The sequence below is a fragment of the Streptomyces sp. ATCC 21386 genome (assembly GCF_018728545.1).
Taxonomy (GTDB): domain Bacteria; phylum Actinomycetota; class Actinomycetes; order Streptomycetales; family Streptomycetaceae; genus Streptomyces.
On record NZ_JAAVVL010000001.1, the window covers coordinates 6276729 to 6334399 of the forward strand.

General features: G+C 70.6%; 43 protein-coding genes and 1 pseudogene (1 of these 44 only partly in view). 13 read left to right on the top strand and 31 right to left on the bottom strand.

The window, feature by feature from the left end:
- Window positions 1-10: 10 nt before the first annotated feature.
- From cobM to GWK25_RS26965, 4 genes are all read right to left on the bottom strand, one after another.
- The gene (gene cobM, locus GWK25_RS26950) at window positions 11-760 is read right to left on the bottom strand and encodes a precorrin-4 C(11)-methyltransferase (RefSeq protein ID WP_215453821.1); all 750 of its coding nucleotides are present in this window, start codon (window positions 758-760) and stop codon (window positions 11-13) included.
- A complete protein-coding gene (gene cbiE / locus GWK25_RS26955; RefSeq protein ID WP_215453822.1) occupies window positions 757-2052 on the bottom strand; it encodes a precorrin-6y C5,15-methyltransferase (decarboxylating) subunit CbiE in 1296 nt (431 codons plus the stop codon). The genes cobM and cbiE overlap by 4 nt, the downstream gene beginning before the upstream one ends.
- 122 nt (window positions 2053-2174) lie before the next feature.
- Window positions 2175-4256, bottom strand: coding sequence for a SpoIIE family protein phosphatase (locus GWK25_RS26960; protein ID WP_215453823.1), 2082 nt, complete (start codon window positions 4254-4256; stop codon window positions 2175-2177).
- Window positions 4257-4612: 356 nt separating this feature from the next.
- Entirely contained in the window at window positions 4613-6391 is a 1779-nt protein-coding gene (locus GWK25_RS26965; RefSeq protein ID WP_215453825.1) for a VanW family protein, read from the bottom strand.
- A 391-nt stretch (window positions 6392-6782) separates the two neighbouring features.
- Between GWK25_RS26965 and GWK25_RS26970 the strand changes: the two genes are divergently transcribed.
- Window positions 6783-8198: a family 2B encapsulin nanocompartment shell protein gene (locus GWK25_RS26970; protein WP_215453827.1), complete on the top strand. Its 1416-nt coding sequence runs from the start codon at window positions 6783-6785 to the stop codon at window positions 8196-8198.
- Here the strand turns inward: GWK25_RS26970 and GWK25_RS26975 are convergent.
- Window positions 8123-9943: a phosphotransferase gene (locus GWK25_RS26975; protein ID WP_251829057.1), complete on the bottom strand. Its 1821-nt coding sequence runs from the start codon at window positions 9941-9943 to the stop codon at window positions 8123-8125. The two genes, GWK25_RS26970 and GWK25_RS26975, sit on opposite strands and share 76 nt — an antisense overlap.
- Before the next feature lie 627 nt (window positions 9944-10570).
- On the opposite strand from GWK25_RS26975, the gene GWK25_RS26980 reads away from it, so the two are divergent.
- Window positions 10571-11785: a CdaR family transcriptional regulator gene (locus GWK25_RS26980; RefSeq protein WP_215453828.1), complete on the top strand. Its 1215-nt coding sequence runs from the start codon at window positions 10571-10573 to the stop codon at window positions 11783-11785.
- Window positions 11786-12157: 372 nt separating this feature from the next.
- A complete protein-coding gene (locus GWK25_RS26985; protein WP_215453829.1) occupies window positions 12158-12841 on the top strand; it encodes a haloacid dehalogenase type II in 684 nt (227 codons plus the stop codon).
- 387 nt (window positions 12842-13228) lie between these two features.
- On the opposite strand, the gene aspA is transcribed toward GWK25_RS26985, so the two are convergent.
- The 13 genes from aspA to solA all read right to left on the bottom strand — a co-directional run bounded on the left by aspA (window position 13229) and on the right by solA (window position 27823).
- On the bottom strand, window positions 13229-14644 hold the full coding sequence (aspA, locus tag GWK25_RS26990; protein ID WP_215453830.1) for an aspartate ammonia-lyase: 1416 nt from the start codon (window positions 14642-14644) through the stop codon (window positions 13229-13231).
- A gap of 102 nt (window positions 14645-14746) precedes the next feature.
- Window positions 14747-16030, bottom strand: a complete 1284-nt coding sequence (locus GWK25_RS26995) for an FAD-binding oxidoreductase (protein ID WP_215453832.1) — start codon at window positions 16028-16030, stop codon at window positions 14747-14749.
- Window positions 16031-16078: 48 nt separating this feature from the next.
- Window positions 16079-16744, bottom strand: a complete 666-nt coding sequence (locus GWK25_RS27000; protein ID WP_055520529.1) for a haloacid dehalogenase type II — start codon at window positions 16742-16744, stop codon at window positions 16079-16081.
- A 47-nt stretch (window positions 16745-16791) separates the two neighbouring features.
- Window positions 16792-17730 (bottom strand): aldo/keto reductase, encoded by a 939-nt coding sequence (locus GWK25_RS27005; protein WP_215453834.1) that lies wholly within the window; start codon window positions 17728-17730, stop codon window positions 16792-16794.
- A complete protein-coding gene (locus GWK25_RS27010; protein WP_215453836.1) occupies window positions 17727-19187 on the bottom strand; it encodes an aldehyde dehydrogenase in 1461 nt (486 codons plus the stop codon). The genes GWK25_RS27005 and GWK25_RS27010 overlap by 4 nt, the downstream gene beginning before the upstream one ends.
- Entirely contained in the window at window positions 19184-20137 is a 954-nt protein-coding gene (locus GWK25_RS27015) for a succinylglutamate desuccinylase/aspartoacylase family protein (RefSeq protein WP_215453838.1), read from the bottom strand. The genes GWK25_RS27010 and GWK25_RS27015 overlap by 4 nt, the downstream gene beginning before the upstream one ends.
- Window positions 20138-20160: 23 nt before the next feature.
- Window positions 20161-21543: an aminotransferase class III-fold pyridoxal phosphate-dependent enzyme gene (locus GWK25_RS27020; RefSeq protein ID WP_215453840.1), complete on the bottom strand. Its 1383-nt coding sequence runs from the start codon at window positions 21541-21543 to the stop codon at window positions 20161-20163.
- Window positions 21540-22403, bottom strand: coding sequence for an ABC transporter permease (locus tag GWK25_RS27025; RefSeq protein ID WP_251828849.1), 864 nt, complete (start codon window positions 22401-22403; stop codon window positions 21540-21542). Before GWK25_RS27025 ends, GWK25_RS27020 begins: the two co-directional genes overlap by 4 nt.
- A complete protein-coding gene (locus GWK25_RS27030) occupies window positions 22403-23293 on the bottom strand; it encodes an ABC transporter permease (RefSeq protein ID WP_215453841.1) in 891 nt (296 codons plus the stop codon). Before GWK25_RS27030 ends, GWK25_RS27025 begins: the two co-directional genes overlap by 1 nt.
- A gap of 3 nt (window positions 23294-23296) precedes the next feature.
- Complete coding sequence (locus tag GWK25_RS27035; RefSeq protein WP_215453843.1) at window positions 23297-24433, bottom strand: ABC transporter ATP-binding protein; 1137 nt, start codon at window positions 24431-24433, stop codon at window positions 23297-23299.
- Window positions 24426-25529 carry an ABC transporter substrate-binding protein gene (locus GWK25_RS27040; protein ID WP_215453845.1) on the bottom strand — a complete coding sequence of 368 codons (1104 nt, stop codon included), beginning with the start codon at window positions 25527-25529 and terminating at the stop codon, window positions 24426-24428. The genes GWK25_RS27035 and GWK25_RS27040 overlap by 8 nt, the downstream gene beginning before the upstream one ends.
- 78 nt (window positions 25530-25607) lie before the next feature.
- Entirely contained in the window at window positions 25608-26687 is a 1080-nt protein-coding gene (locus tag GWK25_RS27045; protein ID WP_215453847.1) for a succinylglutamate desuccinylase/aspartoacylase family protein, read from the bottom strand.
- On the bottom strand, window positions 26684-27823 hold the full coding sequence (solA, locus tag GWK25_RS27050) for an N-methyl-L-tryptophan oxidase (protein WP_215453849.1): 1140 nt from the start codon (window positions 27821-27823) through the stop codon (window positions 26684-26686). Before solA ends, GWK25_RS27045 begins: the two co-directional genes overlap by 4 nt.
- 283 nt (window positions 27824-28106) lie before the next feature.
- Between solA and GWK25_RS27055 the strand changes: the two genes are divergently transcribed.
- On the top strand, window positions 28107-28853 hold the full coding sequence (locus GWK25_RS27055) for an IclR family transcriptional regulator (RefSeq protein ID WP_215457614.1): 747 nt from the start codon (window positions 28107-28109) through the stop codon (window positions 28851-28853).
- Between the two features lie 375 nt (window positions 28854-29228).
- Complete coding sequence (locus GWK25_RS27060; RefSeq protein ID WP_215457616.1) at window positions 29229-29975, top strand: IclR family transcriptional regulator; 747 nt, start codon at window positions 29229-29231, stop codon at window positions 29973-29975.
- 58 nt (window positions 29976-30033) lie between these two features.
- On the opposite strand, the gene GWK25_RS27065 is transcribed toward GWK25_RS27060, so the two are convergent.
- From GWK25_RS27065 to GWK25_RS27080, 4 genes are all read right to left on the bottom strand, one after another.
- Window positions 30034-30387: a cupin domain-containing protein gene (locus GWK25_RS27065; protein ID WP_215453851.1), complete on the bottom strand. Its 354-nt coding sequence runs from the start codon at window positions 30385-30387 to the stop codon at window positions 30034-30036.
- Window positions 30388-30577: 190 nt separating this feature from the next.
- On the bottom strand, window positions 30578-32017 hold the full coding sequence (locus GWK25_RS27070) for an NAD-dependent succinate-semialdehyde dehydrogenase (protein WP_215453853.1): 1440 nt from the start codon (window positions 32015-32017) through the stop codon (window positions 30578-30580).
- Window positions 32014-34917, bottom strand: coding sequence for an FAD-binding and (Fe-S)-binding domain-containing protein (locus GWK25_RS27075; RefSeq protein ID WP_215453854.1), 2904 nt, complete (start codon window positions 34915-34917; stop codon window positions 32014-32016). Before GWK25_RS27075 ends, GWK25_RS27070 begins: the two co-directional genes overlap by 4 nt.
- The gene (locus GWK25_RS27080) at window positions 34914-36182 is read right to left on the bottom strand and encodes an aspartate aminotransferase family protein (protein WP_215453856.1); all 1269 of its coding nucleotides are present in this window, start codon (window positions 36180-36182) and stop codon (window positions 34914-34916) included. The genes GWK25_RS27075 and GWK25_RS27080 overlap by 4 nt, the downstream gene beginning before the upstream one ends.
- A gap of 328 nt (window positions 36183-36510) precedes the next feature.
- On the opposite strand from GWK25_RS27080, the gene GWK25_RS27085 reads away from it, so the two are divergent.
- Window positions 36511-38205: a PucR family transcriptional regulator gene (locus GWK25_RS27085; RefSeq protein ID WP_215453859.1), complete on the top strand. Its 1695-nt coding sequence runs from the start codon at window positions 36511-36513 to the stop codon at window positions 38203-38205.
- A gap of 294 nt (window positions 38206-38499) precedes the next feature.
- Here GWK25_RS27085 and GWK25_RS27090 read toward each other — a convergent pair whose 3' ends face one another.
- Entirely contained in the window at window positions 38500-39921 is a 1422-nt protein-coding gene (locus GWK25_RS27090; protein ID WP_215453860.1) for a non-reducing end alpha-L-arabinofuranosidase family hydrolase, read from the bottom strand.
- Window positions 39922-40755: 834 nt separating this feature from the next.
- On the opposite strand from GWK25_RS27090, the gene GWK25_RS27095 reads away from it, so the two are divergent.
- The gene (locus GWK25_RS27095; RefSeq protein ID WP_215453862.1) at window positions 40756-42708 is read left to right on the top strand and encodes an RICIN domain-containing protein; all 1953 of its coding nucleotides are present in this window, start codon (window positions 40756-40758) and stop codon (window positions 42706-42708) included.
- 192 nt (window positions 42709-42900) lie between these two features.
- Here GWK25_RS27095 and GWK25_RS27100 read toward each other — a convergent pair whose 3' ends face one another.
- Window positions 42901-44154 (bottom strand): SLC13 family permease, encoded by a 1254-nt coding sequence (locus tag GWK25_RS27100; RefSeq protein WP_251829058.1) that lies wholly within the window; start codon window positions 44152-44154, stop codon window positions 42901-42903.
- Window positions 44155-44261: 107 nt separating this feature from the next.
- Window positions 44262-45383: a PrpF domain-containing protein gene (locus tag GWK25_RS27105; RefSeq protein ID WP_215453864.1), complete on the bottom strand. Its 1122-nt coding sequence runs from the start codon at window positions 45381-45383 to the stop codon at window positions 44262-44264.
- A 171-nt stretch (window positions 45384-45554) separates the two neighbouring features.
- On the opposite strand from GWK25_RS27105, the gene GWK25_RS27110 reads away from it, so the two are divergent.
- Window positions 45555-46508, top strand: a complete 954-nt coding sequence (locus GWK25_RS27110; RefSeq protein ID WP_215453865.1) for a LysR family transcriptional regulator — start codon at window positions 45555-45557, stop codon at window positions 46506-46508.
- Window positions 46509-47070: 562 nt separating this feature from the next.
- Here GWK25_RS27110 and GWK25_RS27115 read toward each other — a convergent pair.
- From GWK25_RS27115 to GWK25_RS27140, 6 genes and pseudogenes are all read right to left on the bottom strand, one after another.
- Window positions 47071-48228: an FAD-dependent oxidoreductase gene (locus tag GWK25_RS27115; protein ID WP_215453866.1), complete on the bottom strand. Its 1158-nt coding sequence runs from the start codon at window positions 48226-48228 to the stop codon at window positions 47071-47073.
- Window positions 48225-48422, bottom strand: coding sequence for a ferredoxin (locus GWK25_RS27120; protein WP_215453867.1), 198 nt, complete (start codon window positions 48420-48422; stop codon window positions 48225-48227). Before GWK25_RS27120 ends, GWK25_RS27115 begins: the two co-directional genes overlap by 4 nt.
- A 42-nt stretch (window positions 48423-48464) precedes the next feature.
- Window positions 48465-49649, bottom strand: a complete 1185-nt coding sequence (locus GWK25_RS27125; RefSeq protein ID WP_215453868.1) for a cytochrome P450 — start codon at window positions 49647-49649, stop codon at window positions 48465-48467.
- Window positions 49650-50002: 353 nt separating this feature from the next.
- Window positions 50003-50413: pseudogene (locus GWK25_RS27130) on the bottom strand (PP2C family protein-serine/threonine phosphatase); the annotation flags it as partial.
- 103 nt (window positions 50414-50516) lie between these two features.
- Window positions 50517-50870: a DoxX family protein gene (locus tag GWK25_RS27135; RefSeq protein ID WP_215453869.1), complete on the bottom strand. Its 354-nt coding sequence runs from the start codon at window positions 50868-50870 to the stop codon at window positions 50517-50519.
- Window positions 50867-52834 carry an acetoacetate--CoA ligase gene (locus GWK25_RS27140; RefSeq protein ID WP_215453871.1) on the bottom strand — a complete coding sequence of 656 codons (1968 nt, stop codon included), beginning with the start codon at window positions 52832-52834 and terminating at the stop codon, window positions 50867-50869. Before GWK25_RS27140 ends, GWK25_RS27135 begins: the two co-directional genes overlap by 4 nt.
- 247 nt (window positions 52835-53081) lie before the next feature.
- Here GWK25_RS27140 and GWK25_RS27145 point away from each other — a divergent pair, with 247 nt between their 5' ends.
- From GWK25_RS27145 to GWK25_RS27165, 5 genes are all read left to right on the top strand, one after another.
- Window positions 53082-53741: a TetR/AcrR family transcriptional regulator gene (locus tag GWK25_RS27145; protein WP_215453873.1), complete on the top strand. Its 660-nt coding sequence runs from the start codon at window positions 53082-53084 to the stop codon at window positions 53739-53741.
- Between the two features lie 146 nt (window positions 53742-53887).
- A complete protein-coding gene (locus GWK25_RS27150; protein ID WP_215453875.1) occupies window positions 53888-54244 on the top strand; it encodes a hypothetical protein in 357 nt (118 codons plus the stop codon).
- A 252-nt stretch (window positions 54245-54496) separates the two neighbouring features.
- The gene (locus GWK25_RS27155) at window positions 54497-55330 is read left to right on the top strand and encodes an alpha/beta fold hydrolase (RefSeq protein ID WP_215453877.1); all 834 of its coding nucleotides are present in this window, start codon (window positions 54497-54499) and stop codon (window positions 55328-55330) included.
- Window positions 55331-55349: 19 nt separating this feature from the next.
- Window positions 55350-56255 carry an alpha/beta fold hydrolase gene (locus GWK25_RS27160; RefSeq protein ID WP_215453879.1) on the top strand — a complete coding sequence of 302 codons (906 nt, stop codon included), beginning with the start codon at window positions 55350-55352 and terminating at the stop codon, window positions 56253-56255.
- Window positions 56252-57671 carry the 5' portion of an FAD-dependent oxidoreductase gene (locus tag GWK25_RS27165; protein WP_215453881.1) on the top strand. Its footprint extends 173 nt past the window's final position, so only the first 1420 of its 1593 coding nucleotides appear in the window; the start codon lies at window positions 56252-56254; its stop codon lies off the right edge, out of view. The genes GWK25_RS27160 and GWK25_RS27165 overlap by 4 nt, the downstream gene beginning before the upstream one ends.

Sequence of the window (57671 nt, forward strand, 5' to 3'; positions counted from 1 at the left end):
CCCCCTCTCCTCAGCACTCGTGCCGATCCCGCCCCGGCGAGTACAGGTGGCTGTCCCGGAACTGCGAAGCCCCCAGCGTCCGCCCGACCATGATCACAGCCGTGCGCAGCACACCCGCCTCCTTCACCCGCCCGGCGATCTCGTCCAACGTGCCCCGGATGATCACCTCTTCAGGCCGCGAGGCATACGCGACGACCGCCGTGGGACAGTCCGCGCCGTAGTGCGGCAGCAGCTCCTCGACGACGCGGTCCACGTACCGCGCGGCCAGGTGCAGCACGATCAGCGCCCCGCTGCGGCCGAGCGTGGCGAGGTCCTCGCCGTCCGGCATGGCCGTGGCACGCTGCGCGATCCGCGTGAGGATGACGGTCTGGCCGACCGTCGGCACGGTCAGCTCCCGCTTCAGGGAGGCCGCCGCCGCGGCGAACGCGGGAACCCCCGGCACCACCTCGTACGGCACACCGGCCGCGTCCAGCCGCCGCATTTGCTCGGCGACCGCGCTGAACACGGAGGGGTCCCCGGAGTGCAGCCGGGCCACGTCGTGGCCCTCCTCGTGCGCACGGACCAGTTCGGCGGTGATCTGGTCGAGGTCGAGCCGGGCGGTGTCCACCAGCCTCGCGTCCGGCGGGCATTCGGCCAGCAGTTCACGCGGGACGAGGCTGCCGGCGTACAGACAGACCTGGCAGGCGGCCAGCCGGCGCGCGCCGCGGACCGTGATCAGGTCGGCGGCACCAGGGCCGGCGCCGATGAAGTACACGGTCATCTGTCTGCCTCCGAAGCGGTGTGGACGGTGTCGGGGGGATCGAGGGGGGCGAAGGGTTTGCGTGCCGCCCACTGGGTCACCGGCATGGCCTGCCGCCACCCGGTGAAGCCGCCGACGGGCACGGCCTGCGCCACCGCGAGCCGTACCAGCTCCCCACCGTGGCGACGGTGGGCGTCGGCGAGCAGCGCCTCGGACTCCAGGGTCACGGTGTTGGCGACCAGCCGTCCCCCGGCGGGCAGCGCGCTCCAGCAGGCGTCGAGGAGGCCGGGCGCGGTGAGTCCGCCGCCGATGAACACGGCGTCCGGCGGCGGCAGTTCGGCCAGGGCGGCGGGCGCGGCACCGGTGACGACCCGCAGTGCGGGCACGCCGAGCCGGTCGGCGTTGCGGGTGATGCGTGCGGCCCGTACGGGGTCGCGTTCGACGGTGACGGCCCGGCAGGAGGGGTGGGTGCGCATCCACTCGATCGCTATCGAGCCGGAGCCGCCGCCGACGTCCCAGAGCAGTTCGCCGGGGGCCGGGGCGAGCGCGGCCAGCGTGGCGGCGCGCACATACCGTTTGGTGAGCTGTCCGTCGTGCTCGTACGCCTCGTCCGGCAGGCCGGGGACGGCGCCGAGCCGGAGGCCGTCGGGGCTCTGACGGCATTCGACGGCGACGAGGTTGAGCGCGTCGCCCGGCGGGTGCGCGTGTACCGCCCAGTCGTCGGCGGTGCTCACCTCGCCCGCCCGTTCCTTCTCTCCGCCGAGCTGTTCCAGGACGCGTATCCGGCTCGGACCGAAGCCGCGGTCCCGCAGCAGGGCGGCCACGTCCGCGGGCGTCCCGGCGTCCGCGCTCAGCACCAGCAGCCGGCGTCCGTCGTGCAGGGCGGCGGCGAGCCGGGCCGTGGGCCGTCCGACGAGCGTGACGACCTCGACGTCCTCCAGTGGCCAGCCGAGGCGGGCCGCCGCGTACGAGACGGAGGAGGGATGCGGAAGGACGTGCAGCCGGTCACCGGCCTCCTCGGCGAGGGCGCGGCCGATGCCGTAGAACATGGGGTCCCCGCTGGCCAGGACGGCGATGCGACGGCCGGAGTGTGCGGCGAGCAGGGCGGGGACGGCGGGACGCAGGGGCGAGGGCCAGGCGATCCGCTCGCCCGCGCACTCCGGGGGCAGCAGGTCGAGCTGGCGTGGGCCCCCGATCAGGATCTCGGCGTCGCGCAGGGCGGCCCGGGAGGCGTCCGGGATGCCTCGCCAGCCGTCGGCGCCGAGCCCGACGACGGTGACGGCGTACGGCGGTCCTGGTCGTGCGGGGGTCACTGCGGGGTACCTCGACGGTTCGTGGGCGGCTCTCGGGGACGACAGAGGCGCACTCTACTGGGCGGTGACCTGCGCGCCTGTGCCCGGGGGTTCGTCGGACGCGCCCTCGTGCGCCGGGCTCCTCAAGTGACCGGAGGGCGCGGGCCCCCGCGGCGGGCGAGGAGCAGTGCCACGTCGTCGTTGCGCTCGCGGTCCAGGGCGCCGAGGAGCATGTCGCAGGTCTCCTCCAGAGGGAGTCCGGCGTCGCCCAGCAGTCCGAGCAGACGCTGCAGCCCTGCCGCGACGGGCGTCACGCGGCTCTCCACCAGACCGTCCGTGAACAGGACGAGCAGCGCCCCCTCGGCGAGCTCCCGCTCCTCGACGGTGAACGGCACGCCGCCCACTCCGAGCGGCACCCCGCCGGCGACGTCGAGGAGCTCCGCTCTTCCCTCCGGGTCGACCAGGACCGGTGGCAGATGGCCGGCGCGGGAGAGTTCGCACCGCCCGTGCCGGGGGTCGCAGACGACGTAGAGGCAGGTGGCCAGGGTGTCGGGGTCGCCGAGGGAGGTGGCGAGGTCGTCGAGGTGGTGCAGCAGCTCGGCCGGCGGCAGGTCGAGCCGGGCGAGCGCTCGGGTGGCCGTACGGAGCTGGCCCATGATCGCCGCCGCGTGCACGCCCTTGCCCATCACGTCGCCGACGACGAGGCCCACCTTGCCGTCCTTGAGCGGCAGCACGTCGAACCAGTCCCCGCCCACCTCGCTGACGGCGGGCACATAGCGGGAGGCGACCTCGATGCCGCTGTGCTGCGGTGGTTCCTGGGACAGCAGACTGCGCTGGAGGGTGAGCGCGATGTCGCGTTCCCGTCCGTACAGGCGCGCGTTGTCGATGCAGATGGCGGCGCGCGCAGCCAGCTCGGTGGCGAGGGTGAGGTCCTGGTCGTCGAAGGGCCGGGGCCCGGTGGTGCGGTACAGGCTGAGCGTGCCCAGGACCTCGCCGCGCGCCATCAGCGGTGCCACCAGACAGGAGTGGACACCGGCTCGCCGCAACGCCTGCGCGGCGTCCTCGTCCCGGGCGATGCGCCGGATCGCCGCGTCGTCCACGCACTCCAGCAGGATCGGCCGCGCCTCGCGTACGCACTGGGTGACCAGCCGGGACGGGCCGTAGTGAGCGGGCTCCCCGACCGGGTCGGGAGCCTCGGTCGCGTCGGTGGGACGGTTCGCCTTGAGGGCGAGCGCCCAGAAGTCGAGGGAGCCGTCCGTGCGCGGCGCGGCCGTGCCGCCGGGGTTGACCACGGAGTCCAGCACGTCGACGGTCGCGAGGTCGGCGAGCTGCGGAACGGCCACCTCGGTGAGTTCCTGTGCCGTCCGGCGCAGGTCGAGCGTGGTGCCGATGCGGACACCGGCGTCGGCGATCACCGCCAGGCGTTCGCGGGCCTTCGCCACCTCGGTCATCGCCCGCTGCCGTTCGGAGATGTCGATGATCGCCATCGCCAGGCCCAGGACCCGCCCATTGGCGTCCTGGATGCGGTGGTAGGACTCCGAGTAGGCGTGTTCCTCGCCGTCGGCGGCCGTCCTGCCCACCGTCTGCTGGTCCAGCAGCGGCTCGCCGGTGCGCAGGACCCGCCGCATGCGTGACTCGATCGCCTCCACATCGAGGGCGGGCAGCACCTCTCCGACGCGGCGGCCCAGCACGGCCTTCTCGGGGACGCCGTTGATGCGTTCCAGTGACGGGTTGACCCGCACCCACCGCAGATCGGTGTCGAAGACCGCGATGCCGACGGGCGACTGGCTGACCAGGATGTGGGAGAGGGCCAGGTCCCGCTCCACGTCGCGCACGGTGTCGGCGTCGGTGCCCAGGCCGAGGGCGTGGATGTCGCCCCGGGTGTCGCGCAGCTGCATGGTGCGGAACTCCACCCGCCGGGTGGATCCGTCCTTGTGCCGCACCGGAAAGACGCCGGCCCAGCGCGCGCCGGTGCGCACGCGGTCGAACAGGTCGTGCGCCAGGGACCGGTGCTCGGGGTCCACCAGCAGGGCGCCCGCGTCCTGTCCCAGCGCTTCCGCTGCGCTGAAGCCGAGCAGGGACTCGGCTTCGGGGCTCCACAGCACGATCCGGCCGTCACTGCCCAGGACGAGGGCCGCCACCCGCAGCAGATCCAGCAGCCCGCCCGGCGCGGCGGTGATGCGGTCCTGCCCACCGCTCCCGCTCCGGGTTTCTTCCTCAGGCATACCGGGGCTCCTTCCGGCGGCAGCACAGGGTGCGCTCACCCCGTCCGCCGGGCTCCCTGTCAGTCATACCTCCCGGAACAGGAGACCGCACGCCCGCACGGACGCGCCGGAGACGTCCCCACGGCGGACAGCGCCCGTGAACCACCCTCCGCCGCGCCCGCGACCGCGACCCCGGGCCGGCCATGTCCACGGCCACGGACCCTCCGCCGGGGGCGGCGCCTGTTCCGTCACGAGGGGAGCGGGCGTCGGCTCCTCTTCTCGGGCCGGCCTCCGCCCATCCCCGCCCGCCGGCCGCCGCCCGTCCGCTCTCGGGCCGCCACGGACGCCGCTCCCGTCGTCAGGCCGCCGACGCCCGCCTATCCGTTGTCGGGCCGGTCGCCCTCGGGTTCCTTCTCCTGGGCTTCCTTCTTCTCCGGGACTTCGCAGGTGATCTCGTCGCGCGGGGTGTAGTGGGTGCGGAAGGGCTCCCGTTTCACCTCCTTGCCCGCGTCGTAGAAGACCCGCTCGACGGTGACGTCGAAACCTTCGAGCGGCGTCTGCGGCACGCACTTCTCGTCGGTGCTGACCTTCTTGGCCGGCGGCTTCACGTCGGTCCGGGGGCCCTTCACCGACTTGATCTCGTCGTACTTCCGGGTGCCGAGGAACGTGACGGTCACCGAGGTGTCGGTGGACTCGGCCTGGATGTAGAGGGCCTTGCCGGAGTCGTTGGTGAACCTGAGGTCGAGGCTGCCCCAGGCGACCGTCGCCTCGCGGCCCTCGGGGTAGCGCTCGATGTAGAAGGAGTGGGCGCCGTACTCCACCGGCTTGACCCCCGCGAAGAACATCGCGTTGAACATGGTGGTGGCCACGGCGGAGACACCGCCGCCTGCCGCCTTCCTGAACTGGTCGTCGAGGATCATGACGCCCTCGACGAATCCGTTGGCCTCGGTGCGCTGCCCCACGGTGCGGTTGAAGCTCCAGGTCTCGTCGGGCCTGACGAGGGAGCCGTTGATGAGTTCGGCGGCCCGGCCGATGTTCTTCGTGCGGTACGGGGCCTTCTCGAAGTTCACGGTGAAGGACGACATCTTCTCCGTCAGGCCCAGCCGCGCCGCGTTCTCCCGGGTCACCTCCGGCTGGATCCGCCGTACGGCCACTTCCCCGGTACGGGCCGCGCCCGTCTCGGTGAGCAGCGGCAGCACGGCGCCGCTCAGCGCCTGGTCGGTGATCTCTGCGCCGGGCCGGGCGTCCTTCGCCACCACGACCCGGTCACCGTCCAGCCCCAGTACGGCGTTCTCGGCCGTGGCGGTGACGCCGGCCAGGGGGCCCGCCACCGCCGGGGCGGAGCGCAGGCCCTTGGCGTCGAGCTTCGGGACCAGCCTGCCGGAGTCGTCCGGCCGCATCGTCAGGTGCTCGCCCACGACGGCGGGGGCGACCGTGAACCGGCTGCCGCCCGCGGTGAGGGTGACAGGTGCCGACATGGCCGGTCGCGCGAACTCGCGCACCGCCCGGCGCACCTCCGGCGCCTCCACCTTCGGTTCGGTCACATGGGCGGGCAGGGCCGTGGGCTGGTCCGCCGCGCCCACCGGGTCCGCCGCGCCGCGCAGGAACGAGGTCCGCAGGGTGCCGACCGCGTCGTCCACGTCCAGCGCGTAGCCCCGGTGCGGAGCGACCTGCTCGACCCGGCCGTCCTCGAAGGTCACGGCCCCGTCGCGGGCCCGCTGGTCAAGGGTCCCCGCCAGCTTCCCGAGAGCGGCGCGGGCCTTGCTCTCGTCCACGCGTACGACCGGTTCGATGGCGCCGCCCGAACGGAAGAGGCCACCGATCAGGCCGACCGGATCGTCGGCGGTGCGCGCCGCCCGGTCGACGGTCCGCTCGACGTCGAAGGAGAGTCCGGCCTGCCGAGGGTCGAGGGTCGCGCCACGGTCGCCGACCTTCACGGGCAGCTGCCGCGAGCCGGCCGCCGTGAGCCGGTCGTCCAGCTTGCGGATGGCTTCCGTGCGGCTGAGGCCGCCGATGTCCACCCCGCTCACGGTGGTACCCGCCTCGATCTCACCCCCCATGACGAGCAGGCCGGCCAGATACAGGCCGCCGACACCGACGGTCAGCGCACCGCTCGCCAGGGCGAGGGGCGGTACGGAGGTTATTCGAGGGCGCATGGGGCGCATGGGTCTCCCGGACCGGGGATCGGAGGGCGGCGGGCCCGACGGCACACCACCACGGACGGGGCAAGCACCTCAAGCTACCCATAACGGGTGATCGGATCATATGTCGCAGATCACGCGCACTTTTTCTGGGAACGGTCCAGGCCGGCCGCCGTCCCTCGCGGCGAAGACACATCACGGAGCGATAAACACCATTGCACCGATTGTCACTGCTTCGAGGTAAGCATCTCGTCTGCCTGGGGGCTGCGGCCGATCCGGGAGCTAGGTTTTTCGCAGGTGAACGGATTCGCCGTGATCCGTCCCGTTCGTTGCCCACCCCTCCCTGTCTCCCGGTCGGCGCACCCGTGTGCGTCGGACGACCCGTCGCGCAAGGAGAAAGCCCCCGATGTCCGTCGACAGCGTCCCGGAAGCTCGGACCCCGCCCGACGCGCCGCGGCAGGCCCTGAGCACCGCCGCCGCCCGCAACCTCGCCACCACCACCAAGTCCGCTCCGCAGATGCAGGAGATCACCTCCCGCTGGTTGCTGCGGATGCTGCCCTGGGTGGAGGCCGGAGGCGGCACCTACCGGGTCAACCGACGGCTGCGCCACACCCTCGGCGACGGGCGCGTCGAGTTCGTCCAGGACGGCGCCACGGTCCGGGTGATCCCCCGGGAGCTCGGCGAGCTGGCCCTGCTGCGCGGATTCGACGACACGGACGTCCTCACCGCACTCGCCGACCGCTGCTCACAGCGCGACTTCGCGGCGGGCGAAGTCATCGCCGAGCGCGGCAGCCCCGTGGACCGGATCCAGCTGATCGCCCACGGCCGGATCAGCCGGACCTCCGAGGGCGCGTACGGCGACGAGGTCGCCGTCGAGGTGCTCGCGGACGGCGAGCACTTCGGCGAGAAGGCGCTGACGGACTCCGGCGTCCGCCACGACAGCACGTTCACCGCCGAGACCGCGGGCACCCTCCTCACCCTTTCCCGCGCCGACTTCGCCGCCGTCCAGGACTCCGCGCCCCACCTCCGGGCCCATGTCGACGCGTTCGGCTCCCGCGCGCGGCGGCGGCAGAACAAACACGGCGAGGCCGAGATCACGATGTCGGCCGGTCACGTCGGCGAGCCGGACCTGCCGGGCACCTTCGTCGACTACGAACCGGAGCCGCGCGAGTACGAACTCTCCGTCGCACAGACGATTCTGCGCGTCCACACCCGGGTCGGCGACCTCTACAACGGTCCGATGAACCAGAGCGAGGAGCAACTCAGGCTCACCGTAGAGGCACTGAGGGAACGTCAGGAACACGAGCTGATCAACAACCGTGAGTTCGGGCTGCTCCACAACGCCGACTTCAAGCAGCGCATCCAACCCCGCTCCGGCCCGCCGACCCCGGACGACATGGACAACCTGCTCTGCCGACGGCGCGGCACCAAACTGTTCCTCGCCCACCCCAGGACGATCGCCGCCATCGGACGTGGCCTGAACGCCTGTGGTCTACACCCCGACCACGTCGACCTCGGCGGGCAGTCCGTGCCCGCCTGGCGCGGAGTGCCCATCCTGCCCTGCGGCAAGATCCCGATCAGCAAGGAGCAGACCAGCTCCATCATCGCGATGCGCACCGGCGAGAAGAACCAGGGCGTCATCGGCCTACGGCAGACAGGGCTCCCGAGCGAGTACGAAGAGGGCCTCTCCGTGCGGTTCATGGGCATCGACGAACGGGCGATCATCTCGTACCTCGTCAGCACCTACTACTCCGCCGCGGTTCTCCTGCCCGACGCCCTCGGTGTGCTGGAGAACGTGCAGATCGCGGCCAGGCCTCGCTGAATCCGGTCTCCCCCGGTCCGCCCGTCCACACGGTTCCGCGCGGACTCGGTGAACCCGAGAAGAGGGGCGGGGTCGGGTGACAGGTGGCTCCACACCTGCCGTGCGGACGGCGGCACGGCACGAGGCGGCGGCCACGTGGCCATCCGCGCGGTGCGGTGGACCTGTACCTGGACGCAGGACCCGAGCGGGTCCTTCTCCTCGCTCGCGGCGGCGCGTCCGAGCGGCGCCCCGGCCGGTACCGTCGCCGCGACGGGCGGCGCGTCGTCGAGCCCCCACCAGCACGTCCAGAACTCCAGCCCCTCGACCGCATGTCGCAGCACCAACGGCATCCCGGCGCCACCGCGGGCTTCGACGACGCCGGGCAGCGGGCTGGCAACCTCCTCGGCGTCTGCGAGGATCAGCGAGCCGCCGACCTGGACCGTCGCGGGCTCGTCGGCTCCTGGACGGCGCCGGCCCCCCAGGAGCAGCGATGCGCTGAGGTGAGGCACATAGCCCGGGCGCCGTCGACCGTCGAGGACGTCGTCGACGCTCGCGCGCATCGCCGTCGCGTCGTGCCAGTCGACTTCGTCGTAGAGATCACTTGCCGGTCGCAGGTCGAGCAGCTGCGGGGCCGGTGCGTGCGGGGCACCGTCTCGGGCCGCCTCTGCCAGGAACTCTTCCACAGCCCGTTGCTCCCGCGTCGGGGGGAGCCCACACGCGACCCGGAACGTCGCCTCGGCGACGTCGGGGCAGATCTCGGCCACCTGCGTGATCGCCGGCCACGTGTGCCGCATGCGGCTCCGCCCGTACGGCGTGTCGCTCTCGGCGACCCGGCGCGTCCACGTCACGGCGTTCATGCACAGCCGGGCGGCCGCCAACGGATAGACCGCCGCCAGTTCCTCAGCCGTGAGGGGGAGCACCGAGTGGAAGCCGGCCACGACTTCGGCCGCCGCGGCCAGCGGGTCGGCCTTGCGGACCATGGCGTAGCCCGCCGCGATCGCCACCTCCGCCGCGCGCACACTGTGGAGCGAGTCGCTCAGGTCGACGATGCCCGAGATCCGCAGCACCCCGTCCTCGTCGGCGTCGGCCAGGACGTTGGCGTCATTGAGGTCCTGGTGTACGACGCTCCGCGGCAGTCGGTCCCATGCCGGCAGGAGATCGTCGAACCAGCCCATGATGGTGCGTACCGACTCCCGCCGGTCCGCGTCCTGTACGGCGTGCAGCGACGCCTCGACGATCTCAGCGGCCCGGCGCATGTCCCAGTCGTGCGGTTCGACGCCCACCGGTGGCTCCATGCCGGAGAGCCCGAGGCTCAACCGCCCGGCGGCTTCTCCCAGTTGGCGCAGAAGCGCCGCGGGGTGGTCGTCGAGTTCCGCCAGGACCCGGCCCTCGAGCCAGCTCATCACGCGAACCACGTGCGTTCGGCCCTCGTGGACGACGGTGGCAAGGAACTTCCCCTCGCGTGTCGGTACCAGCCGCGGCACCGGAAGGTCAGGAACGGTGGCGGCCAGATGGTGGAAGAGCGAGTTCTGCCAGAGGACGTCGGCCGAGTCCGGCTCCGCGCGAGTGACCCGTACGAAGTGGCGCATGCCGTCGGGGCCGGTGATACGGACGTTCTGGTCGATCTCCCCTCCCAGTGGGTGCTGGACGTATCCCTCGAGCCCGAAGGACTGCCGCAGCACCTGATCGAGGAGCGAGGTTGGCAGTGGGCCGGTGTGACCGGTGATGGTCGTTCCGTCCTGGCCGGTGGTGGTCGCTGAGGTCATCGGTGCGTTCTCTCTCTCGTCGTCAGGTCGCTCATCACGCCCCGTGGGCCCGGGCCAGGACCGCTCTTCCACACCTGGTCGACGGTCAGGTCCGAAGCGGGCAGTCCGTCAAAGGCGGAGCGCTCGTCGAGGCGGGTCATCAGCTCACGCGGTGGCGGTCATGGCGTCCCGGTGACGTTGGCGGCGAGCACCATGCGCAGCGGCTCGGCAGGCTCCAGCGGTGTCCTCTGGTGCTCGACCCTCGCCTTGAGCTCGGCGTAGTCTCTGGGCGGTTCCAGGTGGTCTCGGTCCCCCTCCGCCTGGCGAACCGCCGACACCGACCGAGGAACGCTCCACCCTCAGCCGCGCCTGCTCAAGGTGACGGACTGGGGATCAGGTGATCACGGAAGTGCCATAGCTACTCCAAGTGCGGGGTCATGTCACCGGTCCACTCCAGCCCGAGGTGATGCGTCAGATGAAACACCGCGGCGAATCCGGCAACAAGGGACGCGAGGCCGCGACCTCGACCCCGTATTTTGTGCCTGTGCACAATTTCTGTCATGGGGCCCCAGCGGCATGTCCGCGGCATCACCCGGCGACGGCCCCCGCTCCGTCCGGTGACGGCTGTCGTCGAGGGAGGCGGTCCTCATGAGCGGCCCGGGACGCCGTCGGGGCGAGGCCCGCAACGACGCCGTGCAGGCGATCGCGCGCCGGCTCCTCGAGGAACGACTCGACGAACTGACCACTCGCGCTCTCGAACAACTGGAAGCCGAGGAGCCCGCCTACGCGTCGGCGGACTGGGACCCGGTCCAGAAACGGGAGGGGATGCGCCGAACCCTCGAACTCGCCCTGACCCGGCTGGCCGGCGGTCCCGTGCCCCGGACGGTCTCGCGCGCCACCGAGGACGTGGGACGCGAGCGAGCGGAGCAGGCGTTCCCCCTGACCGCTCTGATGCACTCCTTCCAGCTGGACCTCAGGACCCTGTGGGAGGCCGTGCTCGCAGAGGGGCGAGCACGTGGCATCAGCGCCGATCCCGAGTTCCTCGACGGGCTGATCCGTGTCTGGGAGGCGACGGACGCCAACAGCGTCGAGGTCGTCGACGCCTACCGCCGCACCGAGCGCGACCTGGCGAGCCGTCGTACGGAGGTGCGCAACCGCGCCTTCAGCCGCCTGGTCCTGGAAGGGGAGCAGGATCCCTCCACCGTCGCCGAGGCCTCTGCGTTGCTGGGCTTTTCCGAGAACGTCGCCCTGACCGTGGTCGTGGTCGAATCCGTTCCCACCGGGGACCCGGCGGTGTCCCAGGTCGACGATGCGCTGCGTCGGGGCGGCCTGGTACGTCACTTCGGATGGATGGGTGACGAGCTCCTCGGCATCATCGGTCACGGACGGCACGATGAAGAGGCCATGCTCGCCATGCTCCGGCCGTTCGCCCCGTGGCGCTGCGGCGTCGCGGAAGTCCCCGGCCTGGCGCTGACGGCGCGGGGCATCCGCTTCGCACGTGCCGCGATCCGCAGCTCCGCGCAGCCCGGCGTACGGCACGTGGAGGGCCACTGGATCGGGGCGATCATGTCGGCGCAGGAGGAGCTCACCGGTGCGATGGCCACCGGCGTGCTGCGCCCACTGCTCGAGCTGCGCGACAGCGACAGCATCGTCGAGACCCTGCGCTGGTACCTCGGCCTGGGCTCGGTCGCCGAAGTGGCCGCACGCACCTACCGTCACCGGAACACGGTCGGCAATCGCCTGCAGGCTGCGGAAGAGGCGACCGGGCTGAAGCTGTCCCGACCGAACGACGCCGCCCGGCTGGTCCTCGCCCTGGCTTGGCTGGAGACGGACGCGGGCGCCCGCTTCCGGGCGATGTCCTGATCCACCGGTCCATGGACGGGGCGAGGCAACGCCGGGGCCGCGACCGGGAGAGGTGGAGCCGAGGCGCGGCGGTCAGAGACCCGCAGAAATTGTGCACAGGCACAAAATACGCGGTCGATCTCGCGGCCTCGCGTCCCTTGTTGCCGGATTCTCCACGGTGCTTCACTGACGCAACACCGTGAGCCGAAGACCGGTTCATCGCATCGGAGCAGTGATGACGCTGCCGCCCACCACCTGATCAGCGTTCGCGGTCCCCGGCCTGTCCGGGGGCCCGCCCTCCAGCGGCGGCCCCTGGGGCACCCCTCAGCCCTCATGCCCCCTGGACAGGCCGCCGCCCCAACGCCCCATATGCCCGGAAAGAGGTTGAACATCATGCGCCAGATCGTCACCTTCGACGCCTACGGCACCCTGGTCGACTTCCAGCTCGGCCCCACCACCCTGAAGGTCCTGGCCGACCGGCTGGACCTGGACCGCCTGAACGTCGACGAGTTCCTCGACGACTTCCGCGTCATGCGGTTCCACGCCGTCCTGGAGGCATACCGCCCCTTCCGCGAGCTGCTTCCCGCCAGCCTGGAGATTGCGATGCGTCTGCACGGCCTGGAGTACCGGGAGTCCGACGGCGAGGCCCTGGTCGCTGCCGTGCCCACCTTCGGCCCCCACCCGGAGGTCCCGGCCGCCCTGGAGGCGCTGAAGTCCCGGTACGAGATCGCCATCATCTCCAACACGGACGACGACCTCATCGCCCAGAACCTGGCCAACATGGGCGTCGAGTTCGACCATGTCATCACCGCCCAGCAGGCCAAGGCGTACAAGCCGTCACGGCAGAGCTTCGAGTACGCCTTCCAGGCCATGAACATCGACCCCGCCCAGGTCATCCACGTCGCCCAGGGCTGGGAGTACGACCTCATCCCCACGCGCGACCTCGGCCTCGCTCGCCGCGTGTGGATCAACCGTTACGGCCACAACGGCTCCATGGGAGCCCGCGGCAGCGCCGACTACCAGCCCTTCGACGAGCTGCCCGACCTGTCCGGCCTGCCGGCCCTGCTCGGCTGCTGAAAGCCGGGACCCGGGCCAACGCCCCTGGACGACAGGGGGACTCGAGGACGTACGCCATGAAGTGGATGCTGCCGCGGCACGTCCACCGCCTCCCACGGGGCGCTCAGGGTGGCCCGCGTCGTCCTCGTCGAGAAGGACAAGGCGGCTCCGGCGGTTTCGAGAGGACTCGGCCAAGCAGCGCGACCTGGCCGAGGCCGCCGAACACGCCGGGGCCGCCGAACACGCCGGGGCCCGGATCCACGATCGAAACGCCGCAACCGCGCTTGCACTCGGTGCGGGAAGGGGTAGAGATCGTCCGAATGGCTACCGGGCGACGGCCTGACCAATGCCGCTCGATGCTCCGGTGATCACGGCGTTGACCTGGTGGAGTCTTATGTTCGTTCCGTGTCAGGCCAGCGCCTGGCCGCTGCCCGCCACGGCCTCGGGCCGCAACAGCTCGGCGAGCGTCTCGGCGGGCAACAGGCCCTTCTCCAGGACGAGTTCGGCCACACCCCGGCCGGTGGCGAGGGCCTCCTTGGCGATGTCGGTGGCCGCCGTATAACCGATGTGCGGGTTCAGTGCGGTGACCAGGCCGATGGAGTTCTCCACACTGCGGCGCAGCGCCTCGGTGTTGGCGGTGATGCCGTCCACGCAGCGCTCGGCCAGCGTCACGCACGCGTTGCGCAGATGCGTGATGGACTCCGACAGGGAGTGCAGGATGATCGGCTCGAAGGCGTTGAGCTGGAGCTGTCCGGCCTCGGCGGCCATGGTGATGGCGACGTCGTTGCCGATGACCTCGAAGGCGACCTGGTTGACGACCTCGGGGATCACCGGGTTGACCTTGCCGGGCATGATCGACGAACCGGCCTGCACCGGGGGCAGGTTGATCTCGTTGAGGCCGGCGCGCGGGCCGGAGGAGAGCAGACGAAGGTCGTTGCAGCTCTTGGAGAGCTTGACGGCGATGCGCTTGAGCACGCCCGACATCTGCACGAAGGCGCCGCAGTCCTGGGTGGCCTCGACGAGGTTGGCGGCGGTGACCAGCGGCAGCCCGGTGATCTCGGCGAGGTGGCGGCGGGCCGCTTCGGCGTAGCCGGCGGGGGCGTTGAGGCCGGTGCCGATGGCGGTGGCGCCGAGGTTGATCTCATGGACCAGCTCCACGGCCTCGGCGAGGCGGGAGCGGTCCTCGTCCAGCATCACGGCGTACGCGGAGAACTCCTGGCCGAGCGTCATCGGCACGGCATCCTGGAGCTGGGTGCGGCCCAGCTTCAGCACATCGCGGAACTCCACTGCCTTACGGGCGAAGGAGTCCTGCAGCACCGCCATCGCCTTGAGCAGCTCACGCACCGCGAACACGGTCGCGATCTTCACGGCGGTCGGGTAGACGTCGTTGGTGGACTGGCCGAGGTTGACGTCCTCGTTGGGGTGCAGGAACTCGTAGTGCCCCTTGGCGTGGCCGAGGAGTTCCAGCGCCCGGTTGGCGATCACCTCGTTGGCGTTCATGTTGGTCGAGGTGCCGGCGCCGCCCTGGATGACGTCGACGACGAACTGCTCGTGCAGCTTGCCGGAGCGGATCTCCCGGCAGGCCTCGATGATCGCGGCGGCCTTCTGCGGCGCCAGCAGCCCGAGTTCCCGGTTGGCGCGGGCGGCGGCCTCCTTGACGGCGGCGAGGGCGTCGATGAGGTGGGGGTAGGCGGAGATCGGGGTGCCCGTGATGGGGAAGTTCTCGGTGGCGCGCAGGGTGTGGACGCCCCAGTACGCGTCGGCGGGGACGTCACGGTCTCCGAGCAGGTCGTGTTCGGTGCGGCTGACTGCGGCGGCGGTCATGGGTGTACGGGCCTTCTCTCAGGGGGCGTCCATGGGGGTCGCGGGGGCCTCTCGCTTCGCCGCGGTCAAGGCCCCCGCGACGTCATCGGCGGCGGCGCCCGGTCAGAGGAGGCGGTCCTTCGCCTTGTAGTAGGCGCCACCGAACGGCAGGAACCAGGGAGTGCCGTTGTAGAAGGGGACGGGCACCTTCGGGAAGCCGAAGCCGCGCATCGGGTTGGCCTCGGGGTTGCCGTCCATCATCTCGGCGACCGCGCGGCCCATGAACGTGGCCATCTGCACGCCGTGGCCGCAGTAACCCATGGAGTAGTACAGGCCGTTCTCCTCGCCCGCGTGCGGGATGCGGTCCCAGGAGAAGCCGACCATGCCGCCCCACACGTAGTCGATGCGCACCCCCGCCAGCTGCGGGAAGATCTCGGTCATCTCCCGCTTGAGGATGTCACCGCTCTTGACGTCGGAGGCCGGGTTGGAGGGAGCGAAACGGGCCCGGCCGCCGAAGGCGAGGCGGTTGTCGGGGGTGAGACGGATGTAGTTGCCGACGTTCTTGTGGGCGACCAGCAGGCGGCCGTTGGGGATGAGCTCCTTGGCGCGCGCCTCGCCCAGCGGCTCGGTGACGATGATGAAGCTGCCGACGTTGATCAGCCGCTTGCGGAACCACGGCATCGAAGTGTCGGTGTAGGCGTCCGTCGCCGCCATGACCTGCTTGGCACGGATGGTGCCGCGCATGGTCTCCACCACGAAGCCGCCGCCGGGCAGGCGGGTGAGGCCGGTGGCGGCGTTGCGCTCGTGGATCTCGGCACCGGCACGCTCGGCGGCGCCCGCCAGGCCGACGACGAACTTGCCCACGTGCAGGGCTGCGCCGAGCGGGTCGAGCAGGGCGCCGTGGTAGTGGTCCGAGCCCAGCTCGGCGCGCAGCTCGCTCTTGCTCAGGACGACCGTCTCGTGGCCGAAGTTCTCGGCCAGGTCGCGCTGCTTGGCGTGCATGCCCTCGAGGTGCTTGGGCTTGCAGACCAGGCCTAGGCGCCCGGCACGGTGGAAGTCGCAGTCGATCTTCTCCCTGACCGCGATCTCCTCGACGACGTCCACCGCATCGCGGAAGGCGTCGTAGAGCTCGCGGGCGCGTTCCTGTCCGTAGCGCTGGCGGGCCTGGGCCGGGCTGATGGTGATGCCGGGGTTGCAGTGGCTGCCGTTGCGCCCGGAGGCGCCCGAACCGACCTGGTCCTTCTCGACGAGGACGACCCGGGCACCCTTGCGGGCGGCGTGGTAAGCGGTGGACAGGCCGGTGAGGCCGCCGCCGATCACCACCACATCCGCCTCGTCGGGCAGGTCCTTCCCGGAACGGTCGGGCAGGGCGGGGGCTGTGTCCATCCAGTAGGGGATCTGCTTCATGGCGTGCGTCCTCTGTGTTCTCGGTCTGTTTCGCCGTGGTGACGTCGGTCAGCAGCCGAGCAGCTTCGGCAGGCCCGACAGGTCGGGCAGCTCGTCGTACGGCTGGTAGTCGGCGCTGCCCTTGCGGCCGTAGCGGTTGATCCACACCCGGCGCTTCAGGCCCAGGTCGCGGGTCGGGATGTGGTCGTACTCCCAGCCCTGGGCGACGTGGATGACCTGCGACGAGTCGACACCCATGGTGCGGAAGGCGTGCTTGAAGGTCTGGCGGTCCGGCTTGTAGGCGCCGGCCTGCTGGGCGGTGATGACGTAGTCGAACTCGACGCCGATGTTCTCGACGTTCCGCGCGATCAGGTTGTCGTCGGAGTTGGAGATGATGGCGATCTCGTACTTGGTCTTCAGCTTCCGCAGGGCCTCCGGGACCTCCGGCCAGGGGCCGAAGGTGGGAACGGCGTCCACGAGGGCCTCGCCGTCGGTCTCGCGGTACTCCAGGCCGTGCAGGCGCATGGCGTTGCGCAGGCTGGAGTGCAGGACCTCGTGGTAGGGGCGGTATGCCTCCAGGACGGCCTGGAAGCGCATGACGCGGAAGTCGTCGAGGAACTCGTCGACATCCAGGTTGTCCAGGTCGAGCCGGTCCTCCAGGACCTTCAGGGTCGTGGGACCGAGCTCGAAGTTGATCAGGGTGGCGTAGGCGTCGAAGGTGACGATCTCTCGCATGGTGTCCAGCCTCGCTCTCGCGGTTCTCTCAACAGGGGGTGGGGGCTTCAGACGACGCGTTCGCCGGGGGCGACGATCGCGTCGAGTACGGCCAGGTCGGCCGGGCTCGGTATCCAGTCGGCCGCCGCCGCGTTGGCGGCGACCTGTTCGGGGGTCATGGCTCCGCAGATGACGGAGCCGACGGCGGGGAGGGCCGCCAGCGCGCCGACCGCGACCTGGAGGAGGGTCAGGCCGCGTTCGGCGCCGTACGCGGTGAGCGCCTCGACCTTGTCGAGGGCCGCGTCGGTGAGCCAGCCCTGCCGCCAGGACAGGCGGCTGCCGGGCGGGGGCTCCTCGCCGCGCCGGTACTTGCCGCTGAGCAGGCCGTTGGCCAGCGGGTAGTACGGCAGCAGACCTACGCCGTGGCGCAGACAGACCGGGATCAGGTCCCGCTCCACGCCGCGGTCGAGCAGGTGGTAGCGGTTCTGGGTGGACACGAAGGCGTCCGTGACGTACTCGGCGGGGAGGTTGGAGCAGCCGATGTAGCGGATCTTTCCCTCGTGGACCAGCTCCTGGAGCGCGGCGAGCGTCTCCTCCAGCGGGGTGACGCCGTCCGGTTCGTGGTACTGGTACAGGTCGATCCGGTCGGTGCCGAGCCGGCTCAGTGACGCCTCCACCGCGTAGCGGATGTAGGCGCGGGATCCACGCGGTCCGTACAGGTCGGCGTCCCGGCTCATCTCCATGCCGAACTTGGTGGCCAGGACCACGTGGTCACGGCTGCCCTTGAGCGCGGCGCCGAGGAGCCGTTCGCCGTCACCGCGGGAGCCGCCCCGTTCACCGGCCCCGCCATACATGTCGGCGGTGTCGAACAGGGTGATGCCCGCGTCGAGCGCGGCGTGGACGACGGCCTTGGTGCCCTCCTCGTCGAGGCGGGCGCCGAAGTTGTTGCCGCCGACGCCGACCGCGGAGACGGTCGGGCCGCGCTCGCCGAGCGTCCGGTATCTCATGACCGGTTCCCGAACCCGATGCACACGTTCTTGGTCTGCAGGTAGCTGGCCAAGCCTTCGAGGCCCTTCTCCCGTCCCCAGCCGCTGTGCTTGTAGCCGCCGAAGGGCAGCTCCACGCCGGTGCCGACGCCGGTGGCGTTGACGTAGACCTGGCCGGCCCGGATGCCCTCGGCCAGGCGCATCGCCTTGTCGATGTCACGGGTCCAGACGTAGGAGGCGAGGCCGTACGGGCTGTCGTTGGCGATCTCCAGGGCCTCGTCCGCGTCGTCGAACTCGATGACCGTGACGACGGGGCCGAAGATCTCCTCGCGGGCGCACCGGGCCTGGTTGTCGAGGCCGGTGAGGACGGTCGGCTGGACGTAGTAGCCGTCGGCCAGTTCGGGGTCGGCGGGGGCGCCTCCGCCGGCCCGTGCCACGGCACCTTCCTCACGGGCCAGTTCCAGGTAGCCGAGGACCCGGTCCCGCTGCCGTGCGGCGACCAGCGGGCCGACGTCCGGGTCGGTGAGTCCCGGGCCGACACGCAGGGCGGCGGCGTGCGCGACGAGCTTGTCCAGGAACTCCTCGGCGCCGCGCTGGAGCAGCAGCCGGGTGCCGGCCGAGCAGGTCTGCCCGGCGTTACCGAACGCGGAGGCGGCCACCGCGCCGAGCGCCAGGTCGAAGTCGGCGTCGGCGAAGACGACGACCGGCGACTTGCCGCCCAGTTCGGTGACGGAGGGCACCACGTTGGCGGCGGCGGCCTGGGCGACCTTGATGCCGGTCGGCACCGAACCGGTGAAGGTGACCTGGTCGATGTCCGGGTGGCCCGCGAGGGCCGCACCCGTCTCGCCGTCACCGGGGACCACGTTCAGAACGCCCGGCGGGAGACCGCACTCCAGGGCGATCCTGCCGATCTCCAGCGGGGTGAGCGGCGCCTCGGGAGACGGCTTGAGGACGACCGTGCAGCCCGCGGCCAGCGCCGGCGCGGATCCTCTCGCGGTGTTCTGCAGCGGGTAGTTGAAGGGGATGATGTGGCCGGAGACGCCGATCGGCTCACGGACGGTGTAGTCGAGCAGGCCGGGGCCGAGCGGGATCGTCGTGCCGCCGAGCTTGTCGGCGACGCCCGCGTAGAACTCGAAGTAGCGGGCGGCCGCTTCGACGTCGTTCTTGGCCTGGCGCAGCGGCTTGCCGACGTCCTGGCTCTCCAGCCGCGCCAGACGTTCGCCCTGGTAGCGGATGGCCTCGGCGATCCGGTACAGGATCCGGCCGCGGTCGGCGGCCCGCATCCCGGCCCACTCGGGAGAGGTGAAGGCCGCGCGCGCGGCGGCCACCGCCTGGTCCACGTCCGCCTTGCCGGCCAGCGCCACCTGGGCGATGGCAGTGTCGTTCGACGGGTCGAGAACGGTGAAGGAGCGTCCGTCCGCGGCGGGGACCTGCTTGCCGTCGATCAGCAGCTCGATCAGCTGCAGTGCGTCGCTCATGGCTGGATCTCTCCCAGCACCTCACCGAAGATGACGACCTCGTCGCCCGGGCGGACCGTGCGGATCCGGCGGACCCAGAGCACGATGCCGTCCTGCGGCGCGGTGACCTCTTCCAGTGTGGTGCCGTAGTGGTCGGTGATGGTGGCGATCAGGTCGCCTTCCTTGCAGGTCTCCCCCGGCTCGGCGCGGGCGACGAAGAAGCCGCCGGAGGCGGAGCGGGCGAACGTGCCGGAGACCGTCGTGTAGGTGTCCCGCAGCTTCGCCTCGCCGTCGGTCATGCCGAGGCTGCGCAGGATGTTGCGGATCGAGTTCATGTGGTGCTCGACGTTGGTCTCGCGGTACGTGGCGCCGCCGCACTCGATGGTGATGGCGGGCTTGCCGGCCTCCAGGACGGGGTGGCGGACGGTACCGCCCCACTTGCCGCCCTTCCAGACCAGTTCGTGCCCGGCGGCGAGGGCCAGGTCGGTGGCGAGGTCCTCGTAGCCGCCCTGGAGGATGACCAGCGGGGCGATCTCGCCGTAGGCGCCGCCGGTGTGCAGGTCGACCACGGCGTCGACGGCCGGCACGACCTGCTCGACGAAGGTGGCGGCCAGACGCTGGGAGTACGAGCCCTCCGCGTCGCCGGGGAAGATGCGGTTGAGGTTGAGGTGGTCGATGCCGCTGGCGCGGGCGGCCGCCTCGAACGCGGGGGTGTTCAGACAGGGGATGCCGACGACGGTACCGCGCAGGGTGGCCGGGTCGATCTCGGCGAGGACGCGGCGGATGGCCTCCTGGCCGTCGTACTCGTCGCCGTGCACGCCCGCGTCCACACACAGGACGGGACCGTCCTGAGCGCCGTTGACGACGATCAGCGGAATGCCGAGCTCCACGCCGTAGCTGCTGGTGCCGACGGGGATGAGGCCGTGGGCACGCTCACCCGGGGCGACGGTCAGCGGACCGATGGAGTACATGTGGTTCCTTCCCAATACGTGGATCAGATGCGGGACGAGGCCTCGGCGAGGACGCCCGCGATGATCGCGGCGATGCGGTCGAGGACGGCGCGGTCGCTGATCAGCGGGGGCGCGATCTGGACCAGCGGCGCGGAACGGTTGTAGACGCGGGCCAGCAGCCCGGCCTCGCGCAGTCGGCGCGGGATCAGGTCGGTGATCAGCTCGGTTCGGGCCTTGGCGCTGAAAGCGCCGTCGTCGAGGTCGCCGACGAGTTCGCAGGAGTAGAAGAACCCCGTGCCGCGGACGTCGCCGACGATCGGCAGGTCCTTGAGCGCCGCCATGCGCCTGGCCAGGTCGCCCTGGAGGCCGCGGACGTTGTCCAGGACGCGGTCCCGCTCCATGATCTCCAGGTTGCGCAGGGCGATGGCCGTGCTCAGCGGGTGTCCGGCGAAGGTGTAGCCGTGGTTGAGCACCGCGCCGGGCCGGTTGACGACCTCGGTGACCTTGGTGCCGACCAGGGTCGCACCCAACGGGGCGTATCCGGAGGTGATGCCCTTGGCCACGGTGACCATGTCCGGGCGGGCGCCGTAGCGGTCCCCGCCGAACCACTCGCCGATCCTGCCGAAGCCGGTGATCACCTCGTCGGCGACCAGCAGGAAGCCGTACCGGTCGGCCAGTGCCCGCAGCCCCTGCCAGTACCCCTGGGGCGGGGTGATGCAGCCGCCCCGGTTCTGCACCGGCTCCGCGATGAGCATCGCGACGGTCTCGGGACCCTCGGTCAGGATCGCGGCCTCCAACTCCGCGAGCAGCCAGGCGGTGTACACCGCGTCGTCCGCGAACTCCGGTGCCAGCCCGAAGCGGTTGGTGTTCGACACGAACCGCGTGTCGATCGCCGGCGGGCCGTACGGCTCTGTCAGGCCGGGGTCGTCGTTGAACGACAGAGTGCCGATGGTCAGGCCGTGGTAGGCGCCGCGCCGGGCGATCGCCTTGGTGCGGCCCGGCTCGCCGCGCATGGAGTGGTAGCGGCGGGCAATCTTCCAGGCGGTCTCGACGGCTTCGGCGCCGCCGCTCGAGAAGAAGGTGTGCTCGATGTCGACGGGGGCGATCCGGGACAGCCGCTCGGCGAGTTCGATGGCCGAGGGGTGCGCGGAGCCGGTCCACAGCGGGCTGTAGCACAGTTCGCGCAGTTGCCGTTCGGCTGCCTCGGCGAACTCGGGGCCGTAGGAGTAACCGAGCTGGCAGCAGTACAGCCCTGACAGGCTGTCGATGTAGCGCCTGCCGTCCGCGTCCTCGACGTACGGGCCTTCGCCCCGCTGGACGACGAGGAGGTCTTGGCCCTCGTCGCCGAGCGAACCGTTGGCGGTCATGTGCAGCAGCAGGTGCCGCTGAGCGGTGGCCGCGGTCAGCTGAGCGGCGGCGGTGGTCATACGGCTTCGCCTCCCGGGTTGGCGACGCCGACCGTGTTCTCGACCGAGAGCAGGGAGTCCTGCCTGCCGGAGCCGATCCAGCGGACCAGGGCGACCAGGCCGAGGGCGAGGATGGCGAAGGCGATGAGGATGGCGCTGACGGCCGTGACGCTGGGGTCGATCTCGAAGGTGAGGGAGTTGTAGACCTGCACCGGGAGGGTGACGGTGTCGACGGAGGAGAGGAACTGGGAGATGTAGAACTCGTCGAAGCTGGTGATGAAGGAGAAGATCGCCGCCGCGATCATGCCCGGTGCCGCGAGCGGGAAGGTGATCTTCCGGGCGATGGTGAGGCGGCCGGCGCCCATGCTGGCGGCGGCGTCCTCCAGGCGTTCGTCGATCCCGCGCAGGGTCGCGATCAGGATGAGCACCGCGATGGGTGAGGCCAGCACGGTGTGACCGAGGGCGATGGCGATGGGGCTGCCGAGCATCGCGGCCGGTTCGAACAGCAGGAACAGCCCGAGCGCGGTGACGATCTGGGGGATGACCAGCGGTCCGAGGACCAGGGCGAAGACCGCGGAGCGCAGGGGGAGTTCGCTGCGGACCAGGGCGGTCGCCGCGGTCACCCCGATGATCAGGGAGAACACGGTGCTCAGGGCGGCGACCAGGGCGCTCAGGGAGAGCGCGGCGGGCCATTTGCTGCCGTCGGCGAACAGGGCCTTGTACCAGTTCAGCGTCCACGTCTCCGGGGGGAAGGCGGCGAAGGCGTTGTTGCTGAAGGAGGTGACGAGGATGACGACGATCGGCAGTGCCAGGAACAGCAGGATGAGCGTGGCCACAGCGGTCAGGGCGATGCGTCCGGTGAGGGTCTTGCGCAGCTCCATCAGGACCCACTCCTCTTCTTACGGCTGGCGCCGAGTGAGGTGACGGCCTTGACCAGGAGCAGTCCGGCCAGGGTGAGCACCAGCAGGATCACTCCTTGCGCGGCGGCCCCGTTCCACTGGTTCTCCTTGGTGACCTGCTGGTTGATGAGGGTCGCGATCATCGTCTGATTCGGGCCGCCCATCAGGGCCGGGGTGATGTAGTAGCCCAGCGAGAGGATGAAGCTCAGCAGTCCGGCACTGGCCAGGCCCGGGGCGACCAGCGGCAGGTACACCCGGCGGAAGATGGTCACCCGACCGGCGCCCATGCTGGACGCGGCCGCGAGCAGGCGCCGGTCCACCCCGCGCATCACTCCGTACAGGAGCAGCACGGTGTAGGGGAGCATCATCGAGGTGGTGCCGATGACCACGCCGAGCTCGTTGTAGAGCAGCTGGTAGGGGGCGCCCGGTGCCCAAGCCAGGCTCTCGTTCACCAGGCCCTTGTCGCCGAGCATGATGATCCAGCCGTAGGTGCGCACCAGGGCGGAGACGAAGTGCGGTACGACCACGACCAGCATCGCCAGGCCCGCCCAGATGGGCTTGAGCCGGGAGATCGCCTGGGCCAGCACGAACCCGAACACCAGGCTCAACACGGCCGTCTCGGCGGAGATCCGCAGCGTGGTGAACAGCACCGACAAGTTGACGCCGGTGAGGGCGTCGGCGTACCAGTGCAGCGTGAAGGAGCCGTCGGCGTCCTTCAGGCTGAGCAGCAGCGTGGAGAAGATCGGGTAGACGAACAGCACCAGCAGATAGACGACAACCGGCAGCGCGTACAGGATCCCGACGCGGGTCCGGCGTGATGCGAGGAGTTTGCGCGGGCGGGCTGGGGCCCCTGCGGTGAGGGTGGCGGCCATGGCTCACCCCGCCTTTTCGTCGGCGAAGAGGTTGACGTCCTCGGGGTCGGCGGTGATGCCGACCCGCTCGCCTGCCACGGGCCCCCGGCCAGCCGGCACCTCCAGGCGCAGCAGCGGTCCCTGACCGCCGTCGATGCGCACGCCGGCGCGGACCAGGGTGCCGACGTAGGTGGCCATCTCGACCGTGCCGGTACAGAAGCCGTCGTCGGCGGCACAGGCCCGCAGCCGGCCCGGCTGCACAGCGACCTTCACCTGCGTGCTGGGAGCCAGCTGGTGACGGCGGGCCTTGATGAGACCACCGCTGTCGAGGCGGACCAGGGTGTGATCGCCGTCGTGCTTGTCGACACGGCCGGGCAGGAAGTTCGCCGCGCCGAGGAAGTCCGCGACGAACGGCGTCCTCGGCCGCTCGAACAGCTCGCGGGGGGTGTCGAACTGCTCGATCAGGCCGTTGCGCATCACGGCGATGCGGTCGGACATGACCAGCGCCTCTTCCTGGTCGTGCGTCACGTAGATGACGGTCAGGCCGAGTTCCTGCTGGATGGTCTTGATCTCGACCTGCAGCTGGTCACGCAGTTTCTTGTCCAGCGCGCCCAGGGGTTCGTCCATGAGGATGACCGGCGGGCGGTAGACCAGCGCCCGGCACAGGGCGACACGCTGCTGCTGACCACCGGACAGCTCACGCGGCTTGCGCCCGCCGAACCCGGACAGACCCGCGATCTCCAGCGTCTCCCCCACCCGTCGACGGATCTCGTCCTTCGGTACACCGCGCAGGGTGAGAGGGAAGGCGACGTTCTCGCTGACGGTCATGTGCGGGAAGAGCAGGTACTGCTGGAAGACGAAGCCGAGGTTGCGCTTCTGCGGGGCGAGACGGGTGACGTCACGGCCTCCGACGGTGATGGTGCCGGAGTCGGGTTCGCAGAACCCGGCGATCATCATCAGCGTCGTGGTCTTGCCCGACCCCGACGAGCCGAGGAAAGTGACGAACTCACCCGCCGCGATCTCCATCGACGCCTCGTCGACCGCGACGACATCGCCGTAAGTCTTGCGCAGAGCCACCACCGACAGCGCCTTGCCGGTCGCGGTGGCCGGCTTGACGCCGGCCACCTTCACCGACGGTGCGGCGACACCGAAATCAGCCACGAGCCCACTCCAACCAGCGCTTGGTGACGGCCGACTCGTTCTTCAGCCACCAGTCGACGTCCGCGTCGAAACCCTTGTCGTAGAACTTCGGCGCACCCGCCAGCGCGTTGCGCTCGTCCTCGGTCAGCTTGGCGTAGGCCAGCGGGGACGACGGGTTCGACGGGAACGCCTTGGCCAGGGCGGCCTGGCTCTCCGCCCGCAGCGAGAAGTCCATCAGCTTGTAGGCGTTGTCCGTGTTGGCCGCGCCCTTGGCGATGGCGTAGCCCTGGAACTGCCGGCGCATACCGTTCAGCTGCCGGGTGACCGGGACACCCTGCTTCTCCAGGTCCGCGATACGGCCGTCCCAGACGGTGGACATCGTCACTTCCTGGCGGCTGAGCAGCACACCGGGCAGCGGGCCGCTGTCCCAGAACTTCTTGATGTCACCCCGCAGCCGCGTCAGCACCTTGAACGCGCGGTCCACATCGAGCGGGTAGAGCTTGTCCATCGGCACACCGTCAGCGAGCAGCGCGAACTCCAGCTCCGGCAGGTCACCGTCGGGGTTGCACATCGAACGGCCGCCCTGGAACGCCTTGGTGTCCCAGAAGTCCGCCCACGACTCCGGCTTCTTCCCGCCGAACGCATCCGTGCGGTATGCCATACAGGCGCCGTAGAAGCTGCTGCCGATGGCATGGTCGCTGATCTGGCCCTCGGGGATCTTCGCGCTCTTCACGCTCTTGACCCGGTCCAGGTCCAGCGCCTCCAGGGCGTCCTGCTTGACGTACTTGGTGTGCGACATCATCGAGTTGTTGATGAGATCGCACTGCGGCCTGCCCTGCTTGATCTGCGCCAGCAGCGGAGCGTCGTCCAGGTTCAGCACCTTCACCTGGATGCCGGTCTCCTGCGTGAACGGCGTGTAGATCGCCTTCTGCAGAGCCGCACCGTAGGAACCGCCACTGTCACGGACGACCACCGTCTTGCCGCCCTTGCCCCCGCCGGACGCCACACGGCTGGTACCGGTGCCGCAGGCGGCGAGGGTGGACGCGGCGGCGACACCCGCAGTGACCCCGCCGATTCCTCGCAGGAACAGTCTGCGGTCTATTCGGGCATCTTTCATTTGGTGCCTCCTGGTGGTACTGGCCGCGAGAAGGGGCGGCTGTGGACGTGGGAAGGGGGGCGGCTGAACGGGGAGGGTCTAGGGGCGGGGATCCGCCTCGTCTGATCCGGCGCCCAGACCGGGGGGCCGGAGGGTGTCGGCCGACGCGGCCGTGTCGGGGTTCCACGGGACGGCCAGGGCGGCCAGTTCCTTGCCGGGGGCGACGGTGAGGCCGTGCATGCCGTAGAAGATCCGTCCGTCGGCCGGGGCGTGGACGGTGTGTTCGCGGCCGTCGACGGGGTCGATGATGCGGCCGAGGAGGTCGCCCTCGGCGACTTCGCCGATGATGTCGGCGTCGAAGGAGAACTCCGGGTACCACAGGCCGGTGGCCTCGGCGGTGGCCCCGCCGGACCAGACCCACTCGCGGACCGGTGCCGGAGCGGAGCCGTCGTGCTCGAGGACGCCGAGATGGCGAAGTGCCGTCAGCAGGCCGTCGACACGGCGCAGGGCGGTGGCCTCGTCCCGCTGGCCGAGCTGGCCCACCTCGACGAGGACCGCGGAGATGCCCCGGCGGGCGGCGGCCGCGTGGCTGTTGCCGCCCTCGGGCGTCAGCCCGAGGATGACGTCCTGGATGCCGAAGGATCCTGCCAGTTCGGCGGTCGCCTTGTCCAGGTCCTGGTCACCGGTGACGCGGTAGCCGACGAAGTCCCGCAGGACCTGGTCGATACCGCCGCAGTGCAGGTCGATGTAGACGTCGGCGCCGTCGACCAGGTTCGTGAAGAGCCAGGCGGCCAGCCGCTCGGTGGGGCCGCCGTCCGGGTCGCCGGGGAAGACGCGGTTGAGGTTCACGCCGTCGAGGGGGGAGATGTTGAGCCGGCCCTCGTAGACGGCGGGCGGGTTGGCGACCGGACAGACGATCACCTGCCCGCACACCTCTCGGGGCTCCAGCAGGTCCGCCAGGCGCGCGGCGGCTTCGATGGGCGTGAACTCGCCGCCGTGCACACCTGCGGTGATGACGACCCGGGGGCCCGGGCGGGAGCCGTTGACCAGGGTCACCGGGATGTCGGTGGTGAGGGTGCCGAGATCGGCCTGGGCGGTGCCTCGCGTCTTGGTGCCGGGCCGGGCCTGGAGGGAGGCGACGCGGAGGGTGGTGGCCTGCGTGGTGTCCTGCATGGTCATGCCTCCGTGCGGCCGAGAGTGGAAAGGAACTCGATGGGCTGCGGCGAGGTGCCGTCCAGCGCGAGGTCCGCGGCAATGTCGCCGAAGGCGGGCGCGAGTTTGAAGCCGTGGCCGGAGAAGCCGGCGAGCAGGATGACGTTCTCGGCGCCGGGCAGCGAGCCGACGAGCGGGCGGCTGCTCTTGGTGTAGCCCTCCATGTAGACGGCCAGGCGCGTGGGGTCGGGGTTCAGGTCCGGCAGATAGCGGCCGATCAGTTCGGCGAAGATCTCCAGCTCCTCCGGCTGCACCGTCCGGTCCAGTTGGTTCGGGTCGCCCGCGGGCTTGTGCAGGGCCTGGGAGAGGCCGAGCTTGACGGAGATGCCGTCCGGGGAGGGCAGGCCGTAGCAGTGGGTGGGCGCGGTGCGGATGAACGCCGGGCGCTCCTCGCCGAACCAGGCCTCGGGGTCGGTCGGCACGAACCAGGCGCTGACGAGGCGGCGGATGTCCACCTCCCAGGGCAGGTCGGGCAGCAGGTCGTTGACCCAGGGGCCGGGGGTGACGACGGCGGTGTCGAAGCGCTCGCTGCCGGCGTCGGTGCGGATCTCCACTCCGCCGGCGACGGGGACGATCTCGCGGACCGTGGTGTAGCGGTGGATCACGGCGCCCAGCTGCTCGGCGCGGCGGGCGGCGGTCTGGATGGTCAGCTCGGGGCGGATGAAGCCGGCGCGGCGGTCGAGCACGGCCGCGTCGCCATCCTCGATGCGGTACTGCGGGAAGCGCTTGGCGAGGGCTTCGGCGTCCAGTACCTCGTGGTCGAGGTCGTGCTCGGCGATGGACTGCAGGACGGTGGCCATCTGCTGGTGATCGGTCGGCCCCATCAGCAGGCATCCGGTCAGGCGGCGCAGCTCGCGGCCGGTCTCCTGCTGGAGCTGCTCCCACAGGGTGTCGGCGTGCTTGAGGAGGGTGACGTAGCGGGAGTCCTCGAAGTGGGCGCTGCGGAAGATGCGGGTCTCGCCGCCGGCCGCGCTGCGGTCGTGGCCGGGAGCGTAGCGGTCGTAGCCGACGACCTCGGCGCCGCGGGCCGCCAGCCGCCAGGCGGCCTGGCTGCCCATCGTTCCGACGCCGACCACCGCGACGCGCTTCCTGGCAGCTGACACAGGACTTTCCTTTCGTATCGCCGAGGCGCATGCTGAGCCTTCGACGTGAGGATGTTCGATTCGAGATGGTTTGGGCGGGGGCCAGGTCCTCCTCGTGGACCTGCGGCTCGCAACCGCCCTGTCTCGCAGTCCGGCTCACTCCCGGGGGGTCTCCCCGAAGGCCGTGCCACTATGTGGAATGCTGTGCTAGAATCTGGCACAGAGAATGACAGTGGCTTCAGCGAGGAGTCAAGAGGGTGTCCAGCACAAATTTCGAGGATTAACAGGGGGAAACCGGATGGAAATGAAGAGCGTCACCAGGTCGCTCCGGATCCTGGAGGCGGTCGCCCAGCATCAGCCCGTGACCGTAGGGGAGTTGACGAAGCTCTTCGGGCTGCCGAAGTCCACCGTGCAGCGCACACTGGTCACCCTCAACGAGGCGGGCTGGCTGCGGGCGAACCGGAAAGACACCACGCGCTGGGAGATCGGCGCTCGCGTCCTGGCCGTACGGCCCGCCGCACTGCAGGGCTCCAGCCTGTTCGCCGCCGCCCGTGAACCCATGCTCCGGCTCCGCGACGCCGTGAACGAGACCATCCACCTGTCGGTGCCCGACGCCCTTCAGTGCATGGTCGTGGTGGACCGCGTCGACTGCGAACACCCGGTACGCACCTTCCACACGATCGGCGACACCTCCCCCCTGCACGCCACCGCCGTCGGGCGCGCCATACTCGCGCACCTTCCGAGGCGGGACGTGGAAGACCTCGTCGCGGCCGGGCTGGAGCGGTTCAGCGACACGACGCCCGGCGACCCCGACGAGCTGCGTGCCGAGCTGGACCGGATCCGCGCCGACGGCTACGCGGTCAACCGCAACCAGTTCCGTCCGGGCGTCTGCGCCCTCGCGGCCGCCGTGCTCGACGAGGACGGCACCCCGCTGGCTGCCGTGGGCATCTCCATGCCCGAGGCCCGCTACGACGAGGAACAGGCACCACAGTGGGGCGGTCTCGTCGCCGACACGGCCACGGAGATCTCACAGCGCCGCCTGGGCGCCTGAACGGCGGACGACGACCCGCACCGCAAGCCCCGTCGACCCGAGGGCCGGCCCCGCACGCCGACGCATGCGAGGCCGGCCCTCGGTCACGCATCACGGCAGCCACCGCTCCGCGCCCGGCCAGGAGAAGGCCGGACGCGGAGCGGCCGCACCACGCGGCTCGACAGGCCTGGTCATGGCCCTGCCGCTGCCCATCGCCGCGGGGAATGGGGACCCCTGCACACCTCAAGGCCCGCCCTCCTGGTTCACCGAAGCCCAGCATGTACCACATCGTGGCACGCTATGCTGGAATCCGGCACGAATGGCGACCCTGGCTCCGTGCTGGAGTCGAGAAGTGAGAAGCAGGGATCCACGGGTCCGAGGGGGCATCGCATGGAAATGAAGAGCGTCACCAGGTCACTGCGGGTACTGGAGGCGGTCGCCCGACACCAACCCGTGACCGTCGGCGAGCTGACGAAGATCTTCGGGCTGCCGAAGTCCACCGTGCAGCGCACACTGGTCACCCTCAACGAGGCGGGCTGGCTGCGGGCGAACCGCAAGGACACCACGCGTTGGGAGATCGGCGCCCGCGTCCTGGCCGTACGGCCCGCCGCGCTGCAGGGCTCCAGCCTGTTCGCCGCCGCCCGTGAACCCATGATCCGGCTCCGCGACGCCGTGAACGAGACCATCCACCTGTCGGTGCCCGACGCCCTGCACGGCATGGTTGTCGTCGACCGCGTCGACTGCGACCACGCCGTACGCACCTTCCACGCCATCGGCGACACCTCACCCCTGCACGCCACCGCCGCCGGGCACGCCGTCCTCGCCCATCTGGGAAAGTCCGAGATAGCAGAGGTCACCGCGGAGACGCTGGAGGGCTACGGCGAGGAGACCATCACCGACCCGGCGCAACTGCGCGCGGAGCTCGGCCGCGTCAGAGAACGGGGCTACGCCGTCAACCACAACCAGTACCTGCACGGCATCTGCGCCATCGCGGCACCCGTGCTCGACCGCGAGGACACACCGCTGGCCGCCGTGGCCGTCTCCCTGCCCGACTCCCGCTTCGAGCCCGGCCGGCTGCCCGAGCTGGGCCGGCTCGTCGCCGAGACGGCGGCGGAGATCACCGCCCGGCACCTGGGCGCCTGACGCCGGTCCCGGCTCCGCGAGCGTCGCGGGCCGGGCGTCGCGCGTTCGGGCGTCGGCGTCACTTCACGATCACGTAGATCTTGCGCACCGTCTCGATCGTCTTCCAGACACCGACGAAGCCCGGTTTCATGACAAAGCTGTCGCCCGCCCTGTAGACCACCGGCTCGCCGCCTTCCGGCGTGAGTTCCACGACGCCGGCGAGGATGTGGCAGAACTCGAAGGTCTCGCCCTTGATCGAGCGCGTCTCGCCGGGCGTCGCTTCCCAGACACCCGTATGGATCATCTCCCCGCGGGCGATGTCCTGAGGCCAGGTAAGGAACGCGGGGTCGCCGGAGACCAGACGTTCCGGCAGCGGGCCGGACGCGTGCGGCGTGAAGGAAGGATCGGTGTCGATGGTCTTCAGGAACGACATTGTTCGCCTTTTGCTAGGGCCCGGGAAGTTGATGGCCGGGCTCGGGAGACTGAGGGTCCGGTTCGGGAAACCGTCGGCCGGGCCGTCGGGAAGTCGGTGGCCGCCCACCCGTGCCCGGCGGCGTGGAAGGCCGGGCACGGGTGGGACCCGTCGCGGTGCGTGCTGCGGCGCGGTCAGGGCATGACCGCCGTCAGCTCACGGGCACCGCGAGGTACTGGTACTCCAGGAACTCGTCGATCCCGACCCGGCCGCCCTCGCGGCCCAGCCCGGACTGCTTGACGCCGCCGAAGGGTGCGGCGGGATTGGACACCAGCCCCGTGTTCAGCCCGACCATGCCCACCTCCAGCCGCTCGCTCACCCGCAGGGCACGGTCGAGGCCCTCGGTGAAGACGTAGCCGACCAGGCCCCAGGGCGTGTCGTTGGCCCGGCGGATCACCTCGTCCTCGTCGTCGAAGGTGAGGATCGCGGCGACGGGGCCGAAGATCTCCGTGTCCATCAGACGGCTGCCGGGATCGACGTCGGCCAGCACGGTCGGCGGGTAGAAGCAGCCGGGACCCTCGGGAGTACGACCGCCCACGAGCACCTGCGCCCCGCGCTCCACCGCGTCGGTGACGAGTTCCTCCACCTTGGCGCGTCCCCGCCTGTCGATCAGCGGTCCGACGTCGACGCCGTCCCGGGTGCCCGGACCGACGACCAGCGCGCCCATGCGCTCGGCCAGGCGCCGCCCGAACTCCTCCGCCACCGACCGGTGCACGAAGAAGCGGTTGGCGGCCGTGCAGGCCTCGCCCATGTTCCGCATCTTGGCGACCATCGCGCCGTCCACGGCCTTGTCCAGGTCGGCGTCCTCGAAGACGACGAACGGCGCGTTCCCGCCCAGCTCCATCGAGGTCCGCACGACGGCCTCCGCGCTCTGGGCGAGGAGCAGCTGCCCGACGGCCGTGGAGCCGGTGAAGGAGAGCTTGCGAATCCGCCCGCCGCGCAGGAGCGGTTCGCACACCTCCCCCGCACGGGAGGTGGTGACGACGTTCAGCACGCCGTCCGGCAGCCCGGCCTCCTTGAGGATCGCGGCGAGGGCAAGGCTGGAGAGAGGGGTCTGCGGGGCGGGCTTGAGCACCATCGTGCAGCCGGCGGCGACCGCCGGGCCGATCTTGCGGGTGCCCATCGCCAGGGGGAAGTTCCACGGAGTGATCAGCAGACAGGGACCGACCGGGCGGCGGGAGAGCAGCATGCGGTTGCGGCCGTCCGGCAGGGTGGCGAGGCCACCGTCGATGCGCACGGCCTCCTCGGAGAACCAGCGGAAGAACTCCGCCGCGTACGCCACTTCTCCCCTGGCCTCGGCAAGCGGCTTGCCCATCTCGGACGTCATCAGGTGGGCGAGCTCGTCGGTGCGCTCGATGATGATCTCGTAGGCGCGGCGCAGGATCTCGCTGCGTACCCGGGGCGCCGTACGCGCCCAGTCCTCCTGCGCCCGCACGGCCGCTTCCTCGGCGAGCTTCGCGTCCTTGGCACCGGCGTCGGCGACGTGGCAGAGGATCTCGCCGGTGGCGGGGTCGTCGACGGGCATGGTGGCGCCGTCCGAGGCGTCCACCCAGGCACCACCGATGAACAGCTGCGTGGGCGTGTCGGTCATGAGTTCTCTCCTGGTTGTCCGGGTCGGTCGGCGGCGGGATCGAGCAGTTCCGCGAGGTGCAGGGCGCGGATGCCCCGGTCTCCGGCGAGGTGGTCGATCTGGGTGGCGCAGCTGAATCCGTCGGCCACGACGACGGCCGGTGCGCCCGGGTCGATGTCGTCGAGGCGGGGCTTGAGGGCGAGGTCGGCGACGGCCATGGAGGTGTCGTAGTGCTGCTCCTCGAAGCCGAAGTTCCCGGCGAGTCCGCAGCAGCCCTCGGCCTCGTCGACCTTCGCCACGCCGAGGCGGCCGAGCAGGTCGCGGGGATGGCGGCCCTTGAAGGTGGCGTACTCGTGGCAGTGGGTCTGCAGCACGACGTTGTCCGGCAGCTCCGGTGGCGTCCAGCCGGGTGCGGCGAGGTCGGTGAGGGCTCCGGTGAGGGTGTGGACGCGGGCCGCGACGCGCCGGGCGGCGTCGGTGTCGAGGAGTTCGGGCACGTCACGCTTGAGCGCCGCGGCGCAGCTGGGTTCGGCCACGACGATGGGCCGCTCGTCGCCGTTGTCCAGGCGGGCGACGGTGCGGGCCATGATGCGGCGCGCGAGGGACAGCTGTCCGGTACTCACCCAGGTCAGGCCGCAGCACAGGTCGTCCTCGGCCGTGCAGGGGAGGCCGGCGTCGGCGAGCACGCGGCTCGCGGCCCCGGCCACCTCCGGGCGGAAGGCGCGGGTGAAGCTGTCCACGAAGAGCAGCGTCTTCGCCGGTTCGCCGGTCCTCGACGCCCGCAGGGCCCGGCGCACCGCGCGGCGGGAGGCGAAGGCCGGGATCCGGCGCTTGGTGGTCACCCCGCCGAGGCGCGCGAGCAGCTTCCCGACGGGTCCGCGCAGCAGCGCGTTCAGCGGGCGGGCCGCGTACCCGACGAGCTTGGACGTCAGGGGCAGCCAGCCGAGGGAGTAGTGGGAGCGGGGCCTGACTCTTCCCTTGTAGTGCTGGTGCAGGAACTCCGACTTGTACGTGGCCATGTCGACGCCGACCGGACAGTCGCTGGAGCAGGCCTTGCAGGACAGGCACAGGTCGAGGGCGTCACGCACCTCGGTCGAGCGCCAGCCGTCCTGGACGGTCCCGCCGCGCACCATCTCCTGGAGCAGCCGGGCCCGGCCCCGCGTGGAGTCGTTCTCCTCCCCCGTGGCCCGGTAGCTGGGGCACATCACGCCGCCGGCGTCGCTGCGGCAGCGGCCGACGCCGACACAGCGCCGTACCGCGCCCGCGAAGCCGTCCTCGTCGTGCGGGAAGGAGAAGAGCGTCTCGACGGGCAGTACCTCGGAGGGGGTGTGCAGCGCCAGGTCGGCGTCGAGGGGGGCCGGGGCCACGATGACGCCCGGGTTGAGCAGGCCCTCGGGGTCGAAGATCTCCTTGAAGGCGGCGAAGGTCCGGATCATCCGGTGGCTGTACATGACCTCCAGCAGTTCGCCCCGGGCCCGTCCGTCGCCGTGTTCGCCCGACAGGGTTCCGCCGTGCTCGACGACCAGGGCCGCGGCCTCCGACAGGAACCGGCGGGTGGCGGCCCGCCCCGTGTCCGTGGCGAGGTCGAAGTCGATGCGTACGTGGACGCAACCCGCGCCGAAGTGCCCGTACAGCACGCCGGTCAGCCCGTGGGCGGCCAGCAGCTTGCGGAAGTCGCGCAGGTAGGCGGCCAGGTCCTCCGGGGCGACGGCCGCGTCCTCCCAGCCGGGCCAGGACTCCCCGCCGTCGACCAGTCGGGCGGCGAGCCCTGCCCCGTCCTCGCGGACCCGCCACAGCGAGCGCCGTTCGGCCGGGCTGTGCACGACCCGCCCGCCAGTCATCCGGCCCTGTGCCTTGAGCACGTCCAGCAGTTCGCCGGCGCGGGCGTCGACGGCCGCCTGATCGTCACCGTCGAGCTCGACATACAGCCAGGCCCGTCCCTCAGGCAGCCCGGTGACGGAGTCCGGGCCGCGCCGGGCACGCATGGTGGCGACGATCGCCTCGTCCATGCCCTCCACAGCGGTGGGATTCCAGCGCAGGATCTCCGGCACGTCCTCGGCGGCATCGACCACGTCGTCGTAGCCGAGGGTCAGGAGGGTGGAAGCCTGTGCGGTCGCCACGAGGCGGACCGTCGCTGCGGTGACGACCGCACAGGAGCCTTCGGTGCCCACCAGCGCACGGGCCATGTCGAAGCCGTGCTCGGGCAGCAGGTGATGCAGCTGGTAGCCGGAGACCTGGCGCGGAATACGGCCCAGTTCGGTGCGGAGCAATGCCAGGTTGGCGTCGATCAAGCGGCGCAGCTCTGCTTCCAGACCTGCGACACGCTGGACGGCGTCCGTGTCCTCCGGGTCGGCGGCCCGTAGACCGGTCCGCTCGGCGACGGCCCGCACACCGTCGGCCGTCACGATCTCCAGCGCCTCGATGTGTCCGCTGGTGCGGCCGTGCCGTACCGACCGGTTGCCGCACGCGTCGTTGCCGATCATGCCGCCGATGGTGCACCGGCTGTGCGAGGACGGGTCCGGGCCGAAGGTGAGCCCCTGCAGGGCGGTCGCGGACCGCAGCGCGTCCAGGACCACTCCGGCCTCGACACGCGCGGTACGCGCCAAGGGGTCGATGTCCAGGATCCGGTTCATGTACCGGGAGAAGTCCACGACGACACCCGGCCCGACCGCGTTGCCCGCCATGCTGGTGCCACCGCCACGCGCGGTGACCGGGACACCAGTCTCCCGGCAGGCCCGCAGCACCGCGACGACGTCATCGGCACTGCGGGGGAACACCACGGCCCTCGGCGGGACCCGGTAGTTGGAGGCGTCGTAGGCGTAGAGCCCGGTGGCTCCCGGGCCGGTCTCCACCCGCAGGCCGGGCGCGGTCTCGGCGAGCCGCGCGACCAGCGGCTCCAGGGCCGTGGTGGTCTCCGTCATCGCCCTGCCGCTCCCGATGTGCCGGCCTCGACCGCCGTCGCCCACGCCTGGAGGCCCTCGTCCACGGCCGTCTCGTCGATGACGAGCGCCGGGATCATCCGGACGACCTGGTTCCAGGCGCCGCACAGCAGCAGGAGCAGGCCCTCGTCGACGGCGGCACGCTGGACGCGGGCGGCGGTCTCGGGGTCGGGGCTGCCGTCCTCGGTGACGAACTCGGTGGCCAGCATGAGGCCGAGACCGCGCACGTCACCGATGCCCGGCGTCCGGTCGGCCACCGCCTCCAGGCCCTGGCGCAGCCGCTTGCCCATCGCCTCGGCGTTCTCGACGAGCTTCTCGTCGCGTACGACGTCCAGGGTCGCGCAGGCCGCGGCGCAGGCGACGGCGTTCGCGCCGTACGTGCCGCCCTGCGAGCCCGGCCACGCCTTCGCCATCAGCTCCTCGGAGGCGGCGATGCCCGACAGCGGGAAGCCGCTGGCCAGCCCCTTGGCGGTGACGAGGATGTCGGGTGTGACGCCGAAGTGGTCGTGGCCCCAGAAGCGGCCGGTGCGGCCGACGCCCGTCTGCACCTCGTCGGCGATCAACAGGAAGCCGTGCCGGTCCGCCCGCTCCCGCAGGCCTTCCATGAAGGTGCGGTTCGCGGGGACGTATCCGCCTTCTCCCAGCACCGGCTCGACGATGATCGCGGCCGTGTCGGCGGGCGAGGAGATCGTCTGGAGCGTGTAGTCCAGCTCCTTCAGGGCGAAGCGGGTCGCGGTCTCCTCGTCCCAGCCGTAGCGGTAGGCCGCCGGGAAGGGGGTGACGACGACACCGCTCATCAGCGGCGAGAAGCCGGAGCGGAAGCGGGTGCCGGACGTCGTCATGGAGGCGGCGGCGACCGTACGGCCGTGGAAGCCGCCGTGGCAGACGATGACGTTGGGGCGGCCGGTGGCCTGGCGGGCCAGCCGCAGCGCGGCCTCGACGGCCTCGCTGCCGGAGTTGGTGAAGAACAGGCTGTCCAGGCCGGCCGGCAGCACCTCGCCGAGCTTCTCGACCAGTCGGCTCAGGGGCTGGTGCATGACCGTCGTGTACTGGCCGTGGATCAGCGTGCCCACCTGCTCCTGCGCCGCCGCCACGACCTTGGGGTGGCAGTGCCCGGTGCTGGTGACGCCGATGCCGGCGGTGAAGTCGAGGTAGCGGCGGCCGTCCTGGTCGAAGAGGTGGACGCCCTCGCCCCGGGCCGCCACCACGGGCGTGGCCTGGCGAAGGTGCGGCGACAGTGCGGTCATGTTCGTCTCCCGGCCTCGGTGTTCGGTCTGCTGCGGTTCTGCGTCGGTTCCGCGTCGGTTCTGCGTCGGTTCCGCTGGGGTTCTGCTGGTGTTCTGCCGCGGTCTGACGAGCATCTCGGCGGACCGGGGCCGCGCCAACGCGCGATCTGTCCGGCCGGGACGCGGTATCCGGACGTTGTGTCAGGCGCGCCCCGCTCTCACCCCGGCCCCCTGCGCCTCCCGGCCACCGTCTCCGGGCTCTTGCGCAGGTCGGCGACGCTTGTCAGAGTGACGGGGCATTCCCCGAGCTCTGTGGCTTCACCGGAGCCGGGACCCCCATGGAGGCACCGTGAACGAGAGCCATCCCACGGCTCCGGGGCCGGGCGGCGACGGCCCCGACCCTTGCGTGCCAAGCCGCGACATGAACACCGGCGGCCACTCGCTCAGCGTGGCCGACGCGCTGGCCCTTCCCGTCCTGGCCGCCGGGCAGCCGCAGGTGGTCACCGGCCTGTCCCGGCTCGACAGGCCCGTCCGGTGGGTCCACATCACCGAACTGACCGACCCGGCCTCCTTCCTGAAGGGCGGCGAACTCGTCCTGACCACCGGCATGCCTCTGCCCGAGGAGCCGGCCGCCGTACGCCGTTACGTCGACGAACTCGCCGACATCGGCGCGGCAGCCCTGGTCATCGAACTGGTCCGCCGCTACCACCGCCCGCCCGACGCCCTGGTCCACGCCTGCGAGGTCCGCGGGCTGCCCCTCGTCACCCTGGCCAAGGACGTCAACTTCCTGGAGGTCACCCAGGTCGTCCACGCGTTCATCCTCGGCAACCAGGCCGAGGTGATGCGACGGACCCAGCGCGTCCACGAGGCGTTCACCGCCCTCACCCTGCGCGGCGCCGGGCCCGAGGACGTCGTACGCGCCGCCGCCGAGATGAGCGGCCACACCGTCGTGCTGGAGAACCTGGTCCACCAGGCACTCCTCTGCGAGCCTTCCGTCGACACGGCCGGGGCGGCGCTCACCTCCTGGGAGCAGCGCTCCCGAGCGACACCGCCCACCGACCACACCACCGTCTCCGGCCCCGAGGGCTGGCTCGTGGCGCCCGTCGAGTACCAGGGCGAACGCTGGGGAAGGGTCGCCATGCTCCCGCGCCCGCCGGGCGCGGCCCCTCACTCCGCCCTCGGCTCCTTCGGTCCGGAAGCCGTCACGATCCTGGAGAGAACCGCGATGGCCCTCACCATCGCCCGTCTCACCCACCCCACACCGTGGGAACGCGCCGCTCACCGCGGTGTGCTGCGCGACCTCGTCGAACAGCGCCACAACTCGCCCGCCGACGCCGAGACCCGGATCGCCGCGCTGGGCCTGCCCACGGCGGGCTGCCGATTCGTCGCCGTACTCGCGGACGTCCCCGGCGAGGACGACACGGCCAAGGCCGAGGAACTCCTCCCCGAGGAGCTGAAGAGGAAGGGCACACAGGCCCTCATCGGACTGCTCCGACCGACCCGCCTCGGCATCCTCCTGTCCCTGCGCCCCGAGCAACCGTGGCGTCCCGCCGTCGAGCACCTGAGCCGCACCGCACTGGACCTGGTTCCCGGGACGACGGTGAGCACGGGCAGCGAGGCGGCCGACCTCCCCGCCGTCGCCCGCTCGTTCCGTGAGGCGACCCGCGTCGCCGAAGCCACCGAGCCGGGTCAGCCGCTCCCCCCGGGCCGCTCGTACCACGAACGATCCGACATCGGCCTGCGCCGCCTCCTCTTCGCCCTCCGCGACGACACCCGGATCCAGGACTACGCCGAACGCCGTCTCGGCCGACTCGCCGACCACGATGCCCGCCACGGCACCGACCTGCTCACCACCCTGCGCCACTACCTCGAGGCCGCGGGCAACAAGACAGTGGCCGCCCGCTCCGGCGGCCTGTCCCGCGAGACCGTCTACCAACGTCTGCGCACCATCGAGCGGATCCTCGACTGCGATCTCGAATCCGGTGAGCAGCGCACCGAACTACACGTGGCGCTCACGGCCTTCGACGTCCTGCGGGTCCGCTGAGGGGCGCATCGGCCGGTGCCCTTCCCCGTGCCGACCTCGTCCTCCCCCTGCTCACCTCTCCTGACAGAGGTGCCGCCCTCCTAGACCGGACGGCTCGGCCTTGGCGGTGGCGTCGCAGCACTTCGGTCCGTATCCGCGATGAGGGTCCACGGAAGACGGAACCCCAGCCGACGCACGGCTGGGGTTCCTCGATGCGGTGGGTGTCGGTCAGCAGGTGGAGTCGCCCACGCGGTGAACGGCTCGCCTACGTGTCGGCGGAGTACGCCACATCGTGATCACCGCGGACAGGGCGGTTCAGCGCTGCAGGGTGAGCAGGCCCGGCCGGTACGGCAGTTGCACGTAGGGGGTGCCCGACGGCGTGTTGGGGGACAGGCCCTGGTAGAGGAACTGCAGGTTGCAGGGGTCGATGGTCATGGTCTGGTCGGGGTTGTTGCGGACCAGGTCGCCGTGGCTGATGTCGTTGGTCCAGGTGGCGCCGCTGTTGGCCTTGCCCGCGAAGGGGTTGGACTCGGTGGCGGCCTGCGGGGTCCACGGACCGTTCAGGCTGGAGGCCGTGAACGAGCGGAAGAAGCGCTGCTCCGTCGCCCCCCGGGCCTCGACGATCATGAGGTACTGGTTCTGGCCCTGGACCTTGTAGACCTCGGGCGCCTCGAACAGGTTCTTCACCGTGTCGCTCATCACCGTCGTGTACGACGAGCCGAAGCTGGCCGGGAAGTTGCCGATCGGCATGGTGGACTTGTAGATCTTGCCGTTGTCACCGGCGAAGAACATGTGCATGTTCTGGCCGTCGGCGATCATGGTCGGGTCGATCGCACTGCCGTCGGGGAGGCTGCCGGTGAACAGCGGTTGCGCCGCGGACCAGCCGTTGGGGTTGGTGGGGTCGCTCGACGTGCGGTAGACGAAGGGCCATTGGGTGCCCCACCCGTTCGAGGTCAGCACCCAGATGTTCTTGGGCGCGAAGTAGAACAGTTTGGGAGCCACCGCGCCCTGGCTCATGCTGGTCTGTCCGGCCGACGCCATGTCCGACCAGTTCGTGAAGGGGCTGAAGCCCATCGAGCGCCAGTTGCCGTCGGAGTACGTCGCGTAGACCAGGTGCTTGCCGTTGTACGTCGTGGTGGTGAAGTCCTTCAGCGCGAGCCACCCGTTGGCCGGCTGCGCCAGCGGGCCGGTCGAGCTCCACCGGTACGTCGACGGAAGGGAACACGAGTTGGACGCGCCGGACAGGCCGGTCCACTTCTGATTGTTGCTGCCGGTGCAGTTCCAGAGCTGCACCGCCGTACCGTTGGCCGTGGCGTTGCCCGACACGTCCAGGCACAGCCCGGATTCCACGGCGACGATCGTGCCGTCGGGGTTCGCCCGCCACTGCTGGTTGGTGCCGCCGTTGCAGGACCAGATCACCGGGCGGGTACCGGCCGTGGTGGCGTGGCCCGGGACGTCCAGGCACTTGTTGCCGTAGACGGTCAGCTGGTTGTTGTCCGTCAGCGTCCACCGCTGGTTGGTCCCGCCGTGGCAGTCCCAGATCTGCACGTTCGTGCCGTCGGTCTGGGCGGCGCCCGACACATCGAGGCATCGGTCGGAGGCAACGCCTCGCACGGCGCTGGTGGTGGCTGCCTGTGCCGGGCCGGCGACGAGCACCGCGCCCAAGAAGGCCAGGGCTGCGGCCGTGGCGGTGAGCACCACGGACAGGGGTTTGCGGCGGGAGGTACGTCTGCGCATGGGAACCTCGTCATCCTCGAGTGAGCGGTTCGGGTGACCTTCGTCGGAGACTGCGTGACTGCCGACGCGATGCGGCTCTGACATTCGTTCGATATGTCGAACTTGGGTCGGAATGTCGATCAAGCTGAGATAATGAGAGACCGGACGAACGGCGTCAATACTTCTCACACGATTCGCGCCCCGGGCCGTACATCCCCGGCAGGGGCCCCACCCTGTCGGAGTCCGCGTAGAGCAACTCCCCACCCGTGCGCAGGCGGTGTCAGGAAAAAGGCCCCGTGCTGCCCACGAGTTGCCCTGAAAAAATCTTCCGGGTCGAGGCAACCCCGTGCGGGGCCTGCGGCAACAAGGGGGCGGATCCGGTCAGTTCCGGTGGCCCGGATCCGGATCTGCCTGTGGTGAACTGCGGAAGGGAGAACCTCCCTCATGGACAACCCACCTACTACCGGCTGGTCTTGGTGCGCAGCGGCTAGGTGCTGGACGTCAACGGCTTCTCCACCGCCGACGGCACCCTCCCTGTCCGGCGCACGCTCCACGCTGGCACGGCGGCCGCGCCTGCACCACCCTCGGCACGGTGCGGAACATGGAATGTCTGCGGAAGGCGAAAGGGAACTTCAGGGGCCCAAGGCTCCCATTCCGCTCCGCACATGAGTACTTTCATCCCTTCACCTGTTGACACGGGGGCGTCATGTGACTGACCTTCATGCGTAACAACCGGCGCTTTGGAGTCCGCCTGGAGAGCCACACGCAAAAGTCCGGAGCCCACCGGCCTCAGGCTGCCGCCTCCAGTCTTCGCTCGTGCCCCAGAGCCACCCCCCCCCGACCGGGAGTACACCCATGTCGTCAGGAAGACTGTCCCGCCGCACTTTCCTGGGTGCCGCCACCGGCGCTGCCGCCGCCACGGTCCTGCCCGTCGCGCCCGCCTTCCCGAGCCTGGTGTCCCAGGCGGCAGCCGCCGACCCGCAGACCAACCTGGAGAAGCTGGCCAGCATGCGGTTCGGCATGTTCAACCACTTCAACCTGGGCACGTTCACCGACGAGGAGTGGGCCGAGCCGAACCAGAACCCTGCTCTGTTCGCCCCCACGGCCGTGGACTGCGCCCAGTGGGCGGACGCCGCCGCGGCGGCGAAGATGAGCTACGGCATCCTGACGACCAAGCACCACGACGGCTTCGCCCTGTGGCCGAGCGCCTACGGCACCCAGAACGTCGCCAACAGCTCCTACAAGCAGGACGTGGTGAAGGCGTATTGCGACGCCTTCCGGGCCAAGGGACTGAGGGTCGGACTCTACTACTCGATATGGGACCGCACCTTCGGCGTCGAGGCGTGGGAGAGCCGGCACAAGGTGTCCGGCCTCGACACCACGGATGCCATCCAGCCCGCCGACATGACCTTCATCCTCGGTCAGATCACCGAACTGCTCACCGACTACGGCACCATCGACATGTTCATCACCGACGGCTACGCGTGGCAGATGGGCCAACAGGCCGTCTCCTACCAGCGGATCCGCGAGCACGTGAAGTCGCTCCAGCCGGACATCGTCATGATCGACCACGGTGCCCTGTCGGTGCCGTTCCTCGGTGACGCGATCTATTTCGAGGAGCCGTTGGGCGTCAGCGCGCCCGCCGGAAACACGTACGCCGCCACGCAGGGGCAGACGATCAGCAACGGCTGGTTCTGGCATCCGGCCACACCGACCGAGAGCCTGATGAGCAAGGACGCGATCCTGTCCCATCTGGCGGACCTCGAACCGAAGTACACCTCCTTCATCCTCAACTGCCCGCCCAACCGCAACGGCAGGCTCGACACCAACATCGTCAACCGACTCGCCGAAGTCGGCGCGGCCTGGAGCCCCGACACCTCACGACCGCCATTGCCGACTCAGATGCTGCGCGCCGAGCACCCCGTCACACCGGTCAGCGCCTACGCGACCGCGTTCCGTACCGGCGAGGGACCGCTCAACGCCATCGACGGACTGAGCGACAGGAACTACGAGACCTGCTGGTCGACCTGGGGCCTGTCCCCGGCCCTGCCCCACTCGATCACGATCGACCTGGGCGGGGTGTGGAGCAACGTCTCCACCCTGGAGTACCTGCCCAAGCAGTGGAACCGCACCCACACCACCGACGGCGACATCACCTCGTACACCATCTCCACCAGCACCGACGGCACGAACTTCACCCAGGTCGCCACCGGCACCTGGACCGGAGACCGCGCCCCCAAGGTGGTCGAGTGGCCGGCCCGGAACGTGGGCTTCGTGCGGATCCAGGCCAACGCGGCCACAGGCGGCTACGCCAACATCGGTGGCCTCCACATCGGCGGCCGGACCGCCAAGCCGGCCCTGGTGTCGAGGGTCCTCCCGGGGGACGGCACGGTCTATCGCATCGTCAACCGCAAGAGCGGCAAGGTCGTCGACGTGTTCAACTTCGGCACCGCCAACGGCGCCAACATCCAGCAGTGGCCGTGGCTGAACAACACCGCCCAGAAGTGGACCTTCGCCTCCACCGGCGACGGCTACTACGAGATCAAGAACGTCAACAGCGGCAAACTGATGGAGGCGGCCGGACTCTCGCGGGTGGACGGCGGAAACGTCTCCATCTACGCGGACAGCAACGTTCCCCAGCAGCACTGGGCGGTCACGCCCACCGGCGACGGCCACTACTACCTCACCAACAGATTCAGCGGGCTGTCGCTCAACGTGGACTCGGGCTCGACCGCTGACGGGGCCAACGTCAACCAGCTCACCTACACCCGCGCACCCGCGCAGCAGTGGCAGATCATCGCCCTCTGACACCCCCGACAACAGGCGGCGCGCCGTCGTACGCCGGGACGGCGCGCTCCGCCCTGTCCCAAGTTGTCAGCCCCCAGGTGTGGTTGCCGGACCGATGCCGTGGGGCAGGAGGCCCCGCCGACGTGGTGCACCGCGAGAAGTGGCGCTCACGCCCGGCCTGCTGGACACACTCTCCGAGTGGCGGTCGGTGCGCTACGACCAGGGCAGGACCAGGGCGCCCCAGGCGACGACGGGGCCGAGGGCGACGATTCCGCCGGTGTAGCCGATGACCTGGCGGTAGAAGCGACGCGCGTCCACACCACGGGCGTTGCTGAGGACGAGCGCTCCGTTGGTCGAGAAGGGAGAGGTGTCGACGATCGTCGTGGAGACGGCGAGCGCGGCGATCAGTCCGACGGCGCTGAGATGGCTGGAGAGGAGCAGCGGTACGGCGATGGGGATGATCGCGGTGAGGATCGCGGTGGAGGAGGCGAAGGCGGAGGTGACGGCCACGGTGAAGCACAGCAGCAGGGCGACGGCGAGCGGGGCGCCCAGGTCGGCGGCGTGTTCGGAGATCTCCTCGATGATGCCGGCCTTCTCCAGCATCGCGATGTACGTCATCATGCCCGCGACCAGGAGCAGGGTGGACCAGCTGACGCCGTCCACGGCCTTCTCCTGTCGCTTCATGTCCACCAGGGCCAGCAGGGCGCCGGCCGTCAGGGCGAGGAAGCCGATCTCCAGGTGGAAGCCGAGCGCGCCGACGACGAGGGCCACCAGCGAGGCGAGGGTGAGCCACTGCCGCCAGTCGGGCCTGCCGGAGACGGCGAGATCCTCGTCGTCGGCTGCCTCCGCGGCGCCCTCGGCCAGCGGCGCGGGACGCTTGGCGAGCAGGACGTAGGTGAGGAGCGAGAGCAGCAGGTTGATCACGAAGCTGGCGCTGAACAGCGCCACGGCGGAGACCTGCAGATCGGTCTCGTCGACCAGGCCGAGCACCAGCGCACCGGAGACGGCCAGCGGGGAGAACGCGCCCGCGTGCCCGCCGCTGATCACCATCATGCCGACGACCAGCGGATTGAGCTTGTAGCGGTAGGCGAAGTTCATGCCGATCGGCGCGAGGATCGCGACCGCGGCCGGGGTGAACGTACCGAACGCCGTCAGCAGGGCGGCCACCAGGAACAGCACCCAGGGGATGAGCCCTACCTTCCCGCGTACCAGTCTCACCCCGGCCGCGACGAGCCAGTCGATGGTGCCGTTGCGGCGGGCGACGGAGAACAGGTAGGTGACGCCGACGATGGTGACGAAGAGCTTCACCGGGAACCCCTCGAAGATCTCGTCCTCGGTGAGGCCGAGCGAGGCGGTGCCGACCGCGAAGGTGGCGACGAAGGCGAGGATGCCCAGGTTGATCGGCAGCACGGTGCCGACCACGAACATCACCAACAGGGCGCCTATGGAGATCACTTCAGCAGACATCTGTGTCCTTGGTGCGGTGGGGACGGGGTGGCGCGCCCCGAGGGCGCGAGGGTGTCCCGGTGCGGACGGCTGGGAGCCGACCCGACCGAGGTGATGCTCGTCGCGGCTCAGGCGGCTTGCGGACCGCCTGCCTGCGGTACGTAGATACGGGCGTCGGCGAGCAGACGGGCCGCGCGCTGCACGGTGACCCGGTGCGGCACGCCGTCCCTCACATCGGTGCAGCGGACCGCGACGACGCCGGCGGGTGTGCCGAGGCGCAACCACTCGTCGGTCGGGCCGCCCGTGGTCCGGGAGACCACGGACCCCTCCAGCAGCCCGGCCGCCGCGACGGCGACGGCGGAGGTCAGGCCGATCGCGGGGTGCGGGGCGTTCATGGTGAGCATGCGCACCGACACGTCGTAGTCCTCGGCATCGACCGGTTCACCGAGGGTGGTCGTGTACGGCACCGGCGGGCCGACCAGGCCCACCTTGGGCACCGCGTCCCCCGGTTGCTCACCGGGCTGGAGCAGCCCCATCAGGTGGGCGGCGGTATGACGGACGGTGCGCAGCCAGGGGACGTCCGCGCTCATCCGCTCCAGTGACTCGGCACCGGTACGCCCGGCACCGACGGCGTCGACAAGGACGACCGGAGCTCCCGCGGTCACCATGCTCACGCGTACCGGTTCGGCGGCGCCGACCCGCAGGTCCTGTGCGGCCCGGCCGGTGGGGAGCAGCGAGCCGGTGGCGCCACCTGCCGGGTCGCGGAAGGTGAGGCCGACCGCGACCCCGCCGGCACGAGTGCCGGGTACCGTCTGGCGTCCGAAGTGGTGCACCACGCCGCCAGGGGTGTCGACGATCCCTTCGAGGACCGCGCCGGTATTGGTGTTGTGCATCACCACGCGCGTCCGGTCGCCGGTGACCGGAACCATTCCCTTGGTCACGGCGTACAGGGCGACGCCGGTGGCGCAGTTGCCGCAGTTGCTCGTCCACTCCACCGAGCCCGTCCCGACGCCGACTTGAGCGAAGAGGTAGTCGATGTCGACGCCGGGCTGGGGCGAGGCGCTGACCACGGCCGCTTTCGAGGTGGTGGGGGTCGCCCCGCCCACCCCGTCCAGTTCCACGGGGTCGGTGGCGCCGTACGCGGCGACCAGCAGCCTTTCGAGGTCGCCGCGGTCGGCAGGGACTTCGACCTGGTTGAACAGCCAGCACTTGCTTGTGCCGCCACGCACCAGGGTCGCGGGAATGTGCACGTCTGAGACTCTTCCTGGATCAACGGAGATGGGGAGAAGCGCCGAGGCAGCGATTACGGGCGCATTGCGGGCCGGTGACCGCTCGGCGATTGCGGAGACCTTCGCAGAGGCATGACTTCGGAACAATCGCAGTTCGCTTCACCTGGGTTTAGCTGAGCTAAAGTCGTCGGCATGCTCAACGTGCGCCGTCTGTTGCTGCTCACCGAGGCCACCGAACGCGGTTCACTCACTGCCGCGGCGGAAGCCCTCGGCATGACCACCTCCGCCGCCTCCCAACAGATGTCCCTGCTGGAGCAGGAGGCAGGGCAGCCCCTCATCGAGCGGCTGCCACGCGGTATCCGGCCCACCCCGGCAGGTGCCGCGCTGGCCGGGCGGGGTCAGGCCATCCGCCGTGAACTGCGCGCAGCACAAGCCGACTTGGACTCGTTCACGGCCCTCGACCAGGGCACGTTGCGACTCGGTTCCTTCCCCACGGCGAGCGCGTCCCTGCTGCCGCTCGCGCTCACCCGCTTCCGCCGCCGCCACACGGGAATCCGCATCGAGGTACGCGCCGGAGTCCTTGCCGGGCTCAGGGAGATGCTGCACACCGGCGAGGTGGAGCAGGGCCTGCTCTGGGACTACGAATGGAACCGCCTCGACGATCCGGCGCTCGCCCTCACCCACCTCCTGGACGACCCCACGGTGTTGGTCGTCCCCGCCGACTCCCCCCTGCGCACACATCCCTCCGTGCGCCTCGGTGACCTCGCCGACCAGGAGTGGATCATCCGCGCCGACAACCACCCCGTCGCCGACGTCCTGCGACGAAGCTGCCGCCAGGCGGGGTTCGAGCCGCGCATCGCCTACTCATCGCACGACTACCAGGAGGCACAGGCCATGGTCGCCGCCGGTCTCGGCATCGCGCTCGCACCCCGCCTGGCCCTCACCAGCCGACGCAGCGACGTACGCCTCCTGCCGCTCGCCCCCGACGTCCCGGCCCCCACCCGCCGTATCCTCCTCGCGCGCGCCGCGGCACGCCCCGCCACCCCACCCGCCCAGGCAATGGCCCGCGTCCTGCGCACGGTGGCGCAGCGATTCACCGCCCCAGACCTGCACCGGACCCAACTCGGAGCGGTCCGGCGCGGCTGACGGTTCGGCGGCCAACCGCGCCCCCAGGCTCGTGCGGGCCGCCTGCCGTGCGTCGGGGTCTCCCGCGCTGGTCATCTGCGTCGCGGTACCGGCCGCCTCCGCGCACGACAACACCGCCGGCGTCGACGTCGAAGCCGTCCGCCGCAGAGCGTCCGTCTGCTGCCGCTGCTGCAATGCCGACGGATGAACCCCTTCGACGAGCTGAGGCGATCCTGTCTGTCTACAACCGCGGAGCGAACCGGGGGAAGAGGGCAGAGGCGCTGTCGCGCAGCACCGACTGCCCGCAGACAGCTGAGCCCGCGATGTCCGCGTCCCCACAGCACCTCACGGCGCGGTGCTCGGCTTGTCACGATGCATGGCTCTCTGGTTGGAGGGGGAACGTCCGGGCTGTCCGAGCTCGTGAGCGCAGCGCAAGGCGCGCAGAGGCAGGCGTGGTACTCGATCAGGTCGGGCCGGTTTCACGGAGACCGGGTCGGTCAACCCGGTGCGCCGCGGAAGAGCACCCCGGCCATGGCCGCGCCCCGTGGCCTCCTTGCGTCGCACCGCTCATGTGCCGCCGCCGTCACGGTGAGGGCGGCAAAGACGTGGCGGCCAAGGCCCGCAGCGCGGCGACCGGTTTGCGCAGTCCGTAGGCGACCGCCGTCGACGTTCCGTCTGGGTGGCTCCAGGTCAGCAGCGCGCGTCCGTCGGCCACGGAGCCCTGCACCGTGGTCGGTTCACCGAGGAGCGGCAGGCGGCCGACGATCTTGACGGTGAGCCCGGCGACCTCGGTCCAGAAGTAGTCGTCCTGCGCTGGTCCCGGCGGTGGGAGACCGAGGGCGGAGGCCGCCGCGGTCCTGCCCTGGGCGACGGCGTTGGACCAGAAGGGCGCACGCCGGTCGGGCCGTGCGCCGTCGCCGCGGAGGTAGGTGACGTCGCCGGCGGCGAACACGCCGGGCACGGTGGTGGCGCAGGCATCGTCGATGCCGACGCCGAGGCGGTCGGCGAGTCCGGTCCCTGCCAGCCAGCCGACGCAAGGTGCTTCTCCGGCGCAGGTGACCACCAGGTCCGCGGTGAGCTCGGTGCCGTCGGGGAGCGCAACGCCGCTCACGGGGTCGCCGGTCAGGGTGGCGAAGCCGGTGGCCCGCAGGAAGCGAATGCCGTGTGCTGAGGCGCGCGCGGTGATCCGGGCGGACAGGTGGTCGCCGAGGATGCGTTCCAGCGGCCGGTCTGCGTCCACGACGGTGACCGGGATGCCGCGGGCGGCGCAGGCGCCGGCCACCTCCATGCCGAGGAAGCCGGCGCCGACCACGATCGCCGAGCCGGCGTCCGCCAGACGGGCGCGGAGCAGGCGGGCGTCGTCCAGGGTGCGCACCACGAGTTCGCCCCGCTGCCCGGGAGCGGCGAGCCGACGGGCTGCCGCGCCGGTGGCGACGATCAGCGCGTCGTAGCCGACCTGACGGCCGTCGGCGGTCGTGACGGTGCGACGCCGGGTGTCGGCCTCGACGGCTGCCGAGCGGATGACGTCGACGTCGATCCCGTCGAGGACCAGGCCCAGGGTCTGGTCCGCGGCCGGGTCCTTCAGGACCACCTTGGACAGGGGCGGGCGGGAGTAGGCGCCGTGCTCCTCGTCGCCGATGATCGTGAGGGGTCCGGTGTGGCCGAGGGTACGCAGGTGGCGGGCGGCGGTGGTGCCGGCGAGCGACTCGCCCACGATGAGCACCGAGCGCGGTGTGGTCACGACAGGACCCGCAGGGCGGCGACCGGGCAGGCGTTGACGGCCGCGCGGGCGGCGGGCTGATGCTCGTCGGGGACGTCGGTGCCCTCGAAGTGGTGGGTGAGTTCGGCGTCGTCGTCCAGGCTGAAGATGTCGGGAGCCTGGTCGGCGCACAGCCCGTGGCCTTCGCAGCGGGGATGGTCGACGGAGATCTTCATGGTGCTGTCCTCAGCTGTACTCGAACGGGCGAGCGGCGGGGCTCAGGCGGGGATGAGTTCGAGCGGCAGGCGCTCGAGGCGGTGGATGACGTTGTTCAGGGCCCACTCGGGTGGGCCGGTCGGCTCGATGCGGTCGACGCGTTCGACCAGGGCGCGGAGTATCGCGGAGGTCTCCAGGCGGGCCAGGCCCTGGCCCGCGCAGCCGTGCGTGCCCTGCCCGAAGCCGAGTTGGCGGGCGGCGTCGCGGCGGATGTCGAAGGTGTCCGGGTCGTCCCACTCCAGCGGGTCGCGGTTGGCGGAACCGTAGAGGACCAGTACCCGGGAGCCCTTGGGGAGGGCGACGCCCGCCAGTTCCGTGTCGCGGGCGGCGGTGCGGGAGAAGGCGCGGATCGGGGATTCGTAGCGGACGACCTCGTTGACCGCTTTCGGGATGAGGTCCGGGTCCGCCTTCAGCAGGCGCCACTGTTCGGGGTGGGTGGCGAACAGGTACAGCGCGCTGGAGATGGCGCTGATGGTGGTGTCCAGGGAGGGTGCCAGGTAGTCGATCATCATGGTGACGCACTCGGCGGGCATGATCCGGCCCTCGTCTGCGGCGCGCAGCAGGTCGTGGCCCATGCTGCCGTCCAGCACGGACCGGTCCCGGACGACACCGCGCGCGTAGCGCAGCATGCCGAGGGACGCGGGTAGTGTGCGCACCGCCTGGCGGTTGATCGGACCCAGGGCGTCGAAGGTGGCACCGGCCCAGCGCAGCAGATCCTCGCGGCCCTGCTGGGGCCAGCCGACCAGGTCGGGGACGACTGCCATCGGCAGCGCCGTGGCGACCTCCACCGCGTCGACCGTTCGCCGGACCACGGCTGCCTCGACCACGGCGGCCGCCTGCTGCTCGACCGTGTCCTTCATCGTGCGCAGCGCCCTGGGGGTCAGGCGGTGCGCGAGGAGGGAACGGCGGCGGGCGTGCTCCTCGCCGTCACTGCACAGCGTGGTGCCCTGGCCCATGCGGTTGACGACGGGGTTGAGGCCGACGCCGCCCGAGGAGACGAAGGTGTCGTCGTCCAGCAGCACTTGCCTGCACTCGGTGTACCTCGGCAGGGCGTGGACCTTGTGCTTGCTCAGCCAGACCACGGGGCCGAGCTCACGCAGCGCGGCGTAGTGCGGATGAGTGTCGCGGATGGCCGACGCCGAGTACAGATCGGGGCGGTAGACGGGGATCTCCGCAAGCATGGGCATGAACAGCCCTCCTGAAAAGACGGTGAGAAACCGGGGACATGACCGGGGCACGTGTGGGGCGGGGGCGGGCGACCCACGGACGGCTGACGAGAGCGCATCCTCGGCGAGCTCCCGCTTCATCCCGTGCACGGGCGGGCGCCGTCAGCGCAACAACGCCGTAATGACGAAATACTCAAGCTTGATGGAATGCCGCGTCAAGAGTTACCGCAAAGAAAACGATGAACTCATCAGAACTGCGGGTGTTCTACCTTCATGCGTCGGCGCAAGCTGGAGGACGGGCTGGAGGACGGAGGACGGCTCGCACGGCCCGGCGTGCTTCTCCTCGCCCAGCTCGGCCCAGACCGTCTTGCCCGGAGGGTGAGGCCTGCCTCGATATCGCGGTCGCGGGCCTCGACCAGGCCGTCGGTGTACAGGGTCAGGAGACTGCCTTCGGCAGGTCGACCTCCGCCGACTCGAAGGGCAGTCCGCCCAGGCCCAGCGGCGGGCCGGACGGCAGGTCCAGAAGATCAACGGCTCCGTCGCCGCTCACTACGGCCGGCAGCACGTGCCCCGCGCGGGCCAGGGAGCAGCGGCCGTCGACGGGGGCGTAGACGGGGCAGGTGGTGCCGATGTCCCCGGCCATTTCCGTGTCCGGGTCGGCCGAGGCTTTCGGCGGACAGGCGGATGACGGCGTCGTCCAGGTGTGTCAGCAGTTCCTCGGGCGGCAGGTCGATGTCGGCGAGGGGGCGGACCGCGGTGCGCAAGCGCCTCATCGTGGCGGCGGCTGGCGGCCGTGTACTCCACACCGTCGACGGTACGCGGGACAGGAGGCCCGTGAGTCGTCGGGCAGCGACAGCCTCCTGCCCGACGCGACGCACAGCCGGGCCGTCAGCCGGCGGCGATCGCCGCCCCGGCGTACACCACCGCCATCAGGGCCAGTACGGCGGCGGGCAGGGCCTGCACGGGCGGGTCGCCGTGGCGCAGGTGAACCACCGCGGCAGCCACCATGAGCACAGCCAGCCCGGCAGCGGCGGCCACCCCGAGCGGGACCGAAGCCAGGCCGAGCAGCAGCCCGGCCGCTCCCGCCACTTCCAGGGCGCCGATGACGCGGTAGAGACCCGGTGACATGCCGAGGTGCGCAGCTGCCTGACGCATGAACGGCACCGCGGCTGTCTTCGCCAGCCCCAGAGGGAGGAAGACCAGGGACAGTGCGACGGCGAGGATGGTGTGCGTGGTTGTCATACCGATCTGTCCTTGCGTCGAGCGCCCAGGCGGGCGTAGTAGTCGATGAGGTCGGGGGCATCCACCGTCGCCGGGTTGACGACCTGCTCGACCGGGGCGCCTTGAAGGAGGCGTTTGACGGGGACTTCGAGTTTCTTGCCGGTGCGGGTGTGCGGAATGCCCGGCGCCTCGATGATCTCGTCGGGGACGTGCCGGGGTGAGGCGCCGGTCCGGATGGCGTCGCGGATCTTCTCGCGGAGGGTGTCGTCCAGGATCACCCCGGCGGCGGGAACCACGAACAGCGGCATCCAGTAGTCACCGTCGCCCTCCTCCGCGCCGATGACCAGGGCTTCCGCGATCTCGGGGAGGCGTTCGACGACGTCGTGGATGTCGGCGCTGCCGATGCGGACACCGTTGCGGTTGAGCGTGCTGTCGGAGCGGCCGTGGACGATCACCGAGCCGTGCGAGGTGAGCGTGATCCAGTCGCCGTGCCGCCAGATACCGGGGAAGGAGGAGAAGTAGGCGTCGCGGTAGCGGGTGCCGTCGGGGTCGTTCCAGAAGTACAACGGCATCGACGGCATCGGGCGGGTGATGACCAGCTCGCCGACCTGGTCCACGACCGGGAAGCCCTCGGCGTCGTAGGCGGCCAGCGCCACGCCCAGGTGGGGTGCGGACAACTCCCCCGCCCACACGGGGGTGTTGGGCGCGCTGCCGGCGAAACCGGAGACGATGTCCGTGCCGCCGCTGATGGATCCCAGCAGCACGCGCTCGCCGACATGGTCGCGTACCCAGGGGTAGGCGGAAGCCGGCAGCGCTGAGCCGGTGCAGCCGACCACGCGGATCGACGACAGGTCGTGCTCCGAGGGGTCGATGCCGAACTTGGCCATGCCCAGCAGGTATTGGGGGCTGGTGCCGAAGACGGTGACGCGGTGGCGAGCGGCCAGCTTCCACAGGACGTCGGGCTCGGCGAGGGGCGCCGGGCTGCCGTCGTAGGTACAGGTCGTGGCGCCGGTCAGCAGCGTGGAGGCAACCAGGTTCCACATCATCCAGTGCGTGGTGGTGTACCACAGGAAGCGGTCGCCGGGTCCGAGGTCGGAGTGCAGGCCGAGGGTCTTCAGATGCTCCAGCAGGACGCCGCCGTGGCCGTGGACGATGCCCTTGGGCAGGCCGGTGGTGCCGGAGGAGAACACCACCCACAGCGGGTGGTCGAACGGCACCGGCACACAGGCGAGTTCCTCGGCGCGCGTCGAAGCGTCCTCCCACGGAACCACCAGCGAGGGGTACGCCCGCGAGGGCCAGGGCAGGCCCACGTGGTTGACCAGCAGTGTGGCCTTCAACGTGGGCAGCGCGCCGGCGAGTTCGAGGGCGGCGTCCCGGCGGTCGTGGGTGGTGCCGTTGAAAAGGTACCCGTCGGCGGCGATCAGGACGGTGGGCTCGAGCTGGGCGAAGCGGTCGGCGGCGGCCTTGGGTGCGTAGTCCTGTCCGCAGACCGACCACACGGCGCCCAGGCTCGCGGCGGCCAGGAACGCGACGATCGCGTGCGGGGTGTTGGGCAGATAGCCGACCACCCGGTCACCCTGGCCCACGCCCAGGTCGCGCAGGGTCGCGGCGACGGAGGCGACCTGAGCGCGCAGACGTCCAGCGGTCACCTCGTAGCAGGAGCCGGTCTCGTCGAGGGCGATGACCGCCGCGTCGTCGGCGGCGTGGCTGCGCAGGGCGTGGTGGGCATAATTGAGGGTGGCGCCGGGGAACCACCGGGCGCCGGGCATCCGATCCTCCGCCAGAACCTGCTCGTAGGCGGCGTCGCAGTCGATGTCGAAGTACTCCCACACCGCCCCCCAGAAGCCCTCCAGGTCGGTGACCGACCAGCGGTACAGGGTGGTGTAGTCGGAGGCGGCCATCCCGACATGGCGGGCGAAGTCCATGAGGTTGCTGTCCGCGACGGCCTGCGGATCCGGCGTCATGAAAGGGTCGGGCAGGCTCATCGTGTGCGGCTCCTCAGCAGGCTGTGGTCGACGGTCCGTCGGGGACACCGGAGCCGAAGTCACCGGCGAAGACCTCGTCTTGACGTCGGGCCCATGAACGCGGGTTTCAGTCATGGCGCCCTCCGAGCGCCGTCGTTACGATGAGAGAATCATCAGGTTTGACAGTTCCAACGTCAAGAGGTTCACGGCAGGAATGATGAACCCATCAGAGCTGCTATCGTCATCGGTCGGCGGGTAGACTCTGCGTATGTCTACGTCAGCCCCGCCCAGCAACCGGTTCGAGCGGCGCCGCGCCGAGACGCGTCGCGCACTCATTCGCGCCGGAAGGCAGATACTCGCCGAGACGGGGGACACCAGCGCGAGCATCCAGGCGATCGCGGAGCGCGCGGACGTCGGTTTCGGTTCCTTCTACAATCACTTCGAGTCGAAGGCGGAGCTGTTCGACGCAGCCGTGGTGGACGCGTTGGAGGAGTTCGGCCAGAACTTCGACGAGCGTCTTACGGGGATCGACGATCCGGCGGAACTCGTTGCGGCGGGCTTCCGGCTCAGCGCCCTCATGGCCGACTCCCACCCCGAACTGATGCAGATCCTGCGCCGACGCGGCCTCGGGCACATCCACTCGGACAACGGCCTGGCCCGTCGGGCGCTGCGAGACCTTGAGGCCGGCCTGGCGTCCGGCCGCTTCACCCCCGTCGACCCGGTGGTCGCCCTGACCGCACTCGGCGGAACCCTGCTGTCCCTCGTGGAGATGCGATTCGCCCGCCCCGACCTCAACGGCGACGAAGCCGCCGTGAACCTGGCCGAGATGGTCCTGCGCATGCTGGGCGTCCCACCGGACGACGCCCACGAGGTCGCCCGCCGCCCCCTTCCCGACCCCGGGCCCGGGTCAATCCCACGCGGGGAGTGACCGTTCGGACGTCCCCGGGCAGGGCGCGGCCTGCCGGTTCCGGCAGGCCGTGCAACCTCGTGCGCCCCTGACGGGTCAGGGCTGTTCGGCGAAGTACCGAGCGGTCGGGGTCCTGTGTGACTCGGGTGTCGAAGCGGAACGTTGCCATGGGAACTCTGCGGTCCGCACCGCCGGTCTGGACACTCATGGAGGACGAGGCGGACCGGGACCGGGCCGCACAATTCGGCCGGGAGGCCGTCGACGAGCCGCACCGCTTCCGCGTCGAGGTCATGAAGATGCCCGACGCTCCGAGAACGCAGGTCGACCGCGACGAGATCGTCCACGGCACTCCCACACAGGTGGCCGACGAGATCATCCGCCAGTGCCGGGCCCTCGGCGTGGGCAACTTCCTGGCCAGCTTCAACAACGTCGAGCCGGAGGCGCTGCGCGGGACCCACGAGTTGTTCGTCCGCGAAGTCGTTCCCCGACTGCGTGAGGCAGAGGTCGATCGACCCTGGCGATGAGTGAGTCCGACCTGCCGTCACGCCGGTCTTGACCGAGGCGTCCGCGCACAGCAAGACGGCGGCCGGCTCGAACCGCGCGCCCCCACGTCGGGGCAGGCAGTCGTAGTGGTCGATACGGAAGCATGCCTGGCCGGTGGCGACGGTCATAGGCGGCGAAACGCATGTACGGCGCCAGGCTCCTGCGGTCTTGGAGCAGCCACCGCACCACACCCGCACTTGACACGACCGCTTATCGGCAACAGTGTATCCATTATGAGTACCTGGTCTGAGCCCCAGCCCGATTCCCGGTTTGTCGTGGTGGACGGCCTGCGGATCCACTACAAACGCGCGGGGCACGGGCCGGCGCTCGCACTGCTGCACGGCAGCGCGTCGTCGCTTCAGCACTTCGACCGTGCGGCGGACCTGCTGTCGGAGTCGTTCGACGTCATCCGCCCCGACCTGCCGGGGTTCGGCCTGACCGGCCCGAGGACGGACCGCGACTACCGCATCCCGGCGTACACCGCGACGGTGGCGGAATTCCTGGAGGCACTGGCGGTGCCGCGCTACGCGGTGGCCGGCAATTCACTGGGCGGCAACATCGCCTGGAACCTCGCTCTGGACCACCCGGAGCGGCTGACCGGCCTGGTGCTGGTCAATGCCACCGGCTACCCGGAGAAGGCTGTACCGGCAGGCATGCGCCTGACCCGCAACCCGCTGCTACGGCCTGTGTTGCGGCGGGTGATGCCGCGTGGCGCCATCGAGCGCAATCTGCGCTCGAGCGTCGGGCCGCACTCCACGATCGTGGACGACGCCATGGTGGACCGCGCCCACCAGCTCATGAACCGGCCCGGGAACCGCTCGGCCTTCGTCGACTTCTGCAACACCGACCAGCCCGACCGCAGCGCGCAGATCCCCCGCATCACGGTGCCTACGCTCGTCCTGCGCAGCGCGAGCATCGACGGCCAGCACTTCAGCCGCGACATCCCCGGCGCCGAGGAGCTGGCGCATCCCCACGGCGGTCACCTGCTGCCCGAAGAGGAACCGCAGTGGGTCGCGGACGCGATCGCGACGTTCCTCCGCTCCTCCACCGACACCCCCACGCACTGAGGTCAAGGAGACCCGATTCATGAAGTACTTCGTCGCCTCCGGCGAGGACCGACGACTCACCACCGAATCACGGCAAGCCCTGCGCGGCAGTTTCATCGAACTCTCCGACGGCCTCACGCACTACGAACTGAAGGGCCCCGAGGACGGGGAGCTGGTCGTGATGGCGGGCGGCCTGACCATCCCGCTCTTCTACTGGGACGGCCTGGTCACCGAGCTGCACGCCCGCGGGCTGCGCACTCTGACCTGCAGCGCGTACGGCCGCGGCTACTCGGACCGGGTGCGGGCGCGATACGACGAGACCCTCTTCGCGCGGCAGCTGGCCGAACTGACCGAAAGCCTGGGCCTGACGAGGAAGTCACTGCACATCGTCGGCACCTCCATGGGAGCCCTCGTCAGCATGACCTACGCCGCCCAGTACCTCTCACTGGTGTCCACCCTCACGATCGTCGGGCCCGCCGGTCTCGCGAAACCACGACCGACCGACCCTCAACGGCTACTGCGCAGCGATCTGCTGGCCGGTGTCGTCGCCCGGATGCGCGGCCGCCAGATACTCCAGGGACACCTCGGACACAACGTCCGCGATCCAGAGCTCGGCGCGAAGCTGACGGACATGGTCCTCGACACCTTCCGCTTCGAGGGCTCGCTGTATGCGGTCTTCGACACACTGCAGCACCTGCCGCTCTCCGGCCGTGACGACCTCTTCCGGCAGACGGGCGCCCTGGGCATTCCCACACTGCTCCTGTGGGGCGACGAGGACGACGTCACGCCCCTGACCCACCTCACCGCGGCTCGTGCCCTCCTGAAGCCCCAGGAGCATCACGTGATTCCACAGTGCGGTCACATGGCCCCGTTCGAACGTCCGCGGCACGTCGCCGATCGGATCGTCCCGTTCGTGGCCGCACGCACCGAAAGGCTCGACTCATGAACCACCCGCAGGTCATCGACGTACTGGTCATCGGTGCGGGACCTTCGGGATCCGCCCTGGCGATCGACCTCGTCCGCCGGGGACTCGACGTACGGATCGTCGACAGGTCCCCCCATGCCTTCGACGGCTCCCGCGCCAAGGGCGTCCAGCCCCGCAGCCTCGAAGTCCTCGAAGACCTCGGTGCCCTGCCCGACGTGCTGGCCGGCGGCAGCACGTACCCCAAGCTCGGGATCCACGCCGGCCCCCTGGCCGTGCCATGGAAGATGTTCACCCACCGGGAGGCGACTGCGGACGTCCCGTATCCGAACACCTGGCTGATCCCGCAGTTCCGCACGGACCGCGCACTGCACGCCCGGCTCAGCGAGCTCGGCCAAGAGATCGAGTTCGGCAGGGAACTGATCGAGCTGACGCAGGACGAGGACACGGTGGTCGCGAAGGTGGCGGGCGCGGACGGCACGGAGGAGATCGTCGCCCGGTACGCCGTAGGCGCCGACGGCGGTTCCAGTACGGTGCGCAAGCAGCTCGGCGTCGGTTTCGTCGGGACCACGGACGAGAGCGACCGGATGCTCATCGTCGACGCCTCGGTGACCGGTCTGGCCCGCAACCGGTGGCACATGTGGCCCGGCCGGGGCGGCAGGTTTATCGGCGCCTGCCCGCTCCCCGACAGCGACATGTTCCAGTGGATGATCCGTCTCACGCCGGACGAGGAACCGCCTGCCAAGAAGGACGACATCGTCCGGCGGATCCACCGGCACACCGGCCATCGGGGCATCCAGTTGCACGACATCCACTGGACGTCGGTGTTCCGGCCCAACATCCGCCTGGCGGAGGATTACGGCCGAGGGCGAGTCTTCCTCGCCGGTGACGCCGCGCACGTCCACACCCCGGCCGGCGCCCAGGGCCTGAACACCGGCCTCCAGGACGGCTACAACCTCGGCTGGAAGCTCGGCCAGGTCCTCGCCGGGGCGGACGCCACGCTGCTCGACACCTACGAGGCCGAGCGGCAGCCGATCGCCGCCGGGGTCCTGGGCCTGTCCACGGCGAAGTGGGGTGGCGTCGCCAAGCTCGACCCGTCGAGCATGAAACGGGGCAAGGACGAGCAGCAGCTCGCCCTGACGTACTACGGCGGCCCCCTCGCTCCCGCCGACGGCATGCGCACCGGGACACTGCGCGTGGGTGACCGCGCCCCGGACGCCCGACTGCTCGGTGCCGACGGCGCCGAGACCCGGCTGTTCGAGGTTCTCCGCGGGCCGGACTTCACCGCCCTCGCCTACGGCCCCGGTGCCGCCCGAACCCTCGAACAGCTCGCCTGGCCGACCGCGGGCGCCCAGCTGAAACGGCTCACCGTCGGCCCGCCCGCCACCCACGGCCTCACCTTCTCCGACCCCGAGAACACACTGCGGCGTGCCTACGGCC

Excerpts from the sequence above, each read along its gene's own strand:
- GWK25_RS27080 (WP_215453856.1), bottom strand. The coding sequence starts at position 36,182 with ATGACCGCACTGTCGCCGCACCTTCGCCAGGCCACGCCCGTGGTGGCG.
- GWK25_RS27075 (WP_215453854.1), bottom strand. The coding sequence starts at position 34,917 with ATGACGGAGACCACCACGGCCCTGGAGCCGCTGGTCGCGCGGCTCGCC.
- GWK25_RS27000 (WP_055520529.1), bottom strand. The coding sequence starts at position 16,744 with ATGCGAGAGATCGTCACCTTCGACGCCTACGCCACCCTGATCAACTTC.
- GWK25_RS27030 (WP_215453841.1), bottom strand. The coding sequence starts at position 23,293 with ATGGCCGCCACCCTCACCGCAGGGGCCCCAGCCCGCCCGCGCAAACTC.
- GWK25_RS27065 (WP_215453851.1), bottom strand. The coding sequence starts at position 30,387 with ATGTCGTTCCTGAAGACCATCGACACCGATCCTTCCTTCACGCCGCAC.
- aspA (WP_215453830.1), bottom strand. The coding sequence starts at position 14,644 with ATGACCGCCGCCGCAGTCAGCCGCACCGAACACGACCTGCTCGGAGAC.
- GWK25_RS26975 (WP_251829057.1), bottom strand. The coding sequence starts at position 9,943 with ATGACCTCAGCGACCACCACCGGCCAGGACGGAACGACCATCACCGGT.
- GWK25_RS26980 (WP_215453828.1), top strand. The coding sequence starts at position 10,571 with ATGAGCGGCCCGGGACGCCGTCGGGGCGAGGCCCGCAACGACGCCGTG.
- GWK25_RS27055 (WP_215457614.1), top strand. The coding sequence starts at position 28,107 with ATGAAGAGCGTCACCAGGTCGCTCCGGATCCTGGAGGCGGTCGCCCAG.
- GWK25_RS27145 (WP_215453873.1), top strand. The coding sequence starts at position 53,082 with ATGTCTACGTCAGCCCCGCCCAGCAACCGGTTCGAGCGGCGCCGCGCC.
- GWK25_RS27155 (WP_215453877.1), top strand. The coding sequence starts at position 54,497 with ATGAGTACCTGGTCTGAGCCCCAGCCCGATTCCCGGTTTGTCGTGGTG.
- GWK25_RS26965 (WP_215453825.1), bottom strand. The coding sequence starts at position 6,391 with ATGCGCCCTCGAATAACCTCCGTACCGCCCCTCGCCCTGGCGAGCGGT.
- GWK25_RS27070 (WP_215453853.1), bottom strand. The coding sequence starts at position 32,017 with ATGACCGACACGCCCACGCAGCTGTTCATCGGTGGTGCCTGGGTGGAC.
- GWK25_RS27100 (WP_251829058.1), bottom strand. The coding sequence starts at position 44,154 with ATGTCTGCTGAAGTGATCTCCATAGGCGCCCTGTTGGTGATGTTCGTG.
- GWK25_RS27125 (WP_215453868.1), bottom strand. The coding sequence starts at position 49,649 with ATGCCCATGCTTGCGGAGATCCCCGTCTACCGCCCCGATCTGTACTCG.
- GWK25_RS27020 (WP_215453840.1), bottom strand. The coding sequence starts at position 21,543 with ATGACCACCGCCGCCGCTCAGCTGACCGCGGCCACCGCTCAGCGGCAC.
- GWK25_RS27060 (WP_215457616.1), top strand. The coding sequence starts at position 29,229 with ATGAAGAGCGTCACCAGGTCACTGCGGGTACTGGAGGCGGTCGCCCGA.
- GWK25_RS27045 (WP_215453847.1), bottom strand. The coding sequence starts at position 26,687 with ATGACCATGCAGGACACCACGCAGGCCACCACCCTCCGCGTCGCCTCC.
- GWK25_RS27095 (WP_215453862.1), top strand. The coding sequence starts at position 40,756 with ATGTCGTCAGGAAGACTGTCCCGCCGCACTTTCCTGGGTGCCGCCACC.
- GWK25_RS27140 (WP_215453871.1), bottom strand. The coding sequence starts at position 52,834 with ATGAGCCTGCCCGACCCTTTCATGACGCCGGATCCGCAGGCCGTCGCG.
- GWK25_RS26960 (WP_215453823.1), bottom strand. The coding sequence starts at position 4,256 with ATGCCTGAGGAAGAAACCCGGAGCGGGAGCGGTGGGCAGGACCGCATC.
- GWK25_RS27025 (WP_251828849.1), bottom strand. The coding sequence starts at position 22,403 with ATGGAGCTGCGCAAGACCCTCACCGGACGCATCGCCCTGACCGCTGTG.
- GWK25_RS27040 (WP_215453845.1), bottom strand. The coding sequence starts at position 25,529 with ATGAAAGATGCCCGAATAGACCGCAGACTGTTCCTGCGAGGAATCGGC.
- GWK25_RS26970 (WP_215453827.1), top strand. The coding sequence starts at position 6,783 with ATGTCCGTCGACAGCGTCCCGGAAGCTCGGACCCCGCCCGACGCGCCG.
- GWK25_RS27110 (WP_215453865.1), top strand. The coding sequence starts at position 45,555 with ATGCTCAACGTGCGCCGTCTGTTGCTGCTCACCGAGGCCACCGAACGC.
- GWK25_RS27135 (WP_215453869.1), bottom strand. The coding sequence starts at position 50,870 with ATGACAACCACGCACACCATCCTCGCCGTCGCACTGTCCCTGGTCTTC.
- GWK25_RS27010 (WP_215453836.1), bottom strand. The coding sequence starts at position 19,187 with ATGAGCGACGCACTGCAGCTGATCGAGCTGCTGATCGACGGCAAGCAG.
- cobM (WP_215453821.1), bottom strand. The coding sequence starts at position 760 with ATGACCGTGTACTTCATCGGCGCCGGCCCTGGTGCCGCCGACCTGATC.
- GWK25_RS27005 (WP_215453834.1), bottom strand. The coding sequence starts at position 17,730 with ATGAGATACCGGACGCTCGGCGAGCGCGGCCCGACCGTCTCCGCGGTC.
- GWK25_RS27015 (WP_215453838.1), bottom strand. The coding sequence starts at position 20,137 with ATGTACTCCATCGGTCCGCTGACCGTCGCCCCGGGTGAGCGTGCCCAC.
- GWK25_RS26985 (WP_215453829.1), top strand. The coding sequence starts at position 12,158 with ATGCGCCAGATCGTCACCTTCGACGCCTACGGCACCCTGGTCGACTTC.
- GWK25_RS27090 (WP_215453860.1), bottom strand. The coding sequence starts at position 39,921 with ATGCGCAGACGTACCTCCCGCCGCAAACCCCTGTCCGTGGTGCTCACC.
- GWK25_RS27120 (WP_215453867.1), bottom strand. The coding sequence starts at position 48,422 with ATGAAGATCTCCGTCGACCATCCCCGCTGCGAAGGCCACGGGCTGTGC.
- GWK25_RS26995 (WP_215453832.1), bottom strand. The coding sequence starts at position 16,030 with ATGAAGCAGATCCCCTACTGGATGGACACAGCCCCCGCCCTGCCCGAC.
- GWK25_RS27160 (WP_215453879.1), top strand. The coding sequence starts at position 55,350 with ATGAAGTACTTCGTCGCCTCCGGCGAGGACCGACGACTCACCACCGAA.
- GWK25_RS27150 (WP_215453875.1), top strand. The coding sequence starts at position 53,888 with ATGGGAACTCTGCGGTCCGCACCGCCGGTCTGGACACTCATGGAGGAC.